The 57,671-nt window shown below is 58.9% G+C and carries 45 protein-coding genes and 2 pseudogenes (1 of these 47 running past the window's edge); 20 read left to right on the top strand and 27 right to left on the bottom strand.

Features of this window, described 5'->3' with window-relative positions:
• The 10 genes and pseudogenes from OC445_RS13555 to OC445_RS27120 all read right to left on the bottom strand — a co-directional run.
• On the bottom strand, nucleotides 1–1,841 hold the 5' portion of the coding sequence (locus OC445_RS13555; protein WP_262020183.1) for an AAA family ATPase. The gene continues 1,168 nt to the left of window position 1, outside the view; the window shows 1,841 of its 3,009 coding nt (coding positions 1–1,841); its start codon is at nucleotides 1,839–1,841; its stop codon lies beyond the left edge, outside the window.
• Complete coding sequence (locus OC445_RS13550; RefSeq protein WP_262020182.1) at nucleotides 1,838–2,434, bottom strand: ABC-three component system middle component 1; 597 nt, start codon at nucleotides 2,432–2,434, stop codon at nucleotides 1,838–1,840. Before OC445_RS13550 ends, OC445_RS13555 begins: the two co-directional genes overlap by 4 nt.
• 1 nt (nucleotide 2,435) lies before the next feature.
• On the bottom strand, nucleotides 2,436–4,433 hold the full coding sequence (locus OC445_RS13545; protein WP_262020181.1) for an ABC-three component system protein: 1,998 nt from the start codon (nucleotides 4,431–4,433) through the stop codon (nucleotides 2,436–2,438).
• A 137-nt stretch (nucleotides 4,434–4,570) separates the two neighbouring features.
• A pseudogene (locus OC445_RS13540) lies at nucleotides 4,571–4,923 on the bottom strand (hypothetical protein).
• 890 nt (nucleotides 4,924–5,813) lie between these two features.
• Entirely contained in the window at nucleotides 5,814–7,928 is a 2,115-nt protein-coding gene (locus OC445_RS13535) for a hypothetical protein (RefSeq protein ID WP_262020180.1), read from the bottom strand.
• Nucleotides 7,915–9,435: a site-specific recombinase gene (locus OC445_RS13530; RefSeq protein ID WP_262020179.1), complete on the bottom strand. Its 1,521-nt coding sequence runs from the start codon at nucleotides 9,433–9,435 to the stop codon at nucleotides 7,915–7,917. Before OC445_RS13530 ends, OC445_RS13535 begins: the two co-directional genes overlap by 14 nt.
• 11 nt (nucleotides 9,436–9,446) lie before the next feature.
• Nucleotides 9,447–10,700: a tyrosine-type recombinase/integrase gene (locus OC445_RS13525; protein WP_262020178.1), complete on the bottom strand. Its 1,254-nt coding sequence runs from the start codon at nucleotides 10,698–10,700 to the stop codon at nucleotides 9,447–9,449.
• A 216-nt stretch (nucleotides 10,701–10,916) separates the two neighbouring features.
• The gene (locus tag OC445_RS13520) at nucleotides 10,917–11,459 is read right to left on the bottom strand and encodes a hypothetical protein (RefSeq protein ID WP_198791280.1); all 543 of its coding nucleotides are present in this window, start codon (nucleotides 11,457–11,459) and stop codon (nucleotides 10,917–10,919) included.
• Between the two features lie 134 nt (nucleotides 11,460–11,593).
• Complete coding sequence (locus OC445_RS27125; RefSeq protein WP_370712708.1) at nucleotides 11,594–12,319, bottom strand: methyl-accepting chemotaxis protein; 726 nt, start codon at nucleotides 12,317–12,319, stop codon at nucleotides 11,594–11,596.
• A gap of 132 nt (nucleotides 12,320–12,451) precedes the next feature.
• Nucleotides 12,452–13,207 (bottom strand): annotated as a pseudogene (locus OC445_RS27120) (MCP four helix bundle domain-containing protein); the annotation flags it as partial.
• A 157-nt stretch (nucleotides 13,208–13,364) separates the two neighbouring features.
• On the opposite strand from OC445_RS27120, the gene OC445_RS13510 reads away from it, so the two are divergent.
• The gene (locus OC445_RS13510; RefSeq protein ID WP_054896498.1) at nucleotides 13,365–14,576 is read left to right on the top strand and encodes a multidrug effflux MFS transporter; all 1,212 of its coding nucleotides are present in this window, start codon (nucleotides 13,365–13,367) and stop codon (nucleotides 14,574–14,576) included.
• Between the two features lie 96 nt (nucleotides 14,577–14,672).
• Here OC445_RS13510 and xerC read toward each other — a convergent pair whose 3' ends face one another.
• Together xerC and OC445_RS13500 are read right to left on the bottom strand one after the other, a co-directional pair.
• Nucleotides 14,673–15,587: a tyrosine recombinase XerC gene (gene xerC / locus OC445_RS13505; RefSeq protein ID WP_034127441.1), complete on the bottom strand. Its 915-nt coding sequence runs from the start codon at nucleotides 15,585–15,587 to the stop codon at nucleotides 14,673–14,675.
• Nucleotides 15,588–15,695: 108 nt separating this feature from the next.
• On the bottom strand, nucleotides 15,696–16,508 hold the full coding sequence (locus tag OC445_RS13500; protein WP_054896499.1) for a M949_RS01915 family surface polysaccharide biosynthesis protein: 813 nt from the start codon (nucleotides 16,506–16,508) through the stop codon (nucleotides 15,696–15,698).
• A 411-nt stretch (nucleotides 16,509–16,919) separates the two neighbouring features.
• Between OC445_RS13500 and arnC the strand changes: the two genes are divergently transcribed.
• From arnC to OC445_RS13440, 12 genes are all read left to right on the top strand, one after another.
• The gene (gene arnC, locus OC445_RS13495; RefSeq protein WP_054896500.1) at nucleotides 16,920–17,954 is read left to right on the top strand and encodes an undecaprenyl-phosphate 4-deoxy-4-formamido-L-arabinose transferase; all 1,035 of its coding nucleotides are present in this window, start codon (nucleotides 16,920–16,922) and stop codon (nucleotides 17,952–17,954) included.
• Entirely contained in the window at nucleotides 17,951–19,942 is a 1,992-nt protein-coding gene (gene arnA, locus OC445_RS13490; protein WP_054896501.1) for a bifunctional UDP-4-amino-4-deoxy-L-arabinose formyltransferase/UDP-glucuronic acid oxidase ArnA, read from the top strand. Before arnC ends, arnA begins: the two co-directional genes overlap by 4 nt.
• Nucleotides 19,942–20,826, top strand: a complete 885-nt coding sequence (gene arnD, locus OC445_RS13485; RefSeq protein WP_054896502.1) for a 4-deoxy-4-formamido-L-arabinose-phosphoundecaprenol deformylase — start codon at nucleotides 19,942–19,944, stop codon at nucleotides 20,824–20,826. Before arnA ends, arnD begins: the two co-directional genes overlap by 1 nt.
• The gene (gene arnT / locus OC445_RS13480) at nucleotides 20,823–22,478 is read left to right on the top strand and encodes a lipid IV(A) 4-amino-4-deoxy-L-arabinosyltransferase (protein ID WP_072446628.1); all 1,656 of its coding nucleotides are present in this window, start codon (nucleotides 20,823–20,825) and stop codon (nucleotides 22,476–22,478) included. The genes arnD and arnT overlap by 4 nt, the downstream gene beginning before the upstream one ends.
• Nucleotides 22,475–22,822 carry a 4-amino-4-deoxy-L-arabinose-phosphoundecaprenol flippase subunit ArnE gene (gene arnE, locus OC445_RS13475; RefSeq protein ID WP_198791281.1) on the top strand — a complete coding sequence of 116 codons (348 nt, stop codon included), beginning with the start codon at nucleotides 22,475–22,477 and terminating at the stop codon, nucleotides 22,820–22,822. The genes arnT and arnE overlap by 4 nt, the downstream gene beginning before the upstream one ends.
• Nucleotides 22,819–23,232: a 4-amino-4-deoxy-L-arabinose-phosphoundecaprenol flippase subunit ArnF gene (arnF, locus tag OC445_RS13470; RefSeq protein WP_198791282.1), complete on the top strand. Its 414-nt coding sequence runs from the start codon at nucleotides 22,819–22,821 to the stop codon at nucleotides 23,230–23,232. The genes arnE and arnF overlap by 4 nt, the downstream gene beginning before the upstream one ends.
• Nucleotides 23,229–24,611: a UDP-glucose dehydrogenase family protein gene (locus OC445_RS13465; protein WP_262020177.1), complete on the top strand. Its 1,383-nt coding sequence runs from the start codon at nucleotides 23,229–23,231 to the stop codon at nucleotides 24,609–24,611. Before arnF ends, OC445_RS13465 begins: the two co-directional genes overlap by 4 nt.
• Nucleotides 24,612–26,234, top strand: coding sequence for an ArnT family glycosyltransferase (locus tag OC445_RS13460; protein ID WP_198791283.1), 1,623 nt, complete (start codon nucleotides 24,612–24,614; stop codon nucleotides 26,232–26,234). It begins immediately after the preceding gene.
• A gap of 320 nt (nucleotides 26,235–26,554) precedes the next feature.
• Nucleotides 26,555–26,743 (top strand): type VI secretion system contractile sheath small subunit, encoded by a 189-nt coding sequence (locus OC445_RS13455; protein ID WP_254989728.1) that lies wholly within the window; start codon nucleotides 26,555–26,557, stop codon nucleotides 26,741–26,743.
• Between the two features lie 166 nt (nucleotides 26,744–26,909).
• Nucleotides 26,910–27,620, top strand: coding sequence for an HPP family protein (locus OC445_RS13450; RefSeq protein ID WP_054896508.1), 711 nt, complete (start codon nucleotides 26,910–26,912; stop codon nucleotides 27,618–27,620).
• A 130-nt stretch (nucleotides 27,621–27,750) separates the two neighbouring features.
• A complete protein-coding gene (locus OC445_RS13445) occupies nucleotides 27,751–28,854 on the top strand; it encodes an enoyl-CoA hydratase/isomerase family protein (protein ID WP_198791285.1) in 1,104 nt (367 codons plus the stop codon).
• Nucleotides 28,855–28,857: 3 nt separating this feature from the next.
• Entirely contained in the window at nucleotides 28,858–30,009 is a 1,152-nt protein-coding gene (locus OC445_RS13440; RefSeq protein ID WP_034127451.1) for an acyl-CoA dehydrogenase family protein, read from the top strand.
• Between the two features lie 248 nt (nucleotides 30,010–30,257).
• Here OC445_RS13440 and OC445_RS13435 read toward each other — a convergent pair whose 3' ends face one another.
• From OC445_RS13435 to OC445_RS13415, 5 genes are read right to left on the bottom strand one after another with little or no spacing between them, the layout of a single operon-like run.
• Complete coding sequence (locus tag OC445_RS13435; RefSeq protein WP_034127452.1) at nucleotides 30,258–31,031, bottom strand: enoyl-CoA hydratase; 774 nt, start codon at nucleotides 31,029–31,031, stop codon at nucleotides 30,258–30,260.
• An 11-nt stretch (nucleotides 31,032–31,042) separates the two neighbouring features.
• A complete protein-coding gene (locus tag OC445_RS13430) occupies nucleotides 31,043–32,170 on the bottom strand; it encodes an acyl-CoA dehydrogenase (protein WP_034127453.1) in 1,128 nt (375 codons plus the stop codon).
• 9 nt (nucleotides 32,171–32,179) lie between these two features.
• Nucleotides 32,180–33,364, bottom strand: coding sequence for an acetyl-CoA C-acyltransferase (locus tag OC445_RS13425; RefSeq protein WP_054896512.1), 1,185 nt, complete (start codon nucleotides 33,362–33,364; stop codon nucleotides 32,180–32,182).
• A 12-nt stretch (nucleotides 33,365–33,376) separates the two neighbouring features.
• Entirely contained in the window at nucleotides 33,377–34,144 is a 768-nt protein-coding gene (locus OC445_RS13420) for an SDR family NAD(P)-dependent oxidoreductase (protein ID WP_054896513.1), read from the bottom strand.
• A gap of 21 nt (nucleotides 34,145–34,165) precedes the next feature.
• Nucleotides 34,166–35,815, bottom strand: a complete 1,650-nt coding sequence (locus OC445_RS13415; RefSeq protein WP_197900558.1) for an AMP-binding protein — start codon at nucleotides 35,813–35,815, stop codon at nucleotides 34,166–34,168.
• Between the two features lie 374 nt (nucleotides 35,816–36,189).
• On the opposite strand from OC445_RS13415, the gene OC445_RS13410 reads away from it, so the two are divergent.
• The 4 genes from OC445_RS13410 to OC445_RS13395 all read left to right on the top strand — a co-directional run bounded on the left by OC445_RS13410 (nucleotide 36,190) and on the right by OC445_RS13395 (nucleotide 41,588).
• Complete coding sequence (locus OC445_RS13410) at nucleotides 36,190–37,083, top strand: bestrophin family protein (protein ID WP_054919016.1); 894 nt, start codon at nucleotides 36,190–36,192, stop codon at nucleotides 37,081–37,083.
• A gap of 70 nt (nucleotides 37,084–37,153) precedes the next feature.
• Complete coding sequence (locus OC445_RS13405) at nucleotides 37,154–38,212, top strand: tetratricopeptide repeat protein (protein ID WP_198791286.1); 1,059 nt, start codon at nucleotides 37,154–37,156, stop codon at nucleotides 38,210–38,212.
• 206 nt (nucleotides 38,213–38,418) lie between these two features.
• The gene (locus OC445_RS13400; RefSeq protein WP_034127457.1) at nucleotides 38,419–39,918 is read left to right on the top strand and encodes an ATPase domain-containing protein; all 1,500 of its coding nucleotides are present in this window, start codon (nucleotides 38,419–38,421) and stop codon (nucleotides 39,916–39,918) included.
• Complete coding sequence (locus tag OC445_RS13395; protein WP_262020176.1) at nucleotides 39,918–41,588, top strand: ATP-binding protein; 1,671 nt, start codon at nucleotides 39,918–39,920, stop codon at nucleotides 41,586–41,588. The genes OC445_RS13400 and OC445_RS13395 overlap by 1 nt, the downstream gene beginning before the upstream one ends.
• Nucleotides 41,589–41,649: 61 nt before the next feature.
• Here OC445_RS13395 and OC445_RS13390 read toward each other — a convergent pair whose 3' ends face one another.
• The 5 genes from OC445_RS13390 to OC445_RS13370 form a co-directional block, all read right to left on the bottom strand.
• On the bottom strand, nucleotides 41,650–42,027 hold the full coding sequence (locus OC445_RS13390) for a response regulator (RefSeq protein ID WP_032897270.1): 378 nt from the start codon (nucleotides 42,025–42,027) through the stop codon (nucleotides 41,650–41,652).
• A gap of 78 nt (nucleotides 42,028–42,105) precedes the next feature.
• Nucleotides 42,106–43,299, bottom strand: coding sequence for a hybrid sensor histidine kinase/response regulator (locus OC445_RS13385; RefSeq protein WP_034127459.1), 1,194 nt, complete (start codon nucleotides 43,297–43,299; stop codon nucleotides 42,106–42,108).
• Nucleotides 43,293–43,892 carry a chemotaxis protein CheB gene (locus OC445_RS13380; protein ID WP_054896518.1) on the bottom strand — a complete coding sequence of 200 codons (600 nt, stop codon included), beginning with the start codon at nucleotides 43,890–43,892 and terminating at the stop codon, nucleotides 43,293–43,295. The genes OC445_RS13385 and OC445_RS13380 overlap by 7 nt, the downstream gene beginning before the upstream one ends.
• Complete coding sequence (locus tag OC445_RS13375; RefSeq protein WP_019817062.1) at nucleotides 43,889–44,719, bottom strand: CheR family methyltransferase; 831 nt, start codon at nucleotides 44,717–44,719, stop codon at nucleotides 43,889–43,891. The genes OC445_RS13380 and OC445_RS13375 overlap by 4 nt, the downstream gene beginning before the upstream one ends.
• Complete coding sequence (locus tag OC445_RS13370; protein ID WP_054919026.1) at nucleotides 44,720–48,217, bottom strand: response regulator; 3,498 nt, start codon at nucleotides 48,215–48,217, stop codon at nucleotides 44,720–44,722. It abuts the gene before it with no gap.
• Nucleotides 48,218–48,479: 262 nt separating this feature from the next.
• Between OC445_RS13370 and OC445_RS13365 the strand changes: the two genes are divergently transcribed.
• Both OC445_RS13365 and OC445_RS13360 read left to right on the top strand, forming a co-directional pair.
• Nucleotides 48,480–48,833 (top strand): response regulator, encoded by a 354-nt coding sequence (locus OC445_RS13365; protein ID WP_060773084.1) that lies wholly within the window; start codon nucleotides 48,480–48,482, stop codon nucleotides 48,831–48,833.
• Nucleotides 48,834–48,947: 114 nt separating this feature from the next.
• Nucleotides 48,948–50,348 carry a DUF1254 domain-containing protein gene (locus OC445_RS13360; protein ID WP_198791289.1) on the top strand — a complete coding sequence of 467 codons (1,401 nt, stop codon included), beginning with the start codon at nucleotides 48,948–48,950 and terminating at the stop codon, nucleotides 50,346–50,348.
• Between the two features lie 56 nt (nucleotides 50,349–50,404).
• Here OC445_RS13360 and OC445_RS13355 read toward each other — a convergent pair whose 3' ends face one another.
• The 5 genes from OC445_RS13355 to OC445_RS13335 form a co-directional block, all read right to left on the bottom strand.
• Nucleotides 50,405–51,076, bottom strand: coding sequence for a DUF3313 domain-containing protein (locus tag OC445_RS13355; protein ID WP_054896522.1), 672 nt, complete (start codon nucleotides 51,074–51,076; stop codon nucleotides 50,405–50,407).
• A gap of 114 nt (nucleotides 51,077–51,190) precedes the next feature.
• Entirely contained in the window at nucleotides 51,191–52,549 is a 1,359-nt protein-coding gene (locus tag OC445_RS13350) for a M10 family metallopeptidase C-terminal domain-containing protein (protein WP_054896523.1), read from the bottom strand.
• A 126-nt stretch (nucleotides 52,550–52,675) separates the two neighbouring features.
• Nucleotides 52,676–53,245, bottom strand: a complete 570-nt coding sequence (idi, locus tag OC445_RS13345) for an isopentenyl-diphosphate Delta-isomerase (protein ID WP_054896524.1) — start codon at nucleotides 53,243–53,245, stop codon at nucleotides 52,676–52,678.
• A gap of 49 nt (nucleotides 53,246–53,294) precedes the next feature.
• Nucleotides 53,295–54,092 carry a class I SAM-dependent methyltransferase gene (locus OC445_RS13340; RefSeq protein ID WP_054896525.1) on the bottom strand — a complete coding sequence of 266 codons (798 nt, stop codon included), beginning with the start codon at nucleotides 54,090–54,092 and terminating at the stop codon, nucleotides 53,295–53,297.
• A complete protein-coding gene (locus OC445_RS13335) occupies nucleotides 54,089–56,314 on the bottom strand; it encodes a cytochrome P450 (protein ID WP_197900561.1) in 2,226 nt (741 codons plus the stop codon). The genes OC445_RS13340 and OC445_RS13335 overlap by 4 nt, the downstream gene beginning before the upstream one ends.
• A 352-nt stretch (nucleotides 56,315–56,666) precedes the next feature.
• On the opposite strand from OC445_RS13335, the gene OC445_RS13330 reads away from it, so the two are divergent.
• Nucleotides 56,667–57,359: an aspartate/glutamate racemase family protein gene (locus tag OC445_RS13330; RefSeq protein ID WP_057975886.1), complete on the top strand. Its 693-nt coding sequence runs from the start codon at nucleotides 56,667–56,669 to the stop codon at nucleotides 57,357–57,359.
• The last annotated feature ends 312 nt before the right edge of the window (nucleotides 57,360–57,671 follow it).

Here is a 57,671-nt window from a genome sequence, read left to right as displayed (position 1 = left end):
TGCTCGAACACCTCCGGTGTTACCGGAGCCGCGAGGTTGCTTTGCTTCTCGTCCAGTTGTTGCTTTGCTGCCGCATTGGCCTGTGCACGACGGCGGATAGACTCCCTTGCCAGAGGAACGGTATCTCCACCCAGAAGAACGTTGGAACTGAGCTCAGTGATGTCGGCTGCCAGGTTGGCCTGCTTTAACTCCAGTTGATCAATCCCGAACCTGCATGCGTTCAGTTCCGCCTCTGCATGAGCTGCCGACTCGGTACGTTCACGCAGCTTATCGGCCGCCCTCTTCAAACGCCGCTCAGCTTCGACAACATTGGGGTCGATGGCCGCCAACGCTTTGGCAACACGCTCATGCAGCAGGGCCGCGCCATGCTCTTCACCACACAGTGGGCAGTCGCCGCGATCGCTGGGCAAATGAGTTGCGATGGATGCGACCGCCTGGCGTATCGAATCAGCGGCCGATGTAATATTGGCGTGGTGACTCTTGGTCTCTTCAACTTCAACATCGGCATTTGCCTTGGCGATTAGGGCAACGCGAAGCTGCTCCTCAAATACCTCCGCTTGCGCTTCTCCACCGCTGATGGCACCGGCGATCTCTGCAAGGTGCTCAAGCATGGGCTCCCACCGCTCAATGAGCTCCTGCGCCGCAAGTAAGTCAGCATCAACCTGTCGTAACGTCGGGCGCTGACCATTGATCAAGTCGTGTTGGACACGGAGCTGCTCATTTCTCTCGTACACTGCGCGCGAAGCCGACGCCTTCAACTCGGCATTGGTCAGGGTGTCGTCAGCCGCCTTCAGCACCTGTTGACGTTGTTCTACCACCTCCTTGGCTCTCGTCTCATTCAGATACCGATTCAACTGCCGAGCAATGACGTCGCGCTCACTCTGCGCTGTAACCATTTCCTGCTGAAGCTGTTCAAGGCTTGTCGCAGCCTGTGCGCGGCTTTCCTTCTTCTGCTCAAACTCTTGCCGCATGGTGGCGAGATCAGAGTTGAGCTGCTCTATGCGCGCTTGCTCATCAATGAACCGACCGATGAGGCCGTCGACCTCGGCCAAGGCCAGGATCTGCTCACGAAGTCGATCGAGCTTATTCTCTACCAGCTTTTCCAATCCCTCATGAGCTGTCTCCAGGCCATCCTGGCCCAATGGTGGAACTAGAAGCCCTACGGGTAGCTGGTCAGCGCTTTGCGTCTGGCGAGCGATGTCCGAGAGCGATTCTGCAATATGTTCCTTACTGCGCAGCGCTCCCTGCGTCTGTGCTGCCGCGACATCTCGATCAAGCTTAAGACTCTTCCATTCATCAAACTCAACCTCGAACAGCTGAACTGATGCCATTGCAGTCTTAAGTTGATCATTGAGCGTTCGGCGGATACTGCCTAGCACCGAGCTGACCTGGTTGCCGTCTTTGCCAATAGGCAACCGCTCAAGCTGGGAGCCGGCAATCTTCGGTTCTGCATTGACCAGCCAGGCCCCCTCACGCTGATCGAGCAGGTGAGTCAGCCTCAGCAGAAAGGGAACATCCTCAGCCTTTGTCTCTGGGAAAAGAGAGCTCAGATCACCTGATGTCTCAACGTCCCCAATGCTGTCAACTTCGGCTGATGCCTGTAGATCACCAAAATCGAGGCTGACCCGAGCGGAGGATTCTGAGTCACGGATAATCGGGACAAGACCATCGTCGAGGCGCGAGATCCTGCCAGTCAACCCGAACTCAATCGCTTCAAAGAATGCGGTCTTCCCGGTGCCGTTAGGGGCCAGCAGAATGGTTGCACCGCGACTTAATTCAATCTTCGTGTCAGCCCCAAAGCGGCGGATGTTGGAGAGCGTGATGGATTTCAGGTGCTTCATGGTTCTACCTCCCCACCGAATGCAGCGCTTCTAAGCGCTTCAGCGATCTCGGCCCCCGACCCTCCGGACAACAACAGCTCTCTCCAGTTGTCCTGGTGCGGTTTGACCCAGGAATGTGCGCCGACAAGGGCATTGAGAGCGGCTGACAATGGGTCGCTGATGCTGTCAAAATCACCGGGTAGTGAAAGTGAGGCAAGGAAGCTACGGTCGAGAAACGAATCCATTTTTTCGCCTTCTCTGGCCACGACCTTTCTGCAGAAGCGGTCGTCGGTTTCAAGACGCGCCGCATCCTCCGATGCCACGCCCTCAATGAGCATGAACATGTAGAGGTCAGCTGTCTGTGGCTCTGGGAGCATGTCACGGACATCCGCTGCCCAACGAAAAGCCTCTTGGATTGCCTCTCCGTCAGTGAGGGCGGCGATCAATACAGTTCGCCATCCTGCACCTTCCCGATTGACGCGTTTAAGCTGCACAGCAACGGTGGTGAAACCGGTCGAAGGCAATGGCAGTTCAACCGATACCGGGTCGCGAACCTCATAACGACCTTGGGCACGATTCGAGATGGCTTCCAACATCTCCTGGATTTTCAGCATTTCAGAGTCCTTTCGAGTTCGTATTGATCGCTGACTGACGGGCGATCAGTCGATCTTGTATTTGCTGGGTGAAGTACTGCTGAACAGAGGCCAGGGTGCCTTTGCGCAGATGATTAAAGACTCCGGCGCGGGTGACCAGCAGGTGGGGCTGACGCTCGGCTGCCATGCTTGTTGCCGAGTCAGCATCGTCCGCCATACCTTCATTGCGCAGCACTGATGGTGGACTCGTCACCCCCGCCAGGATAACAACCGGGGCAGGGGACGAGCCCACAACGTTGATCAGTGGATCGTCGGAGAGCAACCTCACTTCAGGGGTGCCACTTGCAGGGCCAGACCAGTATTTGAGGGCGATGCTTAACACCTCCCCACAGCCGGGGAAATGTTTCCATTCCGTGTCGGTGCCTCCAACCCCTACAGCAACAAGCAGTAGTAATTCAACCGCACTCACCAATATGTCCAAGGTACGTGGGCCGAGGCGCAGTGCGTGTGTCGCATTCTTTCCTTCGGTCTGCGGGTAGAGGAGCTGTACCAGAAATTGACGGCGATCCTCTGGATCCTTCGTAAAGTCGACTAACCAATCCAGCCAAATCGTTTCCATGGCGTTGGCCAGCGCGGGATCATGAATAGCCCCAATTTTTGTGGCGACACCCTGAACAACACGCTGCCACACTAAGTCGTCCATGGCGCTGGCTAACGCGGCAGCCTCAGCTCGAGCAGCACCCTGAGTCTGAAATTGATGATCCTGGCTGCATACGAGCCGCTCGGCGTTCTCCATCCAAGGGAGTTCGCCAAGGTCACTCTCCCCGCAACCGAGGGTATGTCCAACCTCGTGGGCAACGCTGCTACGCCAGATGGGCTCACCAAACATCAAGCTCTGGCTGCCATTGGGGAGGTGCAGGGCCATCCGCAATATCGCTGATGGAAGCGTAAGCGTTGCCCCAACTGGGGGCGCATACGGCGCATATACCCTGAGTCTCCGGTTTCCAGCGGAACCGCCCCAGAGATGAGTCACCACGCCCTGCGCCGACAGCGGGGTCACCGCACCAAGATCATGGGTGCCTGAGAAAGACCATGTTTGACCGGCAGATTGACCTGCGTCCAATAGAAGATATTGGGCCCAGGTTTCGATATCAGGCCGAAGCTCATCCTTGAGCTCGCGGATAATCGCTCGGCATCCTAAAGCTGAAACATCAGAGGTTTCCGCGGTGATGATCATTATGAGTCGTTCGAGTGCGCGCACCGGATCTGTGAAATGCCGACCCAGGCATTGCTCTGAGCGCTGTCTAAGCGCGGCGTCGTTCCCCTCGCAGACGACATAGACGCGTTTCAAGGTGGCTATGATCTGCGCCCAGTCTTTGAACCCGCACCAAGTGGTGAGCCATAAATAGGCGTTGGTCGTCGGGCCGTCCACACGCTGAGCTAATTCGGTGGGGTTAAGCCCTGCCTGGCGACACAGCTTGCACAGCTCATCCAGATGATTGACGGTGAGGTCTTTTTTAATGTGCAGGTGTGCACCAACGAGCGTTAGTTGAAACCGGCGCTCAGGCAGTTGAGCGAATGTGCCGACGCCGGCATGCTTGGCCAAGCTGGAGAATGCGGAGTCGAGGACTGAAGGGCCACCGTCAGATGCGTCATTGCCGGTAGACTCTTGCGAAGCAGCCTGAACGGAATCAGAGGATTTCGACGAGTCTGAAGACGTTTGCTTCGAACCCTTGTTACGAGTTGCTCGGCGCTTGGCAAGTTTAGGCAGATACACCTGTAGATCTGGGTCTTTCGTGCAGAAATCCGTCGTCTGACGCTTGATTTGAAGGTGTTCGTAATCATCTTTCGAGTGGACCACCACGACATCGTCCCACTCTTCGATACCACCGGTCTCAGCACCGATTTCTAGTGGAGCTAGACGTCCGTCCAGGAATTTCTCCAACATGTCCGAAACGCGCTGAGCAATGACTAGCTTCTCGTAGAGCGACTTCTGCTCAAGCCGAAATCGTCTGATCATACTGACATCCCTTTACTTCATCTTCATGTTGGCCAGCTCCGCTGGCAGTTGGCCACATATTACCACTCCATCGAATGAGCAATGTTACGTACATTAATTGTGTGAGGCTGGTTGTAAAGGGCTCTGCCACTCCGAAGCTACGTGTTCTCCAGCCCCTGGTACCAACTTGCGTAAATCGTACTCTGAATCTTGCTCTGGTTCAGATCCGGTGCCCCATCAGTCCACCAAACGGGGCCTCGCTCACCTAACGCCACCTTCGTAGCATGAACATCTGCAAGGCCTGCTCCATCTCACGTGGATCACCTAACGCTTTAGCAGCTTTCACCGCTCGCTTGGCATCCATTAGCTCATTTACCAGCCACTGCCGAGTCTGGTCATCAAGAGAAGGATCTGAGCAACGCCACAGTCGGCCCTTTACAACCAGGTAGCGACCGTCTGGGGTTATAGGATTCGCGCTCAACCCAATGATCGCGCGGATGTGGAGCGCCATGGAGAACCACCTAAGTGTATCAATGGCCATAAAGGAGATATGGGGATTTCACCGAGCGCAGATGACTAGAGATGAGGAGTGAATCGCCCCGGATTTCGTAGATACCTCGTTGGATTAAACTGAGGGCGAGTACGAGGGCCCTTAGCAATCCGAGTCTGGCTTAAAACACAACGGCGATAAAAGGGTGAATACGAGGGAACGTCTTATGAGACGTTCAGAGCAACACAGCAGAAAGGCGAAAGCCCGGTCGTTACCGGGCTTTGCAGATCCCTCAAGGGGAGATAAAGCTCAAGTGCCTCAAGGGCGACCCGCCAAACTGTACGAGCGGTAGAGGCCCATGTCAACGCTTGGCTTCTGGGATAAAAGTAGACAGGGGATGTGTACCGTAATGTGTAGTCGTTAGAGCTGAAACAGTCCTGTCTAGCACTGTGGGCAGGTCACCATGCCGTAATCTGTAGTCGATACGAAGACTACTGATCTGATCTATTGGGTGTTTCTCAACGGTGCCATAACTGACTCTACGTCCAAACCGTTCATAAGGCAGTTGTGTGCTATCACTGACAGAGCCTCGAAAAGCTTGTCTCGCTGCCTTGCCAACGCAGCGTTCTCCGCTTGAAGACTTGCAATACGCTCTTCGAGACTTCTGCGCCGGCGGGCACCATCTGGATCCCTACCGCTTTCCCTCATTTGAACAATACGGGCGGCCTCAATTCTGTCTCCACGGTCACCTCCTAGCGTACCTCGGCTTGTCAGGCCCAGCCGGCGCTGCACCTCCGGTCGGGAAATGGGAGCGAGCTCCACTCCTGAGCTAATCATCTGGGCGAGGAGAGCGTCTATTGCTTCGTCAAGAGTGCCGCCCCTCAATGTCTGTCGTCGTGCCATAATTGCCCCTAGTCATCTGATACCGAACTTTGTCGTTTGTCCGATTCCACAACCGTGATTGGACGCCCGTTTGGAAACACGCGTTGCACACCTCCATTGGTATCGCGTGCAAGGACAGACTTTAAATTCTTGAGCTTGTTTTCCTGGTCTGCTAGCCATACATCGCTGCCTGCCTCTCCGGTGCCTGCGTCGCGCATGATGGATATTGCCTTCGTCAGATTCTTTGCTTGTTTTTCAAGGTTGACCCGCTCCGATGGAGTGCCCATCAGATGTAGATGCGAGCAGCCATTCCAGCATTGAAGGTGCTTAGGGCAGGGGGCCTGGGAGAAATCGTGGATACAACCTCCGAAAGGGGTCACATGCAGCGCCGTGGCGTGTACGGTGAGGAATGCTTCCGCAGTTGTTGTACCTTTATCTGATAGCAAAGCATGGTAACTGTTGGTCAAAGCGCCATGAATGCGCTTATCTCTTATGCCTGTATGTAGAAATTCGATGCGCTCGTGATAGCTATTGAACGCCAGGAACTCATGATGGGCAGCGGTGTTTTCTTCAATGGTCGTGTGTTGGTAATAAACATTCTGGTCAAGGCGTTTGCGCCCCAGGGCCAACGCTTGCTGAACATCGCTCATTCCGGTCAAGTGATAAATGGTGTTCCGCCAGTGTCTAGGCTGATGGCTTGTGAGCCGAATCGGAGTCCCATCGGATTCGGTTAATGAGCGGCGCGAAAAAATGGACGTGTATTTTTCATCGTCACCTAATGCGTGATTGATGTCCACGATGGTGACCCGACGCGGGACCGCACGAAACACATTTGCCTCACGTCCACCGAAACGAAATTGGCCGTCGAAAGCGATGGCAAGCGTTTCGCTGGTTCTAAGTACGATACGAATCTGTCCCCCGAGATTTTCTGTCAATACCTCGTGTCCACGGAGCTTCGGGACGATCAGTCGTTCAATTTCCCCGGCAACGTAGCGTCGTTTTAACGACCTTCCTCGCTTTTCATCTGGCTCATCGTCAAACGGATGGACACCGTTGCGTGTGAGGAAAAGGTATAGATTTCTGCTTGCACTTCTTGCTTCGCTAAAACCTAGCCAGTCCAAGACTTTTGCATCGGAGATCACTGACTGAGGGGGGTAACTCCAAATACGTCCTGGGTTGAGCTCTTGCCAGGCGGCAATTTCTCGTTGTTCATTGGTTAGCGTTTTTAATCGCTCTACTGCGCGCCTGGCTAGAGGAATATCGCTTTCAGCCAGCCAATGAACCCGGGATTGAAATTGCTTCTCCGCAAAGTACCTAATCCCGCATTCGACCAGTGGCTTGCCATGGGCATCGACAACTACTTCTCCTGTCGCCCCTTTGATCGGCCTTTCGACCCAACAATCATAGGGTATTACTGCTACTTCGTTACCTCGTTGTCCAGTCGCGATCAATAAATCGATCACACGCAGCAAAATTTCTTCGCCGTCACTAAGTGGATTGTTTGAACATATGGCATATGCCTCCATCGCCTCACGAGAAGGTAACTTATCATCAGATTTACGCTGTTTTACCGCTCGATCAGGATCGTACAATGAAATGTAATCGTGTCGACGTTTTTCTGGTTTCGCATCATGCTCAAAGTGGATGGCGATCTCGGTTAATTGCAGATTATCAATCGTGTCCGCTACTACTTGGAGGTGAGAGATCGCATCATAGAGATTTTTGTAGCCACTCTCACGGAGAAATCCTACGACACGGTCAAAGTCCCCTCGCGTCAATTGCGTGGGGTCGGATAGACCGCGCTCAAACAAGGGGTTATATATTCGCCGAATAGCAATATTGTATGCGGCCACCATCGAAAACTTTAGGTTCCTGGTGCGTTGTAGATACACAATCAGGGCCTTGCTAAAATCTTGGAACTCGAAGGGGAGTGGGCCCTTGGCCGGAGAAGGATAGCCCGTTTTTTCGAGGGCTTGCCGGTGTGTCTCGAAGGTAAGCGTATTTTGTTTTCCCCGTTGTGGTAACCAGCTTCCGACGGCCCATAACGATGACGACCACGGTGTTGAAATCGGTAACGAATGAAAAATTGCTTGTTCCTGTATAACAAAACCTCCGAGACTTTGACTTGCTCTAGACAGCGTCATCTGCAGCATCCTCAGTTTGTTGCCGGCAGCGCTCGATCGTAGCGCTTACCGCGAGAATGGTTGTCTGATGCTGAGCCAGGGGCCGATTGTGAATGAGGTCACCGGCGAGTTCTGCCCTATCAATGAACCGTTGGGCCTCCCGCTGGAGCGCATCCTTTACCTGCTCATGGCGGCCGTCAGCAAAGGGGTGGAATTTCTTGCAGGTGTAGCACGCGTATATAGGGTTGTAGGGACAATGGGTATGGACCGGCAGGGCGCAGGCGCCAATATCGCCTATGTACTGCGTATCAATGACACCGCGGACGGCTCTTTCAGGAGCTGCATCGCGGCGTTGGACGATTTTCCCAGTTAATAGGCTGCGCATGATGCGTTGATAGGCCGGGCTCTTACCCAGTGCTTTCTCTTTGATCCGGGCAATGTTGGGGGTGGCCGTTACATAAGCACGCGCTGCAACCGTGCTGTTGTGACCGAGCAGTTCGGCAATCATGTCTGCTGGAGTACCCTGATCCGCCAAGCCTTGCCCGAGGTGATGACGCAACAACATGGTTACCTGATTCGGCCTATCTATCCCAGCTTCCCGCAGCTCGTATTTTAGGCCTGTACCGATTTCAATAACCGAGAGACGTCTTCCACAAGGATTGACAAATAATGGTTCACAGTCGCTACCAAAACGGCGTTGAATTTCTGAAACGTGCCGTGAGATTTTCTCACCCAGGCGGGTGGTTACTTTACGGGGGCGCCGCTCAGGTCTGCGCTGGCCGACTTTTTTGGCCATGGGTAACCACAGGGTGTAGTACTTCTCGTGATCAGCGCTCTCAATAAATTCAAAATCAGCAATGTCGAGCGAATGAAATTGAATCGACCGAGGTGCGAGTTCGAAACCCAAATGAAGCACTATATTAAACTGAACATCCTCCCAAGAGTCAGATTTGAGTTCTCGCTCAATGCGTTTGAGTAATCGAATTTCCTCATCAAGCTCTAAACCAGACTGCGAGAGAAAAATTCGAGCATACGGGTCAACACGATCTGACTTTACCTCCTTGATTTTTAAATATGTGATTGGATCGAAGCCATTGATTCCTCTATCCATTGCCCAACGATAAAGCCCTCGAAATCCTACCAGTACTGTCCTCGTTTTTTTGATTTCTTCGAGAGCAGTGATTAGTTCATGTGTGGCCCAAGGAAGTCCGACCGCGAGATTTGTACCAGGTAAAAATCGAAGGGTATCCGCGAACATTGCCGCAGTTCGAGGTGCATATTTCTCAAGTGCATAAGCCATAAAGCCTTTGCCTATTTCGATTAGCTCTGAATTCAACTGGATCGCAGTCCAATCGATTTTCATTGCAAGTCCACCGTCGTACCATGTCCACACCTTCAGCCGCGTATCGACGTAGCGTGGCTGGTCATTAGTACGAGTTCGAATCGCAACGTGAGCGGGCCCCCTGAACACGTAAGCTGGCAAAGAGGAGGGCGGTGACGCGTGTTCTTGATCGGCTGATTTGGTCACGGCGAACCTCCTTAACTGTCAAGTCGGCTCCAGGCTGCCGAGGTGCGCTGGGCATTGTGGAGGTTGGCCGACTCGGCTAGATAACGACCTGCGTAACGGCGTGGCATAGTCGAGGTCTCAGACCAACCGCAGACTCGCCGTAGTTCGTCCGTGGCCCGCTCGAGGTCATGCCCACGCTTTTCGACCAGGTAAGCCAAAAAGTGGTCTGCAAAGGTGTGGCGAAAGTCATGCGCAGAAAGTGTAGGCAACAATCCTGGATGAGCCAGCTCAATGGTCAGAAACAGCCGATCAAGAACGTTAGACAACGCGCGGATCGACAGCGGACGGCCACGATCCGAGATGAACAAATAGCGATACAGCAATTTCATCGGTTTACCGTCACGCAGAGGGCGCCGGTCGCGCTGGATATAGCGCTCGTAGACCTCATACAACTGTGCGGAGATGCCTACGGTCCGCCCATGTGTTTTGAGCGCAGGCTCTTCAACGCGCGGGTCGCGGGGATCATGTTCGCGATCATTGATGCTGACATAGGCGTGCTGAGAACCTTTATTGATATCCGTGGTGTAGAGCTTCAGAAGCTCTCCGCGACGGATGCCGGTCTCCAAGAGCAATTCAATCATTAGCCAGTTACGCAGTTGCAAACGTTCCGGGAACGGATTCGCCGCAGCGCCAGGGCGAATCAGTGTGCGAACGATCTGTAGTTGCGTATCTGTCAGGCTGCGGTAACGAGTGCGATCGGGACGAGCATTGATGATATGGCTCTCAAAGCGCCGCTCAATGACGTCGGCAACATCGGCAAATACCACGTTGATGTCAGCCTGTGTGGCTGAACTCTGACGGGCGCGCGGGATGTAACGGGTGACGCACCAAGACAGGTATTTCTTCAGCAGGCGCAGGTACTGGTCACGTGTTCGTGAACTGATCTGCTGAAAAAGTACAGTGCCAGCTTTGCCGATTCGGGCGATCAGATTATCGGCATGACGGCCACTTTGGAGCCAAATAGCGTAACCGTCCAGCAAAGCCAGAATCGCCTCAAAGTGGCAGGCCAAGATGGCCTCATCGATATCCAGATCTCGGCTTTTGGCATAGGCGTAGAAAGCCTGGATCGCGCGCAGGTGCGCCGCAGCCGTGTTGTAAGCCCGGTGCCTGAGTTTGAGTTGGACGTAGATGAACGGAATGAGTATGGGCAACGGCGTCGCATCACCAGCTTGTACAAGCAGCGGTAGTCGTTGACCTGAAGAGAACCTGCACTGAATCAGTTTCATCGACAGCTACCTCATTCAAGGACTCGCCATGAACACGAAACACATGGCCCGTTGAGAGAGTAGACGTCAAATACGAATTGGTCGAATCAGTGACTTACGTAGCTTATGAACATTTCTAACATGGCCTGTCGTTTAACATAATATACATTATGCGTACCGTCATCTACGGACTGGGGGGCTCTGGTGGTCAGATCTTAAGCCTGGCCCAGGCCTTGATTAATCTCCTGCAGTTCTTGCTTGCACCTCAGTGATGTAATCCAGGACGAATGGATCCTGAGAGCCTTGCTCTGTGTAATAGCCAGCCACATTGGCCAGCGTCCACCGCAGCAACCTCATCAGCACGGGATCAGAAAACGTCCAGCTCCTCGACTCGTACTGATACCGGCTCCTGGTGAAAACATTCCGGTACCGCTCGAACGAATCTTCCTGGCTGTCCAGAGACAACTTTTTACGGATCTCAGCAGGCATGGCATGAAACAGCGTCAACAGATCGTGACCGTCGCGACGCTGATCGGCCCGCGTCTTGCCAATTGACTGAAGATGCTTGTGAGCCGCTATTAACGCTTCGACGGAAGGCTTGTAGGTTTCATTGGATGTACCTTGGTGTTGATCTGGTACGAAAATGAAGCTTTTCAGCAGGATTTCCATGCCGATCGCGTTTACCATGGATACATGTGGGAGATTTTGGGCGTCTAGAAGCTCGGAAGCCTTGAGATAACTATGGGCGCTTTCGAGCATCCAGCCTGGAAAGTGGTTCATTTAACAGAGCTCCTTGAAGATGCATGCCATCGGAAGATAGCTCACCAGGTGGGCTGCCCTACCCTTATAATATGTCAACAAGGAATAACTAAACTAAATGACTATTTAGTTTAGTTATATTTGAGTATCCTCCATCAAAGCCTAAACCGATCCACCGACTGCGAAAGCTTCCCCGCCAAACTCGACAATTCATCCGTCGTCGACGCCGTCTCGCCAATCACCCGACTGTTACTTTCCGACATTCCCGCAATCCTCTCCACCTGATGAGCAATCTCATTACTGGCCAAGCTCTGTTCACTGATGGTGCGAGAAATATCATTGACCAATTCAGTAGTGCTCAACGTGGCCTGGAGGATCTCGCGAATGGCGCGTTCCACTTCGGCAGTCACCGCCATGCCCTTGTCCACTTGGGCAACGCCCTCCTCCATGCTGATCACCGCTTCACGGGTGTTTTGCTGGATACTCCCGACCATGCTGGCGATTTCCTGGGTGGAGGCGCTGGTGCGTCCGGCCAGGCTGCGCACTTCGTCGGCCACGACTGCAAAGCCGCGCCCTTGTTCACCGGCGCGGGCGGCTTCGATGGCGGCGTTCAGGGCCAGCAGGTTGGTCTGGTCGGCAATCCCCTTGATCACCTGGATAATGCTGTAGATCGCCTCGGACTCCTTGTCCAGCGTGCGGATCACTTGGGCTGACTGTTGGGCAGAACGGGCGATGCCATCCATGTCGCTGACCACCTGGTGGATAACCCGGCCGCCGTCCTTGGCCAGGGTTTCAGCCTGGCTGGCCATGTCCAGGGCACGTTGGGCGTGACGGGTGATTTCTTCGATACTGGCGGTCATTTCGCTCGCGGCGGCGGCCATGGTGCTGGCGGCGACGCTTTGTTGCTGGCTGCTGCCTGCCACTTCATGGCAACCCTGGCTGAGGCGCTCGCTCATGCCATTCACGCCATGGGCATTGCTGCGAACCACTTCGATCATGCCGCGCAAATCCCGCTGCATCGTCGCCAGGCTGCGAATCAGTGCACTGGCTTCGTCCTGGTTCTTGGGTTCGGCAATCGGCTCGCTCAGGTTGCCATGGGCAATGCTCTGGGCAATACGGCTGGCGGTGCGCAACGGCCCCATGATGCTCAGGGTCACCCAACGTCCTTGTGCCAGCAGCAACAGCAGGCTCGCCCCCAATACAATAATCAAGGTCCAGTTAGCGTTACTGATGGTTTGACGGGTACCAGTGCTGGTGAGTTGGGTATTGTTTTCGATCAGTTCGCTCAACGCCGCCATTTGTTCTTCCAACTGGCTGAACGCGGCATTGAAGGTCTGCAGTTCCCCTCGTGCGGCCTCTGGATTCTCCAGGGCCAGCGCGACGATGCGCTCGCCGGCACTGATGTAGGTGTCCAGGCTGGGTTTGATTTTTTCCAGGCTGGCCTTGATCGAGGCGTCCAACGGCAGCTTGAGATTGTCCGCCAGCACCTCGCGAAAGTGCTCGGCATGCTCCTTGATCGAGCTGTTGACCTCGGCCGGCGTACTGGTGCTTTTGCTCAGCCCGACCAACATCGCCGACAGTACATCCGCACGCAGGGCGTCGTGCATCATGTCGGCTTCCATGTGGTTGCGCAGTACCGTCATGCTGACGTCGTTGTCCTGTACCGCATCGGCCATCCGCGTATTGCCCAGGTAGCCAGCCAGGCTCATGATCAAAGCCGTGAGCAACCCGGTCGCAATCAACAGCACCAAGCGTAATTTGATCGTCATAGTGGTACCCCGTGCCAGGAACGCCGGTTGGGAACCCAACCGTTTCAATGTCGCTGCTAGCTGTATCGGCAGCTGTTGCTTGTTAGTGAAGCCTAAGTTTGCGGATCTGCGCGGTTCCCTTAAGCTGACCGTCCGTTGCTCTACCTGGATCTGCCAAATGCCTCAACGTATCGCCCGTCTCGCCCTGTTGCTGGGCTTGATCACCGCCGTCGGCCCGTTTGCAATCGACATCTACCTGCCGGCGCTGCCCACCCTGGGCGCCAGCCTCCAGGCCTCGCCGGCGGCCGTGCAGATGAGTTTGACGGTGTTCTTTATGATTATCGGCGTGTGCCAGTTGTTCTACGGCCCCCTCAGCGATGTGTTCGGGCGTAAACCGCCGATTTATGCGGGCCTGGTGATCTTTGCCATTGGCAGTGTCGGCTGCGCGCTGGCACCGACCATCGAAGTGTTGATTGGCTTTCGTGCGGTGCAGGCGTTCGGTGCCTGTGCGGGGATGGTGATTCCACGGGCGATTGTCCGTGACCTGTACACCGGCCATGAAGCGGCGCGTCTGATGGCTTTGTTGATGCTGGTGATGAGTGTTTCGCCGATCCTCGCGCCACTGGCCGGTAGCGTGGTGATTTCGATCTGGAGCTGGCGCGAAGTGTTTGCCGTGTTGGCGGTGGTGGCCGTTCTGTGTCTGGTGATGACCGCAGTACAACTGCCAGAAACCCACCCGGCCGAGCGCCGCCTGGGCAAGACACTGGGCCAGGCGTTCGGCAGTTATGGCGCCCTCCTCCGCGACCCGGTCTTTACGGGCTTGTCGGTGGTGTGCGGGTTTGGTCTGGCCACCTTCTTCGTGTTCATCGGCAGCGCGCCCTTCGTGTACATCGAGTTTTTTGGCCTGACACCGACCCAGTTCAGCCTGTGCTTTGCGCTCAACGCGGCCTCGTTTTTCGCCATGAGCCAATTGACCGCCCGCCTCAGCGCCCGCTTTGGCCTGGCGCCGTTGATTCGCTGGTCGGTGGTGGGCGTGGCGGCGGTCATGAGCTTGCTGGCGGGCACCACACTGTGGGGTGACAGCCTGGGCTTGATGATGGGGCTGTTGTTTATCGGTTTCGGCTTTCTTGGCCTGCTATTGCCGGCGGCCGGGGTACTGTCGCTGGAGGATCATGGTGCGGTGGCAGGTTCTGCGTCTGCACTGCTGGGTGCGATCCAGATGGTCACAGCGGCTGTGGCGATGACCTTGGTGGGTATCTTTGCCGACCATACGCCGGCGCCGATGTTGATCGGTATTGCGCTGTGTGCGCTTGCCGCGATGCTGACCACCTTGTGGACGTTGCGGCGCTTACCGGCTCACTTGACCTCAAGCGTCCCGCCTTCCTCTTGAGCACAGGAGCAGGCAGATTCAACATTCTGGTTGCCTGTGAGGCCCTCTTCGCAGGCAACCCAGCTCCCACATTTGAATCGTGGCGTATCCACAAGCCTACAAATCAAATCGGTCCACCGCCCGCCGGCGCTCATTGTCGTCACGCACGTCATAGCTGGCAGTGGTCTGGATGTTGGTGTGATGCGCCAGTTTCTGCGCAATCGACAAATCATGCTCCTCGATCACCCGGGTGATAAACGAACGACGGAAATCATGGGGCATGATCTTGACCCCCACTTGATCGCCGCGCTGGCGCGCGATGTAGTAAATCGCATGCTTGGTGATCCGCTCTCGGGTGATATGGCTGCCTCGCCGGATGCGGTTGAACAGGAAGCTGTCGTCCTGCTCGCCTTCCTTGAGGTGCTCGCGACGAAACGCCAGCCAGGCTTGCAGCTTGGCAAACGCCCAGTCCGGCGCGTACTTGACCAACTCTTTGTTGCCCTTGCCGATCACGCGCAAGCTGCGCTCGTCAAAGTTGACCTGTGCCAAGTCCAGGTTCACCGACTCCGACTTGCGCATGCCCGAGCCATATAACAGGCCGATCACCGCTGCATCCCGCAGGCCCTGGGGCCGAGGGTCGGCGGCGCAGACGTCGAGCATCTCGCGGATCAAGGTGCGGCGCAGATTGCGGCCCTGGCTCAGGCGCGTGCCAGGTGTGGCCTTGACCGAGCGCATCTTCAACAGGTGGTCCTGGCTGATCAAGCTCATGCGCCACGCTTCATTCATGACCCCGCGCACCGCATTCACATACAGCGACGAAGTGTTCGGCGCTAAGCCGTCCTCGCGCAAGGCAGCCACCAGTGCGATGACGTGTTCAGGCTGCAGCAGGTGCCAGTCAATCTCTTCGAGGTTGAGGTCTTCGAAACCCAAGCGGTCGGCGGCATCCTGCAGCACGTAGCGCATGGTCAGTTGGCTGGAAGGCGCCAGGCGGGTGAGATATAGGGTCAGTGGGTTGCAAATGGACTCGGTCAAGGTAGATCAGCCTTTGGATTAAATACACCGACCAACTATTTGATTAGTCGATGTATTTAGTGGATTGGCGAAGGCCGAGTCTAACCCAGGACCGGCCCTGGCACAAAATCACGGGGCCGATTCGTCGTCTTCGCTGGCTGCCTGGGGTTGGGCCTGGGATTGGCTCCAGTCAGCGTCCTGTTGCTGCATCAGCGCGAACCACTGCTGGCGCATAAAAGCGAGGTAACTGTCCGGCGCCTTGGCAAAGTCCTTCTCGTCGCCATAGCAGCCTGGCAGGGGCAGTTCGGTGCCCTGCTCCTTGTATTGGCTGACCAGCGCTTGCTGCGCCGCGACGCTGCAGTCGGTGGGCAGGGGCATGCCGCGCAAGGCACCAGCGTCCTCGTCCCACCAACTGGCGCCCACGCGGTCAAGGCCACGCAGACGATACTTCTCGGACTTGCCGGCATGCATGATCAACTTGAATTCGTTGGGGCTGACATCACTGGTGCAGGCCCGCGAATAACCGACCGTGGCCTGGGTATTGCCGTCGCCCAGCAGGTCGGTGACCTTGGTGGCAGCCCGGTCAAAGCGCAGCCCTGCGTCGAATTCGCAGTGCTGTACATCGTCGTACAGCATCCACACGCGCTTGGGGCGCTCGCCACCCAGCACGTATTGCGCCGCGTAGACAAAGGCCGATTGGGTACCATCGTCATCGCGCTCACCGACTTGCTCGGCGAGTACCAGCAGGTTTTTGCCTTGGCGGTCATCCCAGGTATAAGCCGCGACCTGCTTGCCGCGCACTTCCACCCCGTCCGGCACCTGGTCCAGTGGGGTCAGCGCGACGCCTTGATCGGCCCGCACGCTGGTGACACAGGCCACCGTCATCAACAATCCCATCAGCGCTGGCCGCAACTGGCCGCGTAAAAGCTGCACGCTATTCATCCGAGTACCCTGGCAAGAGAGGGCTTACTTTACCGGCACTTGAGCGCTAATGCAGAGAAGATTGTTGAAGGGCGAGCATTGGGCTGATCGCCTCGCTCAGATTGAACCAAGCGTCTTGTACGAAGCTCCGATGTCGCCCTGTGAGACCTACATGTAACGCCTTGATTACTTAGCTGAACCCTAGCTGTCTGCCTGTCAAATAAACGAGTTTTTCATCCGCCTTTCATATTCGTTGCACATTTTTGCGCTTAACCTTGTAGGCAACACTTGAGAGCAATCCGTGGATTATCGACTAACCTATTGAAAACGCATCATCTTTAGCCCCGTTTTGTAACCTGCGGGCTGTAGTTTTGCCCAATGAACGCTGCCGTTTTCACGCTTGAAGTCGCTTTAGCCCGAGGTCATGAATCTTTGAAACCCTACCCTATTCATTGCGTGTCGATCGTTATCCCGGTCTACAACGAACAAGAAAGCCTGCCTGAGTTGCTGCGTCGCACCACGGCAGCCTGCAAGCATCTGGCCTACGAATACGAAATCATCCTGGTGGATGACGGTAGCCGCGACAACTCGGCCCAACTGCTCGAAGACGCCGCCGCGGAAGACGGCAGCAATGTGGTAGCGGTGATCCTTAACCGCAACTACGGCCAGCACGCGGCGATCATGGCCGGCTTTGAACAGTGCCGTGGCGAAGTGGTGATCACCCTTGACGCCGACCTGCAGAACCCGCCGGAAGAGATCCCGCGCCTGGTCGAGCAAGCTGCCCTGGGCTACGACGTGGTTGCCACTGTGCGCAATAACCGCCAGGACTCGGCCTTCCGCCGCTGGCCGTCGCGCTTGATCAACCTCGCCGTGCAACGTTCTACCGGCGTGGCCATGACCGACTACGGCTGCATGTTGCGTGCCTACCGCCGCACCATCGTCGACGCCATGCTCGCCTGCCGTGAGCGCAGCACGTTCATTCCTATCCTGGCCAACGGCTTCGCCCGCCACACCACGGAAATCCTGGTGCACCACGCCGAACGTGAGCACGGCGAATCCAAATACAGCACCATGCGCCTGATCAGCCTGATGTTCGACCTGCTGACCTGCATGACCACCACGCCCTTGCGCCTGCTGTCCATCGTCGGTTTCAGCCTGGCGGCGCTGGGCGTGCTGTTTGCCTTTGCCCTGATCGTCATGCGCCTGGCCTTCGGCGCCGACTGGGCCGGTGATGGCCTGTTCGTGCTGTTTGCGGTGTTGTTTGTGTTCACCGGTGGCCAGTTCATCGGCATGGGCCTGCTGGGCGAATACCTGGGCCGCATGTACAGCGATGTACGTGCCCGCCCACGCTTCTTTATTGAAAAAGTGCTGCGCAACCAACCGGCAGCACCGGCTCCAGTCGTCGTGGTCGACGGCCTGGTGTCTTCCCATACTTCTACTTCTTCTTCGGATCAGGTCCAGTCATGAGTTCAAAAGCTGTTGTATTCGCCTACCACGATATTGGCTGCGCAGGCATTGAAGCGCTGCTCAGCGCCGGTTACGACATTGCCGCCGTGTTCACCCATGCCGATGACCCCAAGGAAAACAACTTCTACGGTTCCGTCGCCCAACTTTGCGCCCGCAATGGCATCCCGGTACATGCACCGGAAGACGCCAACCACCCGCTGTGGATCGAACGCATCGCCAAGCTGAACCCGGAGTACATCTTCTCGTTCTACTACCGCAACCTGCTGAGCGAGCCGCTGTTGGCCACCGCCCGCAAAGGCGCGTTCAACCTGCACGGCTCGTTGCTGCCTAAATACCGTGGCCGCGCCCCGGCCAACTGGGTGCTGGTCAACGGCGAAACCGAAACCGGCGTGACCCTGCATCGCATGGTCAAGCGTGCCGATGCCGGCGCCATCCTGGCCCAGCAAAAAGTCACCATCGAGCGCAGCGATACCGGCCTGAGCCTGCACGCCAAGCTGCGTGAGGCGGCCACTGCCCTGTTGCGCGATGCTCTGCCACAGCTGGCCCAGGGCAAGCTGAGCGAAACCGCCCAGGACGAGAGCAAAGCCACCTACTTCGGTCGTCGCACCGCCGCCGATGGCAAGCTGGACTGGAAAAAACCTGCCGAGCAACTGTTCAACCTGGTACGCGCAGTGACCCAGCCGTACCCCGGCGCCTTCTGCGCCGTGGGCGAGCACAAGCTGATCGTGTGGCAAGCCGACGTGGTCAAGGGCAACGAAGGTTTGGCGCCTGGCCGTGTAATCAGCGTCAACCCGCTGCGCATTGCCTGCGGTGAAGATTCCCTGGTGGTCAAGTTCGGCCAGCGCAACGAAAACGGCCTGTACCTGGCCGGCCCGTCCCTGGCCGATGAACTGGGCCTGGTAGACGGTTCCGTGCTGCGCGGCGCCGAGTCGGGCCGCAAGCCGCGCCGTACCCGTGTGCTGATCCTGGGCGTGAACGGTTTTATCGGTAACCACCTGTCCGAGCGCCTGCTGCGTGACGACCGCTACGAAGTCTATGGCCTGGACATCGGCTCCGACGCCATCGAGCGCCTGCGCAGCCACCCGAACTTCCATTACGTGGAAGGCGACATCAGCATCCACACCGAGTGGATCGAGTACCACATCAAGAAATGCGACGTGGTGCTGCCGCTGGTGGCCATCGCCACGCCGATCGAATACACCCGTAACCCGCTGCGCGTGTTCGAACTGGACTTCGAAGAAAACCTCAAGCTGGTGCGCTACTGCGTCAAGTACAACAAGCGCGTGATTTTCCCGTCGACCTCCGAAGTCTATGGCATGTGCCAAGACCAGTATTTCGACGAAGACACCTCCAACCTGGTGGTGGGCCCGGTCAACAAGCAACGCTGGATCTACTCCGTCTCCAAGCAACTGCTGGACCGCGTGATCTGGGCCTACGGCGACAAGGGCCTGAAGTTCACCCTGTTCCGTCCATTCAACTGGATGGGCCCGCGCCTGGACCGCCTGGACTCGGCGCGTATCGGCAGCTCCCGCGCCATTACCCAGCTGATCCTGAACCTGGTGGAAGGCACGCCGATCCGTCTGTTCGACGGTGGTGAGCAGAAGCGTTGCTTCACCGACATTGCCGACGGCATCGAAGCCCTGGCGCGCATCATTGATAACGACAATGGCGTCTGCGACGGCCAGATCATCAACATCGGCAACCCCGAAAACGAAGCCAGCATTCGCCAGTTGGGCGAAGAACTGCTGCGTCAGTTCGAGGCTCACCCACTGCGCCACAATTTCCCGCCGTTCGCCGGTTTCCGCGACGTCGAGAGCAAGGCGTTCTACGGCACAGGTTACCAGGACGTGGCGCACCGCAAGCCGAGCATCGAAAACGCCAAGCGCCTGCTGAACTGGGAGCCGAGCGTGCAGATGAGCGAAACCATCGGCAACACGCTCGATTTCTTCTTGCGTGAAGCCATGCTTGAAATTGCGGATAAAAAGTAATGCAGGCAGGTCTTCGCATCGACGTCGACACCTACCGCGGCACCCGTGAAGGTGTGCCACGGTTGCTCGACTCCCTGGCCGAAGCTGGGGTCAAAGCGACGTTCTTCTTCAGTGTCGGGCCGGACAACATGGGGCGCCACTTGTGGCGCCTGATCCGCCCGCAGTTTTTGTGGAAGATGCTGCGTTCCAACGCTGCCGGCCTGTATGGCTGGGATATTTTGCTGGCCGGCACCGCCTGGCCAGGCAAGCCGATTGGCCGCGACCTGGGGCATTTGATGCGCCAGGCCAAGGCCGCCGGGCATGAAGTCGGCCTGCACGCCTGGGACCACCATGGCTGGCAGGCCAACACCGGGCGTTGGAGCGAGGCACAGCTGGTCGAGCAGATTCGGCGCGGCGTAGACACCTTGAGCGACATCCTCGGCGAGCGCGTCGACTGTTCAGCGGCCGCCGGCTGGCGTGCCGATGAGCGCGTGGTGCAAGCCAAGCAAGGCTTCAACTTTCGCTACAACAGCGATTGCCGGGGCACCAGCCTGTTTCGACCAACCTTGGCCGATGGCAGTGCGGGCACCCCACAAATTCCGGTAGACCTGCCGACCTTCGACGAAGTCGTCGGGCCGGTGGTGGCTGCCAACGATTTCAACCGTTTCATTCTCGACAGGTTCAGCGCGTCGAAGCTGAACGTCTATACGATCCACGCAGAAGTAGAAGGGATTCTGATGGCCAATGATTTTCGCCAGTTGCTCGCCCAGGCAGGGCAGCGCGGCATTGATTTCAAACCCTTGGGCGAACTGTTGCCCACGGATGTGACCACCCTGCCCCAGCAACAGCTGGTACGCGGCGCCTTGAGCGGCCGCGAGGGCTGGCTTGGAGTACAGCAGGCATGATCCGCCGCTGGGCCTTGCCCCTGCTCCTGCTCGCGTTTGCGGTGTTCTACCTGCTGCCGTTGGCCACCCATGGCCTGTGGATTCCCGATGAAACCCGCTATGCACAAATCAGCCAGGAAATGCTGATGACCGGCAAGTGGGCCTCGCCGCACTTCATGGGGATTCGCTACTTTGAAAAACCTGCGGCCGGCTACTGGATGATCGCGCTGGGCCAGGCGATCTTCGGCCAGAACCTGTTCGGCGTACGGTTTGCCTCGGCGTTGAGCACCGGCTTGAGCATTCTGCTGGTGTATCTGGTCTCTCGCCGGTTGTGGAATGATCCGCAAAAAAGCCTGGTCAGCACGTTGCTCTACATGAGTTTCGTCAGCGTGGCTGCGCTGGGCGGCTATGCCAACCTGGACCCGCAGTTCACTTTTTGGGTCAACCTGACCGGCGTGGCCTTGTGGTTCTGCTTCGACAGCACCACGCGGCGTGCGCGCTTGTGGTCCTGGGCCTTGCTGGGCCTGGCGTGCGGCATGGGCTTCATGACCAAGGGCTTCCTGGCCTGGTTGCTGCCGGTGCTGGTCGCCCTGCCCTACGCCGTCTGGCAAAAACGTTTTGGCGAGTTGTGCAAATTTGGCCCTGTTGCCGTGGTGGTGGCGATTGCGGTCAGCGTGCCGTGGGCCCTGGCTGTGCACCTGCAAGAGCCGGACTACTGGCATTTCTTTTTCTGGCACGAGCACATCCAACGCTTTGCCGGTGAAGACGCCCAGCACGCCGAACCTTTCTGGTATTACTTGCCGCTGCTGGTAGGGTTCGCACTGCCGTGGGTTGCGCTATTGCCGTCCGCGTTCAAGCAGGCCTGGCTGCAACGGCGTGTGCCGAAAACCGCGTTCCTGCTACTGTGGCTGTTGATGCCCCTGGCCTTTTTCAGCTTGGCCAAAGGCAAGCTGCCCTCCTACATTATGCCGTGCATGCTCCCCCTGGCCTTGCTGATGGGCTCGGCCCTGAGCGACAAACTGGCTCAAGGCCACGGCCGCGTTCTGCGCATCAATGGCTGGTTGAACCTGGTGATCGGCGTGCTGGTCTTGCTGGCCCTCAGCTGGTTCCAGTTGAAGAAGCCGGTATACGAACCGGGAGAAGAAACCCTCAGCCTGGTGCTGGTGTTCATCTTTTTGTTCGGTTGGATCGTGGTCAATCTGCTGCAAGCGGCGCGCCCTTTGGCATTGTGGGCCGCGCCGCTGATCGGCAGTGGATTGCTGGTGCTGCTGGTGCCTGCGGCGTTGCCTCATTCGGTGGTTTACAACAAGACCCCGGACCAGTTCATCATTGATCACATCGACGAATTGCAACCCAGCGTTGCCCTGCTGAGCAACGACCTGGGCGCCGCCTCGGCGCTGTCCTGGCGCCTCAAGCGTCCCGATATCACGCTGTACAACACCTCGGGTGAGGTCAAGTACGGCCTGGCTTACGAGGATACGGCCCCGCGTCTGGTCGACCGTAACCGCATCCAGGCGTGGATGGCCGAAACCCGGCGTACCGGCGCGGTGGGCGTGGTGATGCGCGTCAATAGCACCGGCGAAAAAGAAGAACTCGCACTGCTGCCCACTGACGGCAAGCGTTATGCGCAAGGCAAGATCGTGATCCTGATTTTCCCGCAGGTCACGCCATGATCACCCTGCTGCTACTGCTCACGGCCTGCCTGCTGACCTGCATGGGCCAGGTCTCGCAAAAATTCGCCGTGGAAAGCTGGCGCGGCGTGCCAGACGGCTGGGCACTGAAACTGCGCTCGCCGTGGTTGTGGTCGGCGCTGGTGTGCCTGGGCCTGGGCTTGCTGGTTTGGCTGCTGGTGTTGCAGCGCCTGGAAGTCGGCATTGCCTACCCCATGCTCAGCCTGAATTTTGTGCTGGTCACGCTGATGGCGCGCTTTGTGTTTCATGAACCCATTGATGCTCGTCATTGGCTGGGCGTGGGGCTGGTGATTGCCGGCGTGGTCTTGCTGGGGCGCCAGGTATGAGTCGCGTGCGGGGTTTCGCCCTGGCTTTGGGCAGTGTCGGCCTGGTGAGTGGTGCCCAACTGGGCATGCGCTGGAGCATGACGCGCCTGCCGCTTCCCACCCAATGGCTGGCTGCCTTCACGGATAACAGCATCGACCTGGGCGCCTTGGGCGTGGTGATCCTGGCGATCATCGCCTATGCGCTGTCGATGCTGTGCTGGCTCGGCGCACTGAAGCACTTACCCCTGGGCCGCGCCTATTCGCTGCTCAGTATCAGCTACGCGCTGGTGTATTTGCTGGCCGCCAGCCTGCCGGCGTTCAACGAAACTTTTTCGCTTTCAAAAACCTTGGGGGTGGCCTTGGTCATCCTCGGCGTACTGGTTATCAACTCTCGTCGTGCTAGCACCTCAAGTCCCAGGAATACCCCATGAAAATCAGTGTATTTGGTAGTGGTTACGTTGGTCTGGTCCAGGCCACGGTATTAGCCGAAGTCGGTCACGATGTCATTTGCATGGACGTTGACAAGCACAAGGTCGAATCGCTGCAGAAGGGGCATGTGACCATCTTCGAGCCGGGCCTGGCAGCCATGGTCAAGGACAACCTGGAAAGCGGGCGCCTGCGCTTTACCCACGACGAAAAACTCGCCGTCGAGCACGGTGAAGTGTTGTTTATTGCCGTGGGCACGCCGTCGGATGAAGACGGCTCTGCCGACCTGAAATACGTGCTGTCGGTGGGTGATGCGGTAGCCCGCCATCGCGTGGCGCCGGTGATCCTGGTGGAAAAATCCACCGTACCGGTCGGAACTGGCGACACATTGCGCGACCACATCCTCAATAACCTGCGCGCCGCCGGCCGTGAGCTGCAGTTCGATATCGTCTCCAACCCGGAATTCCTCAAGGAAGGCTCCGCCGTTGCCGACTGCCGCCGCCCGGACCGGATCATCATCGGCTGCGAGCGTGAAGAGGTGCGCGACGTGATGCGCGACCTGTACGCGCCCTTCAACCGCAACCACGATCGCATCATCTTCATGGACCTGCGCAGCGCCGAACTGACCAAGTACGCCGCCAACTGCATGCTGGCCACCAAGATCAGCTTCATCAACCAGATCGCCGAGTTGGCTGAACACCTGGGTGCCGACATTGAGTCGGTGCGCCTGGGCATCGGTGCCGACTCACGCATCGGCTACCACTTTATCTACCCTGGCTGCGGTTATGGCGGCTCGTGCTTCCCCAAAGACATGCGCGCCCTGATCCACAGCGCCAAGCAGGCCAACTGCTCCAGCGACCTGCTCGAAGCCGTGGAAGCCATCAACCAGCGCCAGAAGAGCAAGCTGTTCGAGCGCATCAACGCGTTCTTCCAGGGCAACCTCAAGGGCAAGACGTTTGCTTTGTGGGGCCTGGCCTTCAAGCCCAACACCGATGACATGCGTGACGCCCCCAGCCGCGTGCTGATGGAAGCCCTGTGGGCTGCCGGGGCCAATGTGCGCGCCTTCGACCCTGAAGCCATGCAGGAAACCCAACGCATCTACGGCGATGACCCGCGCCTGATGCTGATGGGCACCCCGGAATCCACCTTGGGCGGCGCCGATGCGTTGATCGTGTGCACTGAATGGCAGCAATTCAAGGCGCCGGACTTTGACCTGATTCACCAGCGCCTGAAAACCCCGGTGATCTTCGACGGCCGTAACCTGTACGACGGCGAGCGCCTGACGCGCAAAGGCCTCAAGTACTTCCCCATCGGCCGCGGCGACTCCTGCGAGTTACCGATCCCCCAGCAAAACTGGGTGGAACAGGTCAAGGACGCTTGCTAAGTGAACATCGCCTTACCGTCCGGGCAGCGTGCAACGATCCGTCGCCAGTCCCTGGGGCTTGGGCTCTTGGCGCTGCTGCTGTTTATCGTCGGCAACTGGCACCAGGCGATCATCGGCTTTGATTCGCGCTTTGTGCTGTTTGCCCAGGAAATGCTGCGCCATGGCCCGAGTTTCTTTCCCACCACCTATGGTCAGCCGTATGCCGATTACCTGGCAACGTCGACCCTGCTGACATGGCTGCTGTCGTTGCCCTTGGGTCAGGTCACCAGCCTGACAGCGTGGCTGCCCACGGCGGTCGCGTCGGCGCTGATCGTGGTGCTGGTCTATCGCCTCACCGCGCCCTACTCGCCGCGCTGGGGCCTGCTGAGCATTGCGATGCTGCTGCTCAGCAGTACCTTCGTCAGCGAAACCCGCGCAGTCTCCCTCGACCAGATGCTCGCCGCCGTGGCGTTGGCGGTGTTCTACCTGGGCTATGCCCATGACCATTTCGCTGCAGCCAAGCGCCTGCATTGGGTGTTTTTTCTGCTGCTGTTGGGGTTTGCCATTCGTGGCCCGATTGGCCTGGTGATCCCCACGGGCGTGTTGTGCAGCTACTACCTGATCAACCGTCAGTGGCGCCAGCTGTTCAGCTTCGGCCTGCTGGCACTGGCGCTGCTGGCGGCGTGCGTCGGCCTGTTGTTGCTGCTGGCCAAGCTCAGCGGCGGCGAAGACTTCATGCATGATGTGATTCGCATGCAGTTCCTGGGGCGCATGGATGGCAGCGAAGGCTCCGGCGGCGTGCTGTATTACTTCACCAGCTCCCTGGGCAACTACGCCCTGGCCTATCCACTGGCATTGTTAGTGCTGCTGGCGGTGCTGATGGACGGTCGACGCGCACCGGCCCCGGCCTTGAAGCTAGTGCTCTACTGCGCGGCAGCGGCTGTGCTGGTGATGCTGGGCCTGTCGGTACCCCAAGCCAAGAAAGCGCGCTACATCCTGCCGATGCTGCCGATGGCCGCGATCATTGCCGCGTACCCCTTCGCGGTCACGCAAGGGCGACAGTTTGCGTGGCTACGCGCCTTGATGCTGGGCATCTGGACGCTGTTGCCAACGCTGTTGGCCATTGGCTTGATGGTGGCGCGGCGGCGCTACCCGGAACCGCTGGCCGACCTTGAGCTGATCTTCGTCGTGCTCGGCACGCTACAGGTGCTGGCCCTGCTGGCATTGCTCCGCTCGCGGCTGCGCACCTACGGCCCCGCCTTGGCCGCCGTGCTCGCCCTCTGGACCACCTACATCATGGTGGTTGAACCCCTGGAACGTCAGGTGTACGACACCCGCACCTTCAGCCTTGCCGTCAAGGCACACGTTCAGCAGCAACCAGCGCCGCTGGTGTTGCATGCACTGGGCAAAGACGCGAAAGCTATCAAGTTCATGGTCAACTTCGATTGCGACAAGGTGCCGCTGTTTACCCAACTGCCTGCCGAATTGAAACCGGTCCAGGCGCCGGCATGGTTGGTCATGAGCCAGGCTGACTTCCAGGCACTGGACGATCCGCGCCTGCGCTCAATCACGCCGACGCTCACCGCAGCGTTCGACAAAAATCCGTATGTGTTGCTGCACTTGGCAAAAACCACGACGCCTTGAGTGCTTTGCCCGCTGCACTGTAAGAAAGAACGCCCACTCCTCCACGAGTGGGCGACTTTCATCATAGGTACCAAGAAAACACCTACATTTGTTTGCGTAATGGCTGGTGCACTTTCCCTTCCGGTGCTCGGAGCCCAACTGTAGACTCGCTGCCACGTGCACTTACTATCTACCACCCGACCGCCAGGACTGCCCTGAAACGCTTGGGCCAGGGCACTTCATGACAACAAGGACGTTGTAGGCTGCCCGCGCGCGATGGCTTACTTCATCGAGAGGACAATGCCGTGCGAGAAAACCTGTTAACCCTCCCTTTACCCAGGCTGGATCGCTTGATGGCGTTGCGTGACGCACTGGTGGCGTTGAAGGGGCCGCTGGCCGACGATCCAAGGCTGCGCGAAGACCTGCAAGCGCGTCTGTTCAATGAAGAAACCCATAGTCGCGTGCTGGGCAAGATCAATCCGGCTACACCCGCAGACTCCGGGCCGATTACCTACGGCGAGGCCTTTTAGCTGCATTTATTTTGCATTTAACCCTCATTAATATGCATTGGCGCCGCGTTATCAAGCACTGCACACTGCACAGGTTCCTTCCCCCAAATGTTGGAACCTTCAAAGGGCTGTTCCGGGAAACCAGGCAGGCCTTTTTTTTCGCCCGCTGTTTATGGACCGTCTCTCAATGCTCGCTCGCTGGTTACCCGCTGCAATCAACACCCGTCCCGCCGAATGGAGCCGTGCAGCCATCGGCATGGCCCTGGGCACGATGTTCAGTGTCTGGGCCTGTGCCCAGGTGTTCGGCATGGAGGTGGCCCTGCACCTGCTCGGCCCTCTGGGCGCATCGGCCGTACTGTTGTTTGCCGTGTCGTCGGGGGCGCTGGCCCAACCCTGGTCAATCATGGGCAGTTACCTGTGTGCAGGCATCGTCGCGTTGTTGGTCGCCCGCGTCCTGGGGCGCACCTTGGGCAGCGCCTGCCTGGCGGCGGGCATGACCGTGATTCTCATCTGCTGGCTGCGTTGCCTGCACCCACCGGCCGGCGGCCTGGCCATGACCCTGGTGCTGGCCGATCCGGCATCGGTCAACCTCGGCTGGTACGAGCTTGCGCCGGTGATGCTCGGCGCCGGCGCCCTGCTCGCCTGCGCGCTGGCCTATAACAATGCCACGCGCACGCGTTATCCCAAGGGCCTTGCCGAGCCAGCCCCGGTTATCCTGGGCTCTGCCAATGCCGTGAGCGAGCCGAGCATCACGGCAGCCGACCTCAAGCTCGCGTTGGCCGAGATGGAGCAGTTCTACGATGTCGAACCGACAGAGTTGGAGCAACTGATCCACGCCGCCGAGGGCCATGCCCGACGTCGCAGTATCGGTGAGGTACTGGCCAGCCGGGTGGTTTGACCGGCACTGCATAAATGCAACAACGACCTGCAGGATTCCGGGTTGTACTGGGCAAATTTGCACTGGTACGATCACGAGAGAGTTCACCCGCGAACATCTTGATAAAGACAATAAAAGCAGGGAGTTAGAGATGACTGCTCAGGTTTCATCCCAAGCAAGCCACGCCGAGGTGCAGCAGGACGCTGTCCTGGCAAGCGTGCGCAACCATATCGGCCACCTCACCCTCAATCGTCCCGCTGGCTTGAACGCCATCACCCTGGACATGGTCCGCCAGTTAACCGCGCATTTGCAGGCCTGGGCCGACGATGCCGAGGTCTATGCCGTGGTACTGCGCGGCGCCGGTGAGAAAGCCTTTTGCGCCGGCGGCGACATCCGCTCGCTGTACGACAGCTTCAAGCAAGGCGACACTCTGCACCAGGACTTCTTCGTCGAGGAATATGCCCTCGACCTGGCCATTCACCACTACCGCAAACCCGTACTGGCGTTGATGGACGGCTTCGTCCTCGGCGGTGGCATGGGCCTGGTGCAAGGCGCGGACCTGCGGGTAGTCACCGAACGCAGCCGCCTGGCGATGCCGGAAGTGGCCATCGGCTACTTCCCGGATGTCGGCGGCAGCTATTTCCTCTCACGCATTCCGGGTGAGTTGGGTACTTACCTTGGGGTGACTGGCGTGCAGATCCGTGCGGCCGATGCCTTGTACTGCGGGTTGGCAGACTGGTACATCGACAGCGCCAAGTGGGTTGAGCTGGATCAGAAACTCGACGGCCTGCAATGGCATGACTCGCCGCTCAAGGACTTGCAAGGTGTACTCGCCAAGCTCGCCGTGCAGCAATTGCCCGACGCCCCCTTGGCGGCCTTGCGCCCGGCCATTGACCACTTTTTCGGGTTGCCAGACGTGCCCAGCATCGTCGAGCAGCTGCAACAAGTCACCGTGGCCGATAGCCATGACTGGGCGCTGACCACCGCCAACCTCATGCAGACCCGCTCGCCCCTGGCCATGGCCGTGACTCTGGAGATGCTGCGCCGTGGCCGCCACTTGCCACTGGAACAGTGCTTTGCCCTCGAACTGCATCTGGATCGCCAATGGTTCGAGCGCGGCGACCTGATCGAAGGGGTTCGCGCACTGATCATCGACAAGGACAAGACTCCGAAGTGGAACCCGCCCACCCTCCATGCGCTGGATGCCAGCCATGTGGACAGCTTCTTCCGCGACTTCGTGCAGATTGGGAAATAAGCCATGCAAGATCTTGAATACACTGAAGAACAAGTGATGATCCGCGACATGGCGCGGGATTTTGCCCGAGGCGAAATCGCCCCCCATGCCCAAGCCTGGGAAAAAGCCGGCTGGATCGACGACGCCCTGGTGGCGAAGATGGGCGAGCTGGGCCTGCTAGGCATGGTCGTCCCGGAAGAATGGGGTGGCACCTATGTCGATTACGTCGCCTATGCCCTGGCCGTGGAGGAAATATCCGCCGGTGACGCTGCGACGGGCGCGTTGATGAGCATCCATAATTCAGTGGGTTGCGGGCCGATCCTCAACTACGGCACAACCGAACAGAAACACACCTGGCTGGCCGAACTCGCCAGTGGCCAGGCCATCGGTTGCTTCTGCCTGACCGAACCCCAGGCCGGTTCCGAAGCCCATAACCTGCGCACCCGTGCCGAACTGCGTGATGGCCAATGGGTCATCAATGGCGCCAAGCAGTTTGTCAGCAACGGCAAGCGGGCCAAGTTGGCCATCGTGTTCGCCGTGACCGATCCGGACCTGGGCAAGAAAGGTATTTCGGCGTTCCTGGTGCCCACCGATACCCCAGGTTTCGTGGTCGACCGCACCGAGCACAAGATGGGCATTCGTGCGTCAGACACCTGCGCCGTTACCCTCAACCAATGCAAGGTTCCCGAAGCCAATCTGTTGGGTGAGCGCGGGAAGGGGCTGGCCATCGCCCTCTCCAACCTGGAAGGCGGCCGCATTGGTATCGCCGCCCAGGCCCTGGGCATCGCCCGCGCCGCGTTTGAAGCCGCGTTGGCCTACGCCCGTGATCGGGTGCAGTTCGACAAGGCAATCATCGAACACCAGAGCGTGGCCAACCTGCTGGCCGACATGCAAACCCAGCTCAACGCTGCGCGCCTGCTGATCCTTCACGCCGCACGCCTGCGCACTGCCGGCAAACCGTGCTTGTCCGAAGCCTCCCAGGCCAAGCTGTTCGCCTCGGAAATGGCTGAGCGGGTCTGCTCCAAGGCGATGCAGATCCATGGTGGGTATGGGTATCTGGAGGATTACCCGGTGGAGCGTTACTACCGGGATGCACGGATCACGCAGATTTATGAAGGAACCAGCGAGATTCAGCGGATGGTGATTGCCAGGGAGTTGAAAAACTACCAGCTCTAACGGACATGACACCATCGCCTTCTGTAGGAGCGAGCTTGCTCGCGAAAAACGTCAACGATAACGCGTGCTTGCTGACTGACCGCGGCGTCTGTGAGCTTCTCGCGAGCAAGCTCGCTCCTACAAAAATGCCTTGACCGTCTGGCATTATGGCTTGCCTGCGATGCAGACACCTCGGTCCATCAGCTAACCGAGGCGATGCCATCGCAGGCAAGCCAGCTCCCACCTTTGCTCTGCGGGGTTTGGCAGGGTTATTTATCCTTGAATTCCGGCGCCCGCTTGGCCACGAATGCGGCCATGCCTTCCTTCTGATCCTGGGTCGCGAACGCCGCATGAAACACCCGGCGCTCAAAGCGCACGCCTTCGGACAGGCTGACTTCAAACGCACGGTTCACGCTTTCCTTGACCATCATGCTGATCGGTACGGATTTACCAGCGATCAGGGTGGCCACTTTCAGCGCTTCTTCCAGCAACTCATCGGCGGGCACAATACGCGCGACAATCCCGCAGCGCTCGGCCTCTACCGCGTCAATAAAACGCCCGGTCAGGCACATTTCCATGGCCTTGGCCTTGCCCACTGCACGGGTCAGGCGCTGGGTGCCGCCCATGCCCGGCAGCACGCCCAGATTGATTTCCGGCTGACCGAATTTGGCGGTGTCGCCGGCAAGGATAAAGTCACACATCAGGGCCAGTTCGCAGCCGCCGCCCAGGGCGAAGCCATTCACGGCGGCGATGATCGGCTTGCGGCGATTGGCCACGCGATCGCTGTCGCTGAACAAGTCGTCCATATAGATCTGCGGGTAGGTCAGCTCGGCCATTTCCTTGATGTCGGCACCGGCCGCGAAGGCTTTTTTCGAGCCAGTCAGCACGATGCAGCCAATTTCAGGGTTGGCTTCCAGGCTGTCCAGCGCCTGGTTCAGCTCACTGACCAGTTGTGCATTCAAGGCGTTCAGTGCGCTGGGACGGTTGAGCGTGATCAGCCCGACACGGCCCTGGACGTCAAGCAGGATGGTTTCGTAACTCATGTATCGGCTCCTTAAAGATTGCGTGAGATGACCATGCGTTGAATATCGCTGGTGCCTTCGTAAATCTGGCAGACCCGCACGTCGCGGTAGATCCGCTCAAGGGGGAAGTCGTTCAGGTAACCGTAACCGCCCAAGGTTTGCAAGGCGGCCGAGCAGACTTTCTCGGCCATTTCGGACGCAAACAGCTTGGCCATGGACGCTTCCACCAGCGCCGGCTTGCCACTGTCACGCAGGGCGGCGGCGTAATGCACCATCTGCCGGGCGACGGCGATCTGGGTGGCCATGTCGGCCAGGCGAAAGGCCACGGCCTGGTGTTCGATCAACGGCTTGCCAAAGCTTTCACGCTCACGGGCATAGTCGCGGGCCGCTTCGAAGGCGGCGCGGGCCATGCCCACCGACTGGGAGGCGATGCCCACGCGGCCACCTTCCAGGTTGGCCAAGGCGATTTTGTAGCCCTCGCCCTCCTCGCCCAGACGGTTGGCCACCGGTACTTTCACGTCTTCAAACAGGATCTGACAAGTGTCCGAGGCATGCTGCCCCAGCTTGTCTTCCACCCGTGCCACGGTATAACCGGGCGAATCGGTGGGCACGATAAACGCGCTGATTCCACGCTTGCCTGCGGCGGGGTCAGTGACCGCAAACACAATCACGATCCCGGCGTTTTGCCCGGAGGTGATGAACTGTTTGCAGCCGTTGAGTACATAGTGGTCGCCTTCAAGGCGCGCACGGGTTTTCAGGCTGCTGGCGTCGGAGCCGGCCTGGGGTTCGGTCAGCGCGAAGGCACCGAGCATGGCGCCGCTGGCCAGGGGCGTGAGGAACTGCTCTTTCTGCTGGTCATTGCCAAATTTGAGGATCGGCACGCAACCCACCGAGTTGTGCACGCTCATGATCGTGGAGCAGGCACCGTCGCCAGCGGCGATTTCTTCCAGGGCCATGGCGTAGGCAAGGTAGCCGGTGTCGCAACCGCCCCACTGTTCCGGGACCAGCATGCCGAAAAATCCCAGTTCGGCCATTTCCCCAATGGCCTCCTTGGGAAAACGATGCTCGCGGTCCCACTCGGCGGCGAAGGGTTTCAAACGTTCCTGGGCAAATTGCCGGGCGGCGTCGCTGATCTGCAGTTGTTCGTCATTGGGCAACATAGGTCATCCTCAATACAGGCATTCAACGGCCATGGCCGTGGCTTCACCGCCGCCAATGCAGATAGCGGCGACGCCACGCTTGAGGCCCTTCTGGCGCAGGGCCGCGAGCAACGTCACCAGGATGCGTGCGCCGGAGGCACCAATGGGGTGGCCCAATGCACAGGCGCCACCATGCACGTTGACCTTGTCGTGGGGAATCTCCAGCTTGCTCATGGTCACCAGGCTGACCACGGCGAAGGCCTCGTTGATTTCGAACAGGTCGACCTCGTCGAGGCCCCAGCCGGTCTTGCTCATCAGTTTGCGAATCGCCCCCACCGGCGCCACCGGAAACAGCCCAGGCTCATCGGCAAACGCGGCGTGCCCGTGGATCACTGCCAACGGCTTGAGGCCGCGCTTGAGCGCCTCGGACTCACGCATCAGCAACAACGCCGCGGCGCCATCGGAGATCGAGCTGGAGTTGGCTGCCGTCACTGTACCGCCGTCACGGAACGCCGGTTTAAGGCTGGCAATCTTGTCCAGCCTGGCTTTCGGCGGTTGCTCATCGTGAAGGATGGTTTTTTGTTCCTTGCCCACGGTGACCTGCACCGGGACGATTTCACTGGCAAAGCTGCCGTGGGTGATGGCCTCTTGTGCGCGGGTCAGGGAAGCGATGGCAAACGCGTCCTGGGCTTCCCGGGTAAAACCATTGTGCTCGGCGCAGTCCTCGGCAAAGGTGCCCATCAGGCGCCCCTTGTCGTAAGCATCTTCGAGGCCGTCGAGGAACATATGGTCCAGCACCTTGCCGTGGCCCATGCGGTAGCCGCTGCGCGCACGATCCAGCAGGTACGGGGCGTTGGACATGCTTTCCATGCCGCCTGCGATCACCACATCCACGCTGCCAGCGCGCAGCGAGTCGTGGGCCAGAATCGTCGCTTCCATACCGGAACCGCACATTTTGTTGAGGGTGGTGCAGCGCGTGCCCTTGTCCAACCCGGCGCCCAGGGCAGCCTGGCGGGCAGGCGCCTGTCCAAGCCCGGCGGGCAGCACACAGCCAAACAGCACTTCGTCAACAGCATCGGTGGCGATACCGGCACGCTCGACCGCCGCACGAATGGCGGCTGCGCCCAGCTGCGGTGCGGTCAGGCTTTTGAGGTCGCCCTGGAAACCGCCCATGGGCGTGCGCACGGCGCTGACAATAACAATAGGGTCGTTCATGGCAATTGCTCCTTATTTGGCGGCCATGCGCAAGGCACCGTCGAGACGGATCACCTCGCCATTGAGCATGCTGTTTTCAATGATGTGGCGTACCAGCGCGGCATATTCAGCGGGTTTGCCCAAGCGTGGCGGGAACGGCACGCCGGCAGCCAGGGAGTTGCGGACTTCGTCGGTCATGCCGGCCATCATCGGGGTTTCGAAAATGCCCGGTGCAATGGTCATCACGCGGATACCAAAGCGCGCCAGTTCCCGTGCGGCAGGCAAGGTGAGGCTGGCGATCGCGCCCTTGGAGGCGGCGTACGCAGCCTGGCCGATCTGCCCATCGAATGCCGCCACCGAGGCGGTATTGATGATAACGCCGCGCTCGCCGTCGGCATTCGCCTCGGTTTCAGCGATAGCCGCAGCGGCCAGGCGCAACAGGTTGAAGCTGCCGACCAGGTTGACGTTGATCACCTGGGCAAAGCTTGCCAGGCCGTGCGGGCCATTCTTGCCGAGGATCTTCTCGCCGCGCACCACACCCGCGCAGTTGACCAGGCCATGCAAGCCACCAAAGGCCTCGACCGCTGCCTTCACCGCCGCTTCTGCAGCGGCTTCCTGGCTGATGTCTGCTACGGCACTGCGGGCGTTGTCGCCCAGTTGCTCGGCCTTGGCGGCCACGGCGTCAGCGTTCAAGTCCACCAGCATCACCTTGGCACCTGCGGCGACCAGCATTTCAGCCGTGGCCGCGCCGAGGCCCGACGCGCCGCCGCTGACCAGGAATACCTTGTTTTCAATCTGCATCGTTGTTTCCTTTTAAAGGGATCACGCCACGGCCGCCTGGGCCTTGGCTATTTCCTGATTGCGCAAAATAAAGCGTTGCAGCTTGCCGCTCGGGGTCTTGGGCAAGTCGCTGACAAATTCGATTTCCCGCGGGTACGCATGGGCGGCCAGGCGCTGACGCACATGCAGGCGCAACTCTTCAGCCAGCTCCGGGGTGGCACGGTATTGCTCACTGATCACCACAAAGGCTTTGACCAGCTCGGTGCGCTCCGGGCAAGGCTTGCCGACCACGGCAGCCTCGACCACCGCAGGGTGTTCCACCAACGCGCTTTCCACATCGAAGGGCCCCACGCGGTAGCCGGATGTAGTGATCACGTCGTCGCTGCGCCCGACAAAGCTGATGCTGCCGTCCGGGTTCAGCTCCACGGTGTCGCCGCTGAGGTAGTACTTGCCGACGAACGCGTTGGTTTTCACGCCGTCGTACCCGGCAAACCAGCACATAGGCGATTGCTCGCGGTCGATGGCAAGGATGCCGGGTTGGCCGGCTGGCAGCTCCTGATGGTTGTCATCCAGCACCACGATGCGATGCCCTGGCGAGGCAAAACCCGCCGAGCCGACATGCACCGGATGCGCCAAACCATGGTGATTGCACAGCACCATGCCCAGCTCGGTCTGGCCGTAATGGTCGTGGATGGTCACGCCCAGGTTGTCGGCGAACCAGCGGATCACCTCCGGGTTCAATGGCTCGCCGGCGCTGCTGACGATGCGCAGCTTGCCCTTGATCGAACGGGCGAACTGTTCGCCACCGGCAATCAACAGCCGATACGCCGTGGGCGAACCGGTCAGGTTGGTGATCGCGTATTTATTGATGACCCGGCAGGTGCTTTCCAAAGTGAACGGGCCATCGTAGAAGGTAATCGGGTGCCCCATGGACAACGGCCCGGTCACGCCGAAATAGATGCCATAGGCCCACCCAGGGTCGGCAACGTTCCAGAACGCGTCCTCGGGGCGCAAGTCCACGGCGTCGCGCATATAGCCCTGGAACGCGACGATGGCCTTGAGCGGTACCGACAGCGCCTTGGACGGGCCGGTGGTGCCGGAGGTGAACATCAGCAGGAACGGCTCCTCTGCGCCCAGCAGCACCGGCTCGCAGTGAGAAGAGTAATTGGGCAGTTCGGCCCAGAAGCTGTAGTCGCCCCGCACGATACCTTCGCCTTTGGCCCCGGCGACTGTGACGATGGTCGGGCAGTCGGCGACCTCCGCCAGCTTGGGACGGTTCACTGCATCGGTGACTACCAGCGCTGCGCCAGAGCTGTTCAAGCGATGTTCAATCGCCTTGGGTCCGAACGCGGTAAACAGCGGCTGATAGACCGCGCCGATGCGCCACGTTGCCAGCACGACCACCAACAATTCGGCAGTGCGAGGCAACAGGCCCGCCACTTTGTCACCGCGCTTGACGCCCTGGGCCAGCAGGAAGTTGGCGAAACGTGCGGCCTGCTCCTGCAGTTCGGTAAAGGTAGAGGTGGCGCTGCGCCCGTCCTTGCCTTCCCAGAACAACGCGATGCGCCCCGGCAGCGCGTGACGGTCACAGCATTCAACACAGGCATTGAGCGCCTGCAGATTGCCGGCCAGTGCGGCGTCGGCGGTATGCTGGTAATCAAACTCGGTAGTGGCAGCCAAATACTCACGCATCGCTTCCTATCCTTCTGTGTTTTTATTTTCAGGACGCTTACAACTCGATAAACCGCTGAAATAGTCGCTCCAGAGCGGCGCAGCGGCAATGGTCAAAGCCTTCAACTTGGCTGACTGGTTTGGCCAGTCCGTAGTGAACACGGGGGCTTTTTCGCTTTTCTGTGGGAGCGGGCTTGCCCGCGAAGGCGGTGGGTCAGTCACCCCGACTGTCACTGCACCACCGCTTTCGCAGGCAAGCCTGCTCCCACAGGGTTATGTACTGCCGGTTCACACGTTAGTCATTGAGTTGACTGATCAGACGGTCGATCCAAGTGATTGGACGCGATGCATAGCAGCTTCTAATCTGACAGCCTGCTCCGCCACAGAAGCCCTCCATGATCGTTCGCCCTAAACCCAACGTCCTGGGTATCCTGTTCTCCCTCAAAGGCTCCATTGCCAAGCGCATTGCCTGGCGCAGCCTGCTGGTCACGCTGTTGGCCTCGGTCATCGTGCTGGTGGAAACCCTGCACCCCGCCTATTTTTCCAAGGTCAACGCTACGCCCTTCACCTTGTTGGGCCTGTCACTGTCGATCTTCATGAGTTTTCGCAACAACGCCTGCTACGACCGTTGGTGGGAGGGCCGCAAGCAACTGGGGCAAATGGTCATTGACGTGCGCTCGCTGATTCGCGAGACCCAGGTGCTGGGGGACACCGCCGAGCGTGCTGGCCTGCTGCGCGGCCTGTGCGGTTTTGCCCATGGCTTGGTCGCGCATTTGCGCCATGAAGATCAAGCCCGGGCGATACACCCGTGGATCAGCGTGCCAGCGAGCCACCCCAACCTGCCGGACAGCGTGCTGCAAGCAGTCGGTGCGCGCTTTTCGGTCCTGGCACAACAGGGCGTGATCAGCGAATGGCGCTACACCCAACTGGAAGCCCGGCTGGTCAGCCTGAGCCAGGTGCAGGCGGCATGCGAGCGCATCAAGACCACACCACTGCCCTTTCCCTACACCCTGCTGTTGCACCGCACCATCTACCTGTTCTGCATCTTGCTGCCATTCGCCATGGCCGAGCCTCTTGGCTGGTTGACGCCAGTGTTCACCGCGATTGTCAGCTACACCTTCTTTGGCCTGGATGCGATTGGCGATGAATTGGAAGACCCCTTCGGCTTCGACGAAAACGACTTGCCGTGTGACGCTATCCTGCGGACATTGGAGCGCGAGATCCTCTCCGCCTTGGGTGAAGTCAACCTGCCGCCAGCGTTGGAGCCAGCGGACTACGTGCTGACCTGACGCGGGTTTGACACTCGCCTCGCACTGACCGAAGCTTGGAACTTTGCTGCCCAAGCTTTCGGACGCCTGCATGTCAAAGTCTCGCCGTTACTCCATCATCGGCCTGTGCGCCCTGTTGCTGATCGTACTGATCACCTGGTTTTTCTCCCGTACCCCGGCAGTGGCCGTCCCCCCGGCCATCGCCCATGGCTATTCCAAGGCCTTGAAGCAGGCGCATAATGGCGAGCCAGGCGCCGCACGTGTGTTGTACCAACAGCTCGGCCGGCCGGACCTGTTGCCCGAGCGCCGCGCCGCCTTGCACGCCGAGCTGCCCAATTACCCCAGCCCCCAGGCGCTGAAACTGGCCGATAAAGACCTCGCCGATAAGTCGGCGCTGGTGCGCGAAGCCGCGATTCACAGCATCGTCGGCTTGGTGCCCACTGGCCAGCGCACCTTACTGCTCGGCCCGGTGCTGGACGATCCGGAACAATCGGTGCGCTTTGCGGCCGCCAACGCCTTGCTCGGCCTGTCGCCCGATACCCTGGGTTTGTACTTTGGCCCACTGCAGCAGGTGCTCGACGAATTCGTGACAACGCTGAAGGCCCAGCCCGAAACGGCTGAAGGCTGGATTCAATTGGCGCGCCTGTACATCCACAGCGCCCTGCTGCCGGAGGCGCAAAACGCCCTGGAGCAGGCAATGCGCTTGCAGCCGGACAACCTGCAAGCGGTGGTATCGCAAATCGAACTGCTGGACAAACAAGGAAAGACTGACGAGTCGCGTCAACTGCTGGCCCGACAATTGGCTGCGCACCCCGAATCGGCCTACCTGCAACATGCTCTGGGCATGTGGCTGCTGCACCATGGCGAGCGGCCCTACGCCCTGCTCGGCCTGTCCAAGGCGGTGGAGCTTGCGCCGGACAACCCGGATTATCGCTACGACCTGGCCACGACCCTGCACGCCCAGGACGAAGTAGAGGCGGCCCAGCGCCAGTTGGAAGAAATCGTCCAGCGTCACCCCGCCAACCGCAAAGCCCGCGTGCTGCTGGTCACCTACTGGAAAGAGACCGGCCAGTTGCAGAACGTCCAGGTGCTGCTCGCTCAACTGGAGCAACAGAACCCGGATGATCCGGCGCTACAGCAGGGCCTGTAGGAGCGAGCTTGCTCGCGAAGATCGTTAACGATAACGCGGACTGCCTGGTTCACCGTGGCGCCCTTCAGATCTTCGCGAGCAAGCTCGCTCCTACACGGCTGCATTTCTTACAAAACGTTGAACCGCTACGTGCCACTACGGTCAAGTGAATATGGCGCGTCCCATTCGGCGTGCCCCTCTACTTGTACGTGACCTGAGGGCACTTCTTGAGTACATCCAAACAGCTGTTGAGTGAAAAGGCGGCCACCGGCGTCGAAGGTCTTGATGACATTCTTGCCGGGGGGCTATCGCGAAGCCACGTGTTTTTGCTCGAAGGCGAACCCGGCACCGGTAAAACCACCGTGGCCCTGCATTTTCTGCGGGCCGGTGCGCAGAACGGCGAACGTTGCTTATATATCACCCTGTCCGAAACCGAGCACGAACTGCGCCAGGGTGCCAAATCCCACGGCTGGGACTTGGATGAGCATATTCATATCTTCGAGCTGACCCCACCGGAAAGCCTGCTCAACGCCGATCACCAGCAAAGTCTGCTGTATTCCTCCGACCTGGAACTGGGTGAAGCCACCCGCCAGATCTTTGAAGTGGTAGAACGGGTCAAGCCGACCCGCGTGGTGGTCGACAGCCTGTCTGAGATCCGCCTTTTGGCGCAAAGCTCCTTGCGCTATCGCCGGCAGATCCTGGCGATCAAGCACTACTTCGTACGCTATGACGCCACCGTACTGCTGCTGGACGACCTGACCACCGAGTCCCTGGATAAAACCGTGCACAGCGTGGCCCACGGCGTGATTCGCCTGGAAGAACTGACCCCCACCTACGGTGCCGAGCGTCGGCGTATCCGCGTAGTGAAATACCGTGGCCAGAAATACCGTGGCGGCTTTCATGATTTCACCATCATGGGCGACGGCATTCACGTGTTCCCGCGCCTCGTAGCGGCCGAGCATCGCGGTGGTTATAATCGTCAAACGTTGAGCAGTGGCATCGAGGAGTTGGACTCTTTGCTCGGCGGTGGTATCGAGACCGGCTCCAGCAGCCTGATTCTCGGCCCGGCGGGCACCGGCAAGTCGCTGATCTCGATGATCTTCGCCGCCGCCGCCGTGGCGCGAGGCGAAAAGGCTGCGCTGTTTATCTTCGATGAAGAACTGGGCCTGCTGTTCGAGCGCATGAAAAACATGGGCATTGATCTCGCCGCGCTACGGGACACCGGCAACCTGCTGATCGAACAGGTAGACGCCGCTGAACTCTCCCCCGGCGAATTTTCGCACCGGGTTCGTCGCTGCGTGGATGAGCGCGGCATCAAGACGGTGGTCATCGACAGTATCAACGGCTACCAGGCCGCAATGCCTGAAGAAAACGCGTTGATCCTCCATATGCATGAGCTGTTGCTGTACCTCAACCGCCGCGGTGCCGCGACCTTCATGACGGTGGCCCAGCACGGCCTGGTGGGCGATATGCAGACCCCGGTCGACATCACCTACCTGGCTGACACCGTGATCCTGCTGCGTTACTTCGAGGCTCTGGGCAAAGTTCGCCGGGCCATTTCGATCATCAAGAAAAGGACTGGCTCCCATGAGTCGACTATCCGCGAATATCGCATCGGCAGCCGTGGCATGACCGTGGGTGTTCCCCTGGATAACTTCCAGGGTGTGCTGCGCGGCATTCCAACCTATATGGGCGCCGGCTCCCCTCTGCTCAAGGATGAGGGCTAGTGCCGGCCCTCTCCCCCATCTCCGAGCGCGCCATCGTGCTGGCGCCCATGGGCCGCGATGGTTCATTGGCGCTGATGATGCTTAACGAAGCCGGCTACAGCGGGATCGTCGCCAGCAACCTGGGGCAAGTGTGCGAAGAACTGGCGCAAGGCGCCGGCCTGCTCATCATTGCCGCCGAGGCGCTGCGTGGCGTAGACCTTGAACCACTGCTCGAGCAATTGCACCAGCAGCCGGCGTGGTCCGACCTGCCGATCGTGCTGATGACCCATCATGGCGGCAAAGAGCAGAACGGCTCCACCCGGCTCAGTGGCTTGCTGGGCAACGTGACGTTTCTGGAGCGGCCTTTCCACCCCATTACCCTGATCAGCCTGGTGAGCGCCGCGCTGCGCGGTCGGCGTCGCCAATACGAAGCACGGGACCGGTTGATTGACTTGAGCGAGAGTGAACTGCGGCTGCAGCGCACCCTGGAAACGCTTGAACAGCAAGTGGAAGAACGCACGGCTCAACTGCGCCATAACGAAGAGGCTTTGCGCCAGTCGCAGAAAATGGAAGCCGTCGGCCAGTTGACCGGCGGTATCGCCCATGACTTCAACAATATGCTCACGGGCATTATCGGCAGCCTGGAACTGCTGCGCAGGCGGGTATCCCGAGGCAAGCTGGATGACCTGGACAGCCTGATCGACCTGGGTGTGACCTCCGCCAATCGCGCGGCCAGCCTCACACACCGGTTGCTGGCGTTTTCGCGCCGACAATCGCTTGACTCCAAGCCCGTGCAGATCAATCAACTGGTGGCAGCCATGGGCGAGTTGCTGCAACGCAGCATCAACGAAAGCATCAGCCTGGACATGCGTCTGAGCGATGCCCTGTGGACCGCCGAAGCCGACCCGAACCAGCTCGAAAGCGCCTTGCTCAACCTGGTGATCAACGCGCGCGACGCCATGCCCACGGGTGGCACGCTGACCGTGGAGACCACCAATCGCCACCTCGACAGTGTCTTTACCGCCGCCTACGGCACCTTGACCCCGGGCGACTACGTAGAGCTGAGTGTCAGCGACAACGGTTGCGGCATACCGCAACATCTGATGGGCCGCGTGTTCGATCCGTTTTTTACCACCAAACCCATCGGCCAAGGCACCGGTCTTGGGTTGTCGATGATCTACGGCTTCGCTCGTCAGTCTCGTGGGCATGTGACCATCCACAGCGAAGTCAACCAAGGCACGACGGTCAGCCTGTTTCTGCCGCGCTTCATCGGTGAGCCCCAGGCACAGGCGCCGCTCAACCCGACACTGCTGCCGTTTGCCAATGCTGGGGAAACGGTGTTGATTGTCGAGGATGACCCCGCGGTTCGGGTGCTGGTCAGCGCTGTGCTCAAAGAACTGGGGTATGGGTTTATCGAGGCTGGGGATGCGAATACGGCGGTGGCGATTATTGAATCCGAACAGCGCATTGACCTGATGATCAGCGATGTCGGCCTACCCGGTATGAACGGCCGGCAACTGGCGGAAATCGGCCGGCAGATTCGTCCTCAACTCAAGGTATTGTTCATCACCGGCTATGCCGAGCATGCCGCCGTGCGAGGGGGATTCCTGGATCCGGGCATGCAGTTGATCACCAAGCCGTTTACCTTCGATTTATTGACCGCCAAGGTCCGAGAAATGATCAGGGCCTGAGGCGGTCACGCCACCTAAAAAGAAGAGCGTCGAGATGCGCAGAGTCTCAAGTTGTGCGGTATTACGCCAATAACCGCTGGATATGCTCCTGCAGCGTATCCAGATCGAACGGCTTTGCCAGGATCGGCGCATTGCGCGTGATGGGGCTGTGGCAGTCCAGAATTTCCTGCGGGTACCCGCTGATAAAGATCACCTTCAGCTCCGGACGCAATTTGATTGCCGGCTCGGCAATTTGCACGCCCGAGATCCCACCCGGCAGGCGGTAATCGGTCACCATCAAGTCCAGGTGCGGTTTGGTCGCAAGGATTTCGAAGGCCTGCTCCCCGTCGATCGCCTTCAAGACCCGGTAGCCCAAGCCTGCCAGGTACTCGCCCAGCACAAACATAATGGATTCGTCGTCCTCGACGATCAGTACGACATCTTGTGCATCTTCACTCATGGGAAGCCTTTGTCCGGTCAATTGCTGCAGTTACGACCATGGGGTCACGCAGAGGTTGCGTCGGGGTGACGATTGATTTCACTCGGCCACTTCCAAAGGCAGGCATACCCGGAACAGGGCGCCCTCACCTATCTGACTCTCGACCTCAATCGTGCCGCCATGGGCCGCCACGATCTGCTCGGAAATAAACAGGCCCAGGCCCAGGCCGGCTGCGGAATGGTTGGCCGAAACCCGTTCGAACTGTTGGAAAATACGCTTCTGGTTCTCCTCGCTGATACCAATGCCATGGTCGCGTACCTCTACCCGCGCTTCGCCATGCTCGGTATACACCCGCACCTGCACCGGGCTCTTGGCTCCGTAGCGCAGGGCGTTGGTCAGCAGGTTGGTGATCACCTGCTCGATACGGAACTCATCCCAGCAGCCTTGCACCGGGCTTTCGGCCTGCAATTGCATGGACGACTCGGCGGCTGCCACTTGCGGCGCGAAGTTATCCACCAGGTTGCGTACCAGTTGCGCCAGGTCGATGCGTGCCGGGCGAATCGACAGCTTGCCGGTACGGATACGCGACACGTCGAGCATGTCCTCGATCAGGCGGATCAAGCTCTGGATCTGGCGCTCATCGCGGTCAACCATGGCGCGCATCTTGTCCAGGGTAAACGCCGCGGCGTTGTCCCGGGCCAGGTGCATCTTGCGCAGTTGGGTCTCCAGAATCAGCCCGTTGAGGGGCGTACGCACTTCGTGGGCGACAATCGACATGAAGTCGTCACGCATGCGCACCGCCTGTTCCAGCTCGGCCTGGGTGGCCTGCAGGCGCGTGAGCAACAGCTCCTGCTCACGGCGGCTGCGCTCCAGTTCTTCAACTTGCAGCTTCATCGCCTTGCTCTGCCGATACAGGTCGACGAACACATTGACCTTGCTCTTGACCGCATGGATATCCAGCGGCTTGTGCAGGAAGTCCACCGCGCCGCTTTCATATCCCTTGAAGGCGTAGTTGAGTTCGCGGCCAGCGGCGCTGACGAACACGATGGGGATGTTCTTGGTCTTTTCGGTGCCGCGCATCAGTTCGGCCAGTTCGAAACCGTTCATGCCAGGCATCTGCACGTCGAGGATCGCCATGGCGAATTCATGTTCCAGCAACAGGGACAACGCCTCGTCGGCACTCAATGCCTTGAAGACCTGGCGATCCTCACGCTTGATCAGCGCCTCGAGGGCCAGCAGGTTTTCCGGCAGATCGTCGACGATCAGCAGTTTGGCCTGGACAGTACTTAACATGGGAAGGGTTCCAGGGAAGCCAGCAATGAGCCGATTCGGCTCAAGGAAAGAATATGGTCAGGTGTGTGCAAGGCCAGGGCCGCCAGGGGCATGACGGCAATGCGTGCCTCTTGTGGGTCCTGCACGATGGTAATGCCACCCGATTGCTTGACGTGGGCCAGCCCGCTTGCGCCGTCCTGGTTGGCGCCAGTCAACAAAATGGCGAGCAGGCGCGGCCCATACACATCGGCCGCCGAGGAAAACAGGTAGTCGATGGCGGGTCTGGAATGGTGCACCCGGTCTTCCTGGCTCAGGGACAGGCTGCGGTCCTGCTCTACCGAGAGGTGATAACCGGGCCCGGCAAAGTACAAGGTGCCCGCCTCCAGCGCTTCTTTGTCCCTGGCCTCCTTGACCGGGATGTTCAGGCGCCGGGCAAAGACTTCTGCCAGTTGGCTGCGGCGCTCGTCCGGCAGGTGCAGCACGGCAATGATCGGCAGCGCGAAGGTGCTCGGCAACTGGCCGAAAATACTCAGCAACGCCTCAACGCCGCCGGCGGAAGCGCCGACGACGATGGCTTCGATCCCCGAAATCGGGGTGTCTGGCGCGTCGCTCATGATTTTCGGTAAATCCGTTCCTGCTTGACCAAGGGCTCGAATTGCTTGCTGTAGGCGGAAAAATCCAGGGTTTCCTTGCTGCCCAGCACCAAAAAGCCGCGATGACACAGCGACTCATGAAACAAGCCAAACGCTCGATCTTGCAATTTTTTATTGAAATAAATCAATACGTTACGACATGAAATTAATTGAGTTTCTGAGAATACGCTGTCGGTCGCAAGGCTGTGGTCGGCAAAGGTCACGTTCTCGCGCAATGTCTTGTCGAAGATCGCGTAATCGTAAGCCGCTGTGTAGTAGTCGGCAAATGACCGTTGCCCGCCGGCCTGCTGATAATTGGCGGTGTAGGCGCGCACGTTCTCCAGGGAAAAGATGCCCTGCTTGGCTTTGTCCAGCGACGCGGGGTTGATGTCCGTGGCGTAGATGATGGTGCGTTCCAGCAAGCCTTCTTCACGCAGCAGGATGGCCATGGAGTACACCTCCTCGCCCGTGCTGCAGCCGGCAATCCAGATCTTGATCGACGGGTAGGTCTTGAGCAGCGGCACGACTTCCTGGCGAATCGCGAGGAAGTGCGACGGGTCGCGAAACATCTCGCTCACCGGAATGGTCAAGAATTGCAGCAACTGCATGAACGCGGCCGGGTCGTGCAACACGCGCTCTTGCAGTGCGGAAATGGTCGCGCAGTCGAACTGACGCAAGGCATGGGCCACACGGCGTTTGACCGACGCGCCCGAGTAGTCGCGAAAGTCATAGCTGTACTTGAGGTAAATCGCCTCGATCAACAGGCGCAGCTCAATATCGCTGCTCTTATCCAAGAAACACTGCTCCACTTAAATGCGTTCCATCTTCGGTAGCCATACGCGAATCAGTGAGAACAGGCGGTCCAGGTCAATCGGCTTGGCCAGGTAATCGTTTGAGCCTGCTGCCAGGCAACGTTCCTGATCGTCCTTCATGGCCTTGGCCGTCACGGCAATGATTGGCAGTTTTTTCCAGCGTGGGTCCTGGCGGATCAAGGCGGTGGCCTCGTAACCGTCCATCTCCGGCATCATCACGTCCATCAGCACCAGGTCGATATCGTCCACTTCATTGAGCTTGTCGATGGCTTCCTGGCCGTTACGCCCGATCACCACCACAGCGCCTTTGTGCTCCAGGGCGCTGGTCAGGGCGAAGATATTGCGTACGTCATCGTCCACCAGCAGGATCTTGCGCCCCTCGAAGACCTTATCGCGGCTGCGGGCAGTCTTGAGCATCTTCTGGCGGTCATGGGACAACTGGGATTCGACTTTGTGCAGAAACAGCGTGACTTCATCCAGCAGACGCTCAGGCGAGCGCGCCCCCTTGATGATGATCGAGCGTGAATACTTGCGCAGTTCGGCCTCTTCATCCCGGGTCAGGTTACGCCCGGTATAGACGATTACTGGCGGGAACGAGCAGATGTCCTCGGTGGCCATGCGCTTGAGCAGCTCGTTGCCGAGCATGTCCGGCAGCTTGAGGTCGATGATCATGCAGTCGTAGATGGTGGTGCGCAGCAGGTCGAGGGCTTCCTGGGCAAAGCCTACGGCGGTGATCTCGATGTCATCGTCACCGATCAGGCGGGCAATGCTGTCGCGCTGCAGGTCATCGTCTTCGACCAGCAGGATGCGTTTGACCTTCTGGGTCAATTTGGCTTCCAGGCGCGCAAACACGTCCTTGAGCTCTTCGCGGGTAGTGGGCTTGACGGCATAACCGATGGCGCCCATGTGCATGGCAGCTTCGACGCGATCTTCCACGGAAATCACATGCACGGGGATATGGCGCGTGTTGGCGTGTTCCTTGAGGCGTTGCAGCACGGTCAGCCCGGAATGGTCTGGCAGGCGCATGTCCAGCAGGATCGCGTCGGGGATGTACTGCTCGGCAAGGCTATAGCCCTCGTCGGCACCGTGGGCGACCAGGCAGTGGTAACCCAGTTCGTGAGCGAGGTCGAACAGGATTCGCGCAAAATTCGGCTCGTCTTCCACCACCAGGATGCAGCGGGTGCTGAACGGTGCTTTTTCTCGGTCGTCGGCAAAGCGTGGGATCAGCTTGGCGTCGGCCACCGGCAATGGCGACACCTTGACGGGCGCCGGTGCCGGCGCGACCACCACTTGACGCGGTGGCTCGATCGGCGCTGCGTCCTCGTCGCGTTCGACATACTGTTCAGGCAGTACAAGCGTGAAAATACTGCCTTTGCCCGGTTCGCTGGTCACACTGATATAGCCGCCCAGCAAGGTGGCCAGGTCACGGGAAATCGACAAGCCCAGGCCAGTACCGCCGTAACGGCGATTGGTGGTTCCGTCGGCCTGGCGGAAGGCTTCGAAGATGCTTTCCTGCTGATCCGGGGCGATACCTATGCCGGAATCGCGCACGGTAAAGGCAATGCCCTCCCCCGGCGCGCGTGACACCGACAGGCTGACCTCGCCCTGTTCGGTGAACTTGATGGCGTTGGACAACAGGTTCTTGAGGATCTGCTCCAGGCGTTGGCGATCAGTAAACAGCAGGGTTGGCGAGCCTTGCTGCACGTCCACCTGGAAGCCCAGTTTGCGGTCCATTGCCAGCGGCTCGAACATGCCGCGCAGGCCATCCACCAGGCGTTCGACGCTAGCGTTTTCCGGGCGCACTTCCAGCTTGCCGGCTTCGACCTTGGAAATATCCAGGATGTCGTTGATCAGGTTGAGCAAGTCATTGCCGGCTGAATAGATCGATTCGGCAAACTTGACCTGCTCGGCGCTGAGGTTTTCCTGGGGGTTATCTGCCAGCAGTTTGGCCAGGATCAGCGAGCTGTTCAGCGGTGTGCGCAGCTCGTGAGACATGTTGGCCAGGAATTCGGACTTGTACTTGCTGGAACGCTGCAGCTCATCGGCGCGGTCTTCCAGCTCCAGTTGGGCCTGGTTCAGCTCGATGTTCTTGCGGTCCATGGCGTCGCGCTGTTCGGCCAGGGTCTGGGTCTGTTCGGCGAGTTGCTCGTTGGTCTGCTCCAGCTCAGCCTGCTGGGTTTCCAGGTGGGCCTGGGACTCCTTGAGGATGCGCGACTGTTCTTCCAGCTCTTCGTTGGCGGTCTTGAGCTCTTCCTGCTGTACTTGCAGTTCTTCGTTGAGCTGCTGGGTCTCGGCCAGCACTTCCTGCAAGCGCTGGCGATAGCGCGCGGCTTCGATGGAGGTGCCGATATTGCCGGCGATCAGTTCCAGCAGTTCGATATCACGCTCATCCAGCGGGCGCAGGAAACCCAGCTCGACCACGCCATTGACACGGTCATCATCGCTGGTTGGCACCACCAATACGCTGCGGGCGGCCCCTTCACCGAGGCCGGAACTGACCTTGAAGTAATCCACCGGCACATCGTCCAGGCGAATCAGGCGATCGCGCTGGGCGGCCTGCCCGACGATGCCTTCGTCGCTGTAGATCGACTGTTCCTGTTGTTCCTGCTCGCGGGAGAAGCCATACGTGGCCACACGCTTGAGGCCGCCGTGTTCTTCGCGCACGTACAGCGCCGCGACGGCCGAGCCCATGTACTGGGCGAAGAACTGCAGGATATTGCGTCCCAGCATGTTCAGGGTCAGTTGGCCCAGCACTTGCTCGGCCAGCTCGGTCTGGCCATTGCGCAGCCAGGCGGTTTGCTCCAGGCGCCGTGCAATCTTCTGTTGTGACGCGAGGTTTGCGCTGTAACTCTTTGAAAGTGAAATTAAATTCTTCCTGCCGATGTAGGCCAGAAAACCACTCAGCCCCAGTACAAACGCCAGGTACAACGTGACACTGATCACCGTCGTGCGGGTAACCTCTGCGTTACGGGTGATACGGAACTGTTGTTCCATCGCCACCGCGTCCTCATATTCCTTGCGAATTTCATCGGTGAGCCGCTTGCCCCGGCCCGCCTTGACCGCGCCCCGGTAATCACCGCTGTTGCGCTGCAGCTCAATCATCGACTGTGCGTAGTTGTTCCATTCGGTTTGCAAGGTTTCCAAGCGCTTGAGTCGGTCGACCTGCTGCGGGTTGTCGGCCACAAGATCCTGCAAATTGCGCAGGTCGGCAATGATCCGCGGCTTGGCCACTTCGTACGGATCAAGGAAGTGCTCGTCACCGGTGATCAGGAACCCGCGCATACCCGTTTCCAGGTCAACCGTCAGTTTGGACGTCTCATTGAGGTTGTTAATGACGCGGTCGGTGTGCTCCACCCACTGGATCACCGAGAGCAAATAGGTAATCAGGCAGACGAAAAACACCGCGCTGAGCACGCCCACGCCCAAGGGCAGGGCCACGTTACGGCTCAGCAAGGTACGAAAGCTTTTTTCATCGACGGACGACGCGGGTGTCATGGGCATGCCTTGGCCAAATGCGGGAAAACCGCAAGTTTGCCCGAATAACGTCGCTCAACGCTATGTTTGTGCGTTGATTGGCAGCGGATGCGGTCTAGCTCATGGCGCCTGCACCTTGGTGAGTCAGCACGCAAGCGGACGGGACTTTTTGCGCCGCTAAGGTCACAATGCCAGCAATTGCTTCGGAACTTGCTGGCATTGTTATTACTCACAATCTAGTTGCCTTTAAGCCCAGCGCTCTCACTGTTCAGGAAAGTCCACTATGTCCCACACCTCCACCATCCTTGTAGTCGAAGACGACGCCATCGTGCGCATGCTGATCGTCGATGTCCTCGAAGAGTTGGAGTTCAAGGTGCTCGAAGCCGCGGATGCTGGGGAAGCACTGGCGCAGGTGCAAAATACCGACCAGATCATCGACCTGATGATGACCGACGTTGGCCTGCCCGACATGGACGGCAAACAACTGGCAACCAAGGTCCGCGAACTGCGCGCTACCCTGCCTATCCTGTTTGCCAGCGGCTATGCCGAAAACATTGATGTACCCGAGGGTATGGAGGTGATTGGCAAGCCGTTTTCGATCGATCAGTTGCGTGACAAAGTCAAATCCATGCTCTAACGCCCCTTCCCCATGGTCCTTTGCAGAGATTAACGTGACGACCGGCCAATAAAACAGGAAACTCAGCGCCTTCACGCCACGCTCTCAGATAGCACTCAGGAAGGACGCAACAACATGATTGGAAAACCGACGCGCCTGCTGTTGGCGAGCCTCTCGATACTCATGAGCTCCGGCGCCTGGGCTGACTTCACCGCAAGCCCCAGCGAAGCCAGGGCCATTGCCAAGGAAGCCTACTTGTACGGCTTCCCGGTGGTGCAGATGTACAAGACGCTCTACACCCAGGCCGTTGATAAAGGCGGTGCCCACTTCAAGGCGCCGTTCAACCGTATCGAAAACAGCGCCCAGGTGCTCACCCCCAAGGACAACGCAGTTACCACCCCGAACGTCGACACGCCCTACTCGTTCGTGTGGATGGACTTGCGCAAAGAACCGCTGGTGCTGACCCTGCCCAAGATTGAAGACAACCGCTATTACTCGGTGCAATTGATCGACCTCTATACGCAGAATTTCGCCTACCTGGGCACCCGCAGTACCGGCAATAACGGCGGGCACTACATGATCGCCGGGCCAGACTGGAAAGGTCAGCAGCCGGTGGACATCGACCGTGTGGTCTACAGCGAAAGCAACATCGCCTACGCCCTTTACCGCACTCAACTGTTTGACGACAAAGACCTGAGCAAGGTCAAGCAGATCCAGAGCGGCTACAAGGTGCAGGCGCTGAGCAGTTATGTGAAGCAACCCGCCCCCGCCAACGTGCCGAAGATCCAATGGCCCAAGCCGATGGCGACGATGACCGAAGGCCCGCAGCTGTTTCGCTACCTGAACTTCATGCTGGCCTTCGCCGCGCCCCAGGACAATGAAAAAGATCTGCTGGCGCGCTTTGCCAGGATCGGTATTGCCCCGGGCGCGCCGTTCAAAGTCAACCAGTTGACCGCCGAGCAGCGCAAGGCTCTGGAAGACGGCATCGCCGATGGCCGCGCTGAATTCGCCGCGTTCAAGAAGGCCAAGGTCGACACCCGCCAAGTGACCGGCGCAGACTTGTACGGCAGCCGCGACCACCTGCAAAACAACTACCTATACCGCTACGCCGGTGCCGAGTTGGGGATGTTTGGCAACTCCAGTGATGAAGCCGCGCACTTGAGCTACGTCATCGACAGCGAGGGCAAACCGGCCAATGGTGCACGCCACAGCTACACCGTGCATTTTGCCAAGGACCAGTTGCCGCCGGCTGATGCGTTCTGGTCGCTGACGATGTACGACGCCAAGACCAAATTGCTGGTGCCGAATCACAAGAAGCGCTACCTGATCAACTCGCAGATGCTACCGACCCTCAAGCTCGATGCCGATGGTGGCTTGACCCTGGCATTGCAACACCACGAGCCACCCAAGGCTGAGCAGAGCAACTGGTTGCCGGCCCCACCCGGCCCGTTTTACGCGGTCTTGCGCATTTATCTGCCCAAGCCTGAAGTTGCCAGCGGCCAGTGGAAGGTACCAGCGTTGACGCCGCTAAAATAATCTTTGCGAAATAAAAAAAGCGTGGCGGGTGATGACCCGCCGCGCTTTTTTTTGGCTCAGTGTTTTTTCAGTTTCACGTAGGACTGGTGCAGGTCTGACGCCCAACCGTCGATGACGCTTTTTACATCGTCGGCCTTCATCACTTGGGAGTCATTAGCCAGCGGCTTGCCGGTGCCTTTGCGCACCACTTGGGCCAGCACTTTATGAGTGGCGCCATCGATGAACTGCGCCTCGGTGCCCAGGGTGGTTTCCTGGTCGCGAATGCCGGTGCCCGTGCTCACTGCCGCAGCCACCAGGGCGACGGGAATAAACTCATATGGCTTAAGACTCTCGGTCTTGCTGCTCACGGCGGTAATCGCCGCTCTCACAACAATTACCCCTGGGCCTGGGGCATTGGCCACGGGCAGTGACTGACCCAGCTCGCGCTTGAGCGCCTGGTTGTAATAGTCATTGATGCCCCGCAACGTGCTCTCGGGAATTCGGGAAGTGGCCTGGGGCTTGGGGTAAAACTGGGTAGGCTCGATGTAGACCGCGGTGTAGCGGCTCAGGTCCAGCTGTGGATCAACCCAGCGCATCACCTCAGCCCCCGACGGTGACTTGGCTTCCTTGAGCTGGCTGTAGTTGGAAAGGAACCCTGAATATTCATTCGGTTGCACCACTTTGCTGGCGCAACCAACCAAACCGAGCGAGGCGACGCACACTGTGCCGATTATTAGCCTTAGCTTCATTAGTGAACTCCCTGGCGACCATCATCGTAAGAATGAGCTATAGGTATAGCCAATACTTGGGCAGCACACCTGATTTCGCTCGGCGCCAGCCAGTACATGCGTTAAACATTCAGGTCAGAAGCGGAAATCGGAATCCGCGATTCGCCCATATATGTTCACCATGAAGTCTTCTTTTTTGTCGCCATCGAAATCGAAACGCAAAAAGGTGAGATTATGGCTGCGATAATATTCGTGGGTGAAGGTGAGTCGAGGGTGGGCTGCGCGCAGGGCTGAAATATCCAATTTATCCTTGCCGCTGACGAAATCCATTATTACGGTGTTTGCGAAGCTGGCAGATGAGTCGTTCGCGCCGATAACGAAGGTATTTTTACCCGGCCCGCCTGTCAGCCGGTTAAAACCCGAGTTCGCCTTGACATAAAGAATGTCATCGCCCTCGCCGCCCTCCAGTTCGTTACCGACGTCATTGCCAATTAAAATGTCATTGCCCGCACCGCCAATAGCCCGTTCGATGGTGACGCCATTGGCGATCGAAACGTTGCCTAGGCCTCCCCCAACATTAGAGAAGCTGCCCGATTTCAAGTTGAGAACCTGATCTTGCCTGAAGGCGGAGAAATCGAAGGTGTCATTACCATCGGCGTCCCACACGCAAAACACCGGCAAGTCGTCGCTCGACTGCAGTTTGAATACGTCACGATCAGCATTGGAGTTAAAGCCATACGTCGTATCCCCGGTCCGCGTTTGGAGGTTCGCACCAAATTTATCTTGCGTGACTGCAATATCATCCATCATCAGCGCACTTGAATACTGAGTCTTATCACCATGGAACTTATTAAAGCGATGGTCTGAGCGGGTTTCCAGAAAAGGACTCCTTACCGTGTAAGCCGACGTATTTTCCGCGTAGTTGCTTCTCGATACTGCAGACGCTGGGTCAGGAAGACCTAATTTAAAGGCCACAGCCTTTGCAATGATGTGACGCCCAAAACTATTGGGTTTTACCAGCTCATCGGCATGGCGCTGGTTCAGCGATACCTGCACCTTGCCGGGCTCGTCATCGGACACGGGCGTATACCAGGGGGCCTGCCACTTGAAGCTACCGCCATCAACCTTGATCTGCATATGATGGGATTGTGCATTGACAGACTCTTTGAACCGAATATTTGCAGTATCGCTGAAATTATTCAGGGTCTCACGGATCACGCCTTTTTGTGCTTCTGTGAACTGGCTGGTCGTGCCCCCCGTTTCGGGACGATTGGCGAACTCATACGTCACCTCCGCAGGGTCCCCGGAACCCAGTGAACCGGCAAATCCGGCTGCACCTTTTGACCCTTTTAATACTTGGTCCATGGACAATGAAACTTGGCGATGTTTAATCTTATCGCCGCGGTCGTCAGCATGAGCAATTTCAACGACAGTCCTGTGTGCAACGCTGGTGGCGCATGCTCTTGCCAACGCAATGTTCGGATCAATATTCATGAGGTAGTCCTATGGGAACTTGGCATTTGTCTACTCGCCTGACGGCAGGCCGGCGACCTGCGTATCAGTGGTATTCCTACGCAAAACAGTTCCAAAAACTCACCTGGCAGCCGACGCCTATCTACCTCATGCTCCGCGACCCAGCGGTGGGAGCGTGGCCTCGGCCCTGGGCGCATCGAACGAAGGATGCTCTGATAGAAGGCGCTGCCACTGCATCCGAAACCAGGGCGTGAATGGCGCTCGGGGCTCTGCAAGCTGGGCCGTTATTTCGGCGCGGGTCAGCCACTTGATATCGCTGACTTCCTCTGGGACGGGCGAGACCTCAGCGTCAGATTGAGCAACCAGCACATGACAGAGTTCATGCTCGGCGCCGATCGAGCCAAACAAAGCATGATACTCAAAGTAATAGAGAGCTCGACACGAAGCCCAGACGCCTAGCTCTTCACGCAGACGACGAGAGGCGGCATCCAGAATAGTCTCTCCAGGTGCCGGATGACTGCAGCAGGCATTCGACCAGAAACCTGCCCAGAGCATTTTATCCGCCGCCCGACGCTGAAGCAGATGACGCCCACGGCTGTCAATCAAGTGCACTGAAAAAGCGCGATGAAGCTGCCCAGCTCCCAGGTGAGCATCGCGTTTATCGCACACGCCAATCTGTACATCCTGTGCGTCGACTAACACTACCTCGTGGATCATGCTGGATCTCCTTTTGTGCAATGAGGCGCGCACGCCACACAGTATCGAGCTAAAGAATTTGTCCCCAGGCACTGACCAAGGTCAACGCGGCGTCGGTGAACGCTGGATCGGCACGCAGCATGACCATGGCATCCAGCTCTGCCTGGGTGAGTAACCCAAGTTCCAACAATGCAGGCCCTGCCTGCGCGGTGGTTGCCGCCCAGAAGGCATCTGCCGGGCTGTTGTCGCCGATTCGGCCTTCGAGGGTGCGATGCCCCACGTTGACAAGCCCCCGGTCACGTAGCCGATCAGGCAGTCGATCGGCCCAGAACATGTCAGACCCGATGGACTGCTCCAACAGTGTGATTCCGGCCTGGGCTACTTTGCGCAACAACGGGTTCGTCGTTCTGAGGCTCGGTTGCAGGCTCACATCTTCGATCACCAACCAGCCTCCGGGACGTAACCAAGTGGCGGCTCGCGTCACTATCTCCTCGCGGTCAGTGAGGTGGCACAGCAACGCCCGGGCGTGCACCACGTCAAACGATGCGGCAGGAAAATCATCGGTCGTGACATTGTGGGTCATCACCTTGATGCCGGGGATATCGACCAGGAAGCGGGTATCGATATCCGTGGCGGTAACCGTTGCGTCGGGATATCGCTGGCTCAACCAGCCGGCGAGCGATCCGGCACCGGCGCCCAGATCAAGGATGGCGGGCGCGTCCGGCAGATCCAATCGTTCAAAAACCTTATGGCTTAACGGGTCAAAGGCGCGCTCCAGGGTTTGCAACCTCGCCAATTGGCCTGCGTGTTGGTCCGCGAGATAGCTGCGGGTGTAGCCGGGTTGCTCGGTGGAAACAGATGTGGTCAAAGCACGACCTCCAATTGATCAGGGCAGCGATTGAGAAACCCGCGCTCTTCGGGCTTGAACCCCGGAGCCCAGCGCAGGTTGGGAAAGGTCTGCAGCAGCATGCGCGCACCGATCGTGATCTCCATCCGGGCGAGCATGGAGCCCAGGCAGAAGTGGCGCCCCGCTCCGAAAGCGAAATGGCTGGTCGCCTGTTCGGCGCGCAACATATTGAAGGTGTCCGGGTCGCTGAACCGGGCCGGATCACGGTTGGCTGAACCGATCAGGCAGGCCAGGGTTGCGCCACCCGGAATTGTTCCCGAGGGCAGTTGCAGCGGTTCAGTCGCCTCCCGCAGCACAAGTTGCAATGGCGGGTTGCGTCGCAGGGTTTCAGTGAGGGCGTTGTCCATCAGTGCTGGATCAGCGATCACCGCCTCTTTCACGCCAGGTTCGCTCAACAGGTTGACAATCAGATTCGCCAGGGCGCCGTGACTGGTCTCGCTGCCTGCCGTCATCAGGATCGCGCAATAGGACCGTACAAAGGACTCGGACAACGGCTGGTCGTCAATGCGTGCCGCCAGGAGTTGTGAAATCAAGTCGTCCTTGGGTTCTATACGCCGAGCGTCGATGTAGGGCTGGATAAAGTGGTAAAAACTGTCTCGGTTGGATAACCCGCCGGTCAACAGTGCTGGGTCCTGACGATAGTTGCCCATGTACGCGAAGCCGATGGCACACCAACGCTTGAGCCGCTCCACCTCCTCTCGTGTGTGTGCCGGGAGGCCCAATGCATGAGCCATCACTCGCACCGGCAGCGCAGCGGTGAAATCGGCAATCAGGTCGACCTGAGGCCGGCCCTGCATACGCGCCAGCAAGTCTGCGGTCACTGCGGTGACAGACGCTTCGAGCGCCACCAGCGCCTTGCTGCGAAACGACGGGGTGAGCAATGCTCGGTGCTGGGCGTGTTCGCAGCCGTCCATGGTCACAATGGTGTGCCCCAGCAGCGGCCCAATCTGCCAGGTGTAGTTGCGATTGCTTGCCCCTGGGTGGGTCAGCGCGGCTTTGACATCCACATAGCGACTGACCAGCCACACATCGGTGGGCTCGTCGTACGCGATCGGAAGTGTGGTGCGTAAACGCTCATACAAGGGGTACGGGTCGATTTCGAACTGGCGGGACTTGAGGGTCGGCGGAGTCAGCGCCAGGTCCACTTGTCGGCTGTGCTGTACCGCGCAGCCATCGGCCTGTAGGTGATAGCGCGAAACGCTGCGATGCCAGTCCCCCGCCGCCCGGACAACCTGACGCAACCGGTCCGGATCGGTCGCAGCGCACGGCGGGTAATGGGCATGCTCGGTAGCGGCTGCCGTGAATTGAGCAACTGCCGTGTTGACCATCTGATGGGCTGCTTCTATCGCGCCAGGCCAGTCCAGGCCAGCGGTGTGCGCGAGTATCGATACCAGATTGAAGCGCTCGCCACACACCACATCTTTGGCAACCGAGTGGATATCGTTTGTCCACGCGATGATATCGGCAGCGTGCTTACGCAACCTGCTCCACGTTTCCACCTGCGCAGGATGCTCGTACGGGTCCAGGGCTTCGGCACCATCGATCAGATCAAAAAAGAACAGGGCGCCGAAGGAATCCCGGCGCAACGGCAGATACTCAGCCAAGGCGAGCGCCGTATCGGTTTCTCGCATGCGTACCTGCGCCGCCTGCGCGCGCAGATGCTGGACCAAATGCCCCGCCAGCCTCTTCCGCCAAGGCCCGCTGCCCCAACGCTGGGTCTCGGGCCACAAGTCGTCGACCAGAACAGCCAGCATCGGGTCCTCGAACCCGCCGCGTTCACCTGACGGCACAGCATCGCCGCTGTCGGTCAATGCCTGCACGGCGGCGATGAAATGCTCCAGCGCGCCGTTTTCCGCCCAGGGTCCGTCATCAATACGGTCATCCAGCGTAAGCGCCCACAGGTACCAGCACACCAGAGTCTGCGCTCGGTGCGTGGGCGCCCGCCCGCACAATGCTATTCCCAGGTCGAGCAGTGCCGTGGTGGTCAACCGATGCGCGCCACGCCTGCCGATCAAACCGTATCGCTGCGCCCAAGCAAGCGCATGCGTACGCAACCGTTCAGTGTCGGCACGCGGCGGTGCAACGGCGAAAGGTAGCTGGATATCGGGAATAGTGAGCGGCGCCGGTGACGAATGACTGTTGTGGCGGGTATCGGTGTCGCCTTCACAGTGTTGCGCTGCCATGAAAAGCTCCTCTGGAATCAAACTTTCAGTAGGGCTGACTTTATTTGAAATCAAAAACACAGGATGTGAGAGGTATCCGAAGGTCACCCGGCAATGGCGGTCTTTCGGCGTAGGGGAAAACGGAGCGTCGCCATCAGCTCAGGGGCTGCTCGGTCGTTCGTGCTGATTAAATAGGGGGGTTTCAGAAAAATATACTGTCATTTCTCACAGGTATGGACGAGTCGCCCAATACCGAACAATGACGGATCACCCACGCTTCTTGAACTGCTCCGGTGAATGGGTCGGCAACTGCGTATGACTTATCAGCCTCGAGTGGATAAGGTGAAGGCTTATCCTTTTTCAGGAGCACCCTATGCGCACCATCGGCCTTATCGGCGGCATGAGCTGGGAGTCCAGCGCCGAGTATTACCGCCTTATAAACCAGCGCGTGCGCGACCGTCTTGGCCCGCTGCGCTCGGCGCAAGTGTTGATGTACAGCGTGGATTTCGGCCCGGTGGAACAGGCTCAGCATGCCGGGCGTTGGGACGATGCCGCGCTGATCCTGGAAGATGCCGCACGGCGCTTGCAGGCCGGGGGCGCTGATTGTGTGGTGCTGTGTACCAACACCATGCACTTGGTGGCACCGCGTATTGAGGCGGCGGTGTCGATCCCCTTCCTGCATATTGCTGATGCCACGGCGGCGGCGGCTCTGGAGGCCGGGACCCTGACGGTGGGCTTGCTGGGTACCGCGTTCACCATGGAGCAGGAGTTCCTGAAGTCCCGCCTTGCCGCCCAGGGGCTTACCGTGCTGGTGCCAGACGCGGATGAACGCCAGGAGGTGCACCGAATCATCTATGAAGAACTGTGCGTGGGCATCATCAGTGACGCGTCACGCCAGGTGTATCAGCGGGTGATCCAGGCACTCGCTGCACAAGGCGCCCAGGCGATCATCCTCGGCTGTACGGAAATCTGCCTGCTGGTCCAGCCCGAACACAGCGCCCTGCCGCTGCTGGACACCACCGCGTTGCATGCGCAGGCCGCGGTGGGGTTTGCCTTAGAGGCTTAGGTATCGACACAACTTTGTGGTCCTTACCTGAATAACGGGTATGTACTCGGTCTGATCCAACATCCTGGCGGGCTGTCAGCCCGCTTTCGCGGGCAAGCCCGCTCCCACAGGGGATCTGTACCAGACGCTGATTCTGTGGGTAATGCATGACCCGTGTGGGAGCTGGCTTGCCTGCGATAGCGGTGGTTCAGTTGTAGATTCAGTGACTGACACTCCGCCTTCGCGCGCTTGCCCTAATGCCAGTCAGTTAAGAGCTAGAGCAGACAACCAGTGACTTGTGGCGAGGGAGCTTGCTCCCGCTGGACTGCGTAG

It is taken from the genome of Pseudomonas sp. Pse35 (assembly GCF_024519715.1).
GTDB classification, from domain to species: domain Bacteria; phylum Pseudomonadota; class Gammaproteobacteria; order Pseudomonadales; family Pseudomonadaceae; genus Aquipseudomonas; species Aquipseudomonas paracarnis.
Note: the sequence above shows the minus strand (reverse complement) of the source record. Positions and strands in the feature narration are given on the sequence as shown.

Bases quoted from the DNA above. Each gene is read 5' to 3' on its own strand.
- OC445_RS13350 (WP_054896523.1), bottom strand. From the start codon at position 52,549: ATGAATATTGATCCGAACATTGCGTTGGCAAGAGCATGCGCCACCAGC.
- OC445_RS13430 (WP_034127453.1), bottom strand. From the start codon at position 32,170: ATGTTGCCCAATGACGAACAACTGCAGATCAGCGACGCCGCCCGGCAA.
- OC445_RS13450 (WP_054896508.1), top strand. From the start codon at position 26,910: ATGCTCGCTCGCTGGTTACCCGCTGCAATCAACACCCGTCCCGCCGAA.
- OC445_RS13370 (WP_054919026.1), bottom strand. From the start codon at position 48,217: ATGACACCCGCGTCGTCCGTCGATGAAAAAAGCTTTCGTACCTTGCTG.
- OC445_RS13335 (WP_197900561.1), bottom strand. From the start codon at position 56,314: ATGGCAGCGCAACACTGTGAAGGCGACACCGATACCCGCCACAACAGT.
- OC445_RS13510 (WP_054896498.1), top strand. From the start codon at position 13,365: ATGCCTCAACGTATCGCCCGTCTCGCCCTGTTGCTGGGCTTGATCACC.
- OC445_RS13535 (WP_262020180.1), bottom strand. From the start codon at position 7,928: ATGACGCTGTCTAGAGCAAGTCAAAGTCTCGGAGGTTTTGTTATACAG.
- arnE (WP_198791281.1), top strand. From the start codon at position 22,475: ATGATCACCCTGCTGCTACTGCTCACGGCCTGCCTGCTGACCTGCATG.
- OC445_RS13365 (WP_060773084.1), top strand. From the start codon at position 48,480: ATGTCCCACACCTCCACCATCCTTGTAGTCGAAGACGACGCCATCGTG.
- OC445_RS13420 (WP_054896513.1), bottom strand. From the start codon at position 34,144: ATGCAGATTGAAAACAAGGTATTCCTGGTCAGCGGCGGCGCGTCGGGC.
- OC445_RS13435 (WP_034127452.1), bottom strand. From the start codon at position 31,031: ATGAGTTACGAAACCATCCTGCTTGACGTCCAGGGCCGTGTCGGGCTG.
- arnD (WP_054896502.1), top strand. From the start codon at position 19,942: ATGCAGGCAGGTCTTCGCATCGACGTCGACACCTACCGCGGCACCCGT.
- OC445_RS13385 (WP_034127459.1), bottom strand. From the start codon at position 43,299: ATGTTAAGTACTGTCCAGGCCAAACTGCTGATCGTCGACGATCTGCCG.
- OC445_RS13360 (WP_198791289.1), top strand. From the start codon at position 48,948: ATGATTGGAAAACCGACGCGCCTGCTGTTGGCGAGCCTCTCGATACTC.
- OC445_RS13465 (WP_262020177.1), top strand. From the start codon at position 23,229: ATGAAAATCAGTGTATTTGGTAGTGGTTACGTTGGTCTGGTCCAGGCC.
- OC445_RS13445 (WP_198791285.1), top strand. From the start codon at position 27,751: ATGACTGCTCAGGTTTCATCCCAAGCAAGCCACGCCGAGGTGCAGCAG.
- OC445_RS13330 (WP_057975886.1), top strand. From the start codon at position 56,667: ATGCGCACCATCGGCCTTATCGGCGGCATGAGCTGGGAGTCCAGCGCC.
- OC445_RS13425 (WP_054896512.1), bottom strand. From the start codon at position 33,364: ATGAACGACCCTATTGTTATTGTCAGCGCCGTGCGCACGCCCATGGGC.
- OC445_RS13390 (WP_032897270.1), bottom strand. From the start codon at position 42,027: ATGAGTGAAGATGCACAAGATGTCGTACTGATCGTCGAGGACGACGAA.
- OC445_RS13405 (WP_198791286.1), top strand. From the start codon at position 37,154: ATGTCAAAGTCTCGCCGTTACTCCATCATCGGCCTGTGCGCCCTGTTG.
- OC445_RS13380 (WP_054896518.1), bottom strand. From the start codon at position 43,892: ATGAGCGACGCGCCAGACACCCCGATTTCGGGGATCGAAGCCATCGTC.
- OC445_RS13525 (WP_262020178.1), bottom strand. From the start codon at position 10,700: ATGAAACTGATTCAGTGCAGGTTCTCTTCAGGTCAACGACTACCGCTG.
- OC445_RS27125 (WP_370712708.1), bottom strand. From the start codon at position 12,319: ATGGCCGCCGCCGCGAGCGAAATGACCGCCAGTATCGAAGAAATCACC.
- OC445_RS13545 (WP_262020181.1), bottom strand. From the start codon at position 4,433: ATGATCAGACGATTTCGGCTTGAGCAGAAGTCGCTCTACGAGAAGCTA.
- OC445_RS13550 (WP_262020182.1), bottom strand. From the start codon at position 2,434: ATGCTGAAAATCCAGGAGATGTTGGAAGCCATCTCGAATCGTGCCCAA.
- arnF (WP_198791282.1), top strand. From the start codon at position 22,819: ATGAGTCGCGTGCGGGGTTTCGCCCTGGCTTTGGGCAGTGTCGGCCTG.
- OC445_RS13415 (WP_197900558.1), bottom strand. From the start codon at position 35,815: ATGCGTGAGTATTTGGCTGCCACTACCGAGTTTGATTACCAGCATACC.
- OC445_RS13520 (WP_198791280.1), bottom strand. From the start codon at position 11,459: ATGAACCACTTTCCAGGCTGGATGCTCGAAAGCGCCCATAGTTATCTC.
- OC445_RS13500 (WP_054896499.1), bottom strand. From the start codon at position 16,508: ATGAATAGCGTGCAGCTTTTACGCGGCCAGTTGCGGCCAGCGCTGATG.
- OC445_RS13410 (WP_054919016.1), top strand. From the start codon at position 36,190: ATGATCGTTCGCCCTAAACCCAACGTCCTGGGTATCCTGTTCTCCCTC.
- arnT (WP_072446628.1), top strand. From the start codon at position 20,823: ATGATCCGCCGCTGGGCCTTGCCCCTGCTCCTGCTCGCGTTTGCGGTG.
- arnA (WP_054896501.1), top strand. From the start codon at position 17,951: ATGAGTTCAAAAGCTGTTGTATTCGCCTACCACGATATTGGCTGCGCA.
- OC445_RS13355 (WP_054896522.1), bottom strand. From the start codon at position 51,076: ATGAAGCTAAGGCTAATAATCGGCACAGTGTGCGTCGCCTCGCTCGGT.
- OC445_RS13440 (WP_034127451.1), top strand. From the start codon at position 28,858: ATGCAAGATCTTGAATACACTGAAGAACAAGTGATGATCCGCGACATG.
- idi (WP_054896524.1), bottom strand. From the start codon at position 53,245: ATGATCCACGAGGTAGTGTTAGTCGACGCACAGGATGTACAGATTGGC.